Raw genomic sequence first — 53,301 nt, forward strand, 5'->3', positions numbered from 1 at the left:
AGGTGAGGGCCAGGGATGATTTCAGACGCACGTTTTGCGATCGAGGATTGCGGGCAGGCAGTTCGCCCTTATTCCCCGTCGCCCGCAGGCGGCGTCGCCTCGGCGCGGCGCGCACGGCGGTCGGCTTGGTACTGCTGGTTCCACAGGATGCTGCATCCGCTCTGGCCGCCCGTGCCCACCGGCGAGCAGGTGTCCGGGATACCGCCCGCGACGCGACCGACCTGATCCATGGTCGCGGCGCGGTTGACCCAGCTCTGGTTCTGCGCCGGGATCGGCTTGTCGTCACGCAGGGCCTTGGGAATCCGATAGGGTTCGTCGTCCCGGCCGCAGACCACGACCTCCTCCGCCGTGCTCTCGGGGCATTTCTGGTCGCCGGTCAGCGTGACGTTGCGCACCCGCTTGGGCGGCTGGCCGGTGCTGGCCTGCACCTGGTCCGAGATCGCCGCTTGCTGGGCAAAAGCCGTCGCCGGGGTCAGCAACAGGGCGGCAATCAGGGCGGCTCGAACCATGGTGACGAAAACTCCTTATCGCCTGACAACGTCGGACGCCCTTCATGGCTCCATGCTGAACGAAGCCCGGTAAAGGCCGATTTCCGGCGGAATTGCGGCGTTATGTCGCATGATCGGACATTGCGCCACTGTCGCGGCGATCGCACCGCCTGGCATGGGTGATGTGAACGGGGCGTTGCACCGCCCGCGCGATCGGCTATGGCGGTGCCATGATCCTGGTCGTCGACAATTACGACAGCTTCACCTGGAACCTCGTCCATTATCTTCAGGAATTGGGCAGCGAGGTAGAGGTGGTCCGCAACGACGCGATCTCGGCGGGCCAAGCGCTCTCGTCGGGGGCGCAAGCCTTTCTCATCTCCCCCGGCCCCTGCACGCCGACCGAGGCGGGCGTCAGCCTGGACCTGGTCGCCGCCGCCGCCGACGCGGGCCGCCCGTTGCTGGGCGTGTGCCTGGGCCATCAGGCGATCGGCCAGCATTTCGGCGGCCTGGTCGAGCGTGGCGGCCTGATGCACGGCAAGACCTCGCCGGTCTTGCATGACGGGACCGGGTTGTTCCGGGGCCTGCCCTCGCCGTTCACCGCGACGCGCTATCATTCGCTGATCGTCAACGATGTGCCCGACAGCCTGGTCGTCAATGCGCGCGCCGAGGACGGGACGGTGATGGGCTTCCGCCATGCGACGCTGCCCATCCACGGCGTCCAGTTCCACCCCGAGAGCATCGCCACCGAATATGGCCATGCCATGCTCGCCAACTTCCTGCGCGAAGCGGGCGTGGCGCATGAGCTGCCCGAGCGGCTGCGCCCGCCGGTCGAAAACGCCGCGTGACGACTGTCGCGCTTCTGCCAGACGCCGCCAGCCCGCTGTCGCGCGAGACGGCGGCCGCGGCCTTTGCCGACATATTGGACGGTCGCGCCGAGGATGCGGCGATCGCGGCCTTCCTGATCGGCCTGACCGAGCGCGGTGAAACCTCGATCGAAATCGCCGAGGCCGCCCGGGCGATGCGTCAGCGGTTGATCCCGATCGAAGCACCCAAGGGGACCGTCGATGTCTGCGGGACCGGGGGCGACGGCCATCATACCCTCAACGTCTCCACCGCCGTGTCGCTGGTCGTGGCGGCGCTGGGCGTGCCGGTCGCCAAGCATGGCAACCGCGCCGCTTCGTCCAAGGCGGGTGCGGCCGATACGCTGGAAGTGCTCGGCCTCGACATGGAACGCGCTGGGGCGGTGGCGCAGGCCAGTCTCAACGATATCGGCATCGCCTTCCTGTTCGCCGCCAACCACCATCCGGCCATGGCGCGGATCACCCCGATCCGGCGTGCGATCGGGCGGCGGACGATCTTCAACCTGATGGGTCCGCTCGCCAATCCGGCGCATGTCGGGCGGCAGCTGATCGGCATCGCGCGGCCCGACTATGCGACCGTCTATGCCGAGGCGCTGGAGCTGCTGGGGGCCGAGGCTGCGCTGGTCGTCTCGGGTGAGGAAGGGCTGGACGAGCTGTCCGGCGCAGGCCCCAGCATCGCGGTATCGGTCGGCGACATTGCCGCGCCCGCCACCATCACGCCGGAGGATGCGGGCCTGCCCCGCCATCCCATCACTGCCATTCGTGGCGGCGATGCGCGGCACAATGCCGAGGCGCTTCGCCGCCTTCTCGCCGGGGAGCCGGGCGCGTATCGCGACGCGGTTCTCCTCAACGCCGCCGCCGCGCTGCTGGTCGCCGGGCATAGCACCGACCTTCGCCAAGGCGCGGTCGCCGCCGCCCGCGCCATCGATACCGGCGAGGCCGCGGCGCTTCTCGATCGATGGATTGCTTACCGATGACGATGCTCGACCGCATCCTGGAAACCAAGCGCGCCGATGTTGCCGCGCGCAAGGCGACCATGTCCCATGCCGACCTCGACGCCAAGATCGCGACCGTCTCTGCGCCGCGCGGGTTCCGTGCCGCGCTGGACGCCAAGACCGGCCATGCGCTGATCGCCGAGGTGAAGAAGGCCAGCCCGTCCAAGGGCCTGATCCGCGCCGATTTCGATCCCCCCGCCCATGCCCGCGCCTATGAAGCGGGGGGCGCGACCTGCCTGTCGGTGCTGACCGACGAGCGATGGTTCCAGGGGGCCGATGTGTTCCTGGAACAGGCCCGCGCAGCCGTGTCGATCCCGGTTCTACGCAAGGATTTCATGGTCGATCCCTGGCAGGTACATGAATCGCGCGCGCTGGGAGCGGACGCCATCCTCATCATCGTGGCGGCCCTGGACGACACCCAGATGCAGGAGATCGAGGCAGCGGCGATCGAGTGCGGCATGGACGCGCTGGTCGAGGTCCACGACGCCGCCGAGATGGAGCGCGCGGGGCGGCTGAAATCCCGGCTGATCGGGGTGAACAACCGCGATCTCAGGGATTTCACCGTCGATTTTCAGCGCACCTATGAGTTGGTCGCCCATGCCCCCGCCGGCAGCACCTTCGTGGCCGAGAGCGGCCTGACCAGCCGTGAGGATCTGGACGCGATGGCCGCGCACGGCATCCGCTGCTTCCTCGTCGGCGAAGCGCTGATGCGCCAGCAGGATGTCGAGGCGGCGACCCGCGCGCTGATCGGATGAGCGGCCTCACCCATCTCGACGAAGAGGGTTCGGCCCGCATGGTCGATGTCGGGGCCAAGATGGTCACGGCGCGCCAGGCGGTGGCGCAAGGTCGCATCACCATGAGCCGCGACGCCGCCGCCGCGATCCGCGCGGGCAGTGTCCAGAAGGGCGATGTGCTGGCGGTCGCGCGGGTGGCGGGCATCATGGCCGCCAAGAAGACCAGCGACCTCATCCCGCTTTGCCACCCCCTGCCGCTGAGCAAGGTGGAGATCGACCTGGCGCTGGACGAAGCAGGCGTGACCGCCACCGCCACCGCCGCCACGGCGGGCCAGACCGGCGTCGAGATGGAGGCGCTGACCGCCGTATCGGCGACGCTGCTGACCGTCTATGACATGGCAAAGGCACTCGATAAGCGCATGGTGATCGGTGATATTCGCCTGATCGCCAAGACGGGCGGCAAGTCGGGCGACTGGCACGCCTGACGCTTCCGATACGCGGAACGGACGCTGCCCGAAAGCGTCCTAGGGCCAAAAGGAGCGACCGTCATTCTTCTCCCCGTCCTCGAAGCCCAGGCCCGACTGCTCGCCCTGGGCAGCACGCGCCCCGTCGTCGAACTGCCCTTGCGCGAAGCCGCCGGGCGCTGGGCCGCCCGAGACGTGACCGCGCGGCGGACCCAGCCAGCGCACGACCTGTCGGCGATGGACGGCTATGCGATCCGTTTCGAGGATATGCCGGGGCCGTGGACGGTCATCGGCGAAAGCGCGGCGGGGCGGCCCTATGCCGGTTCGGTAGACTGCGGACAGGCGACGCGCATCTTTACCGGGGCGGCCCTGCCGGACGGTGCCGACACCGTTCTCGTTCAGGAGGAAGCCGCACGTGACGGCGCAACCCTGACGCTGGCAGGTGAAGGCCCCGCCCATCAGGGTCGAAATGTCCGGCGGCGCGGATTGGACTTTTCCGAAGGCGCCACGCTGGTCGCCGCCGGGCAGCGATTGACCCCTGCGCGGATCGCGGTGGCGGCGACCGGTGGTCACGCCACCCTGCCAGTCCGACCGGCCGTCCGGGTCGCGATTGCCGCGACCGGCGACGAACTGGTCCCGCCCGGCAGCACCGATCCCACCGCCCTGCCCGAATCCAACGGTGTGATGCTGGCGGCGATGCTTGCCGACCTACCGGTCGAGATCATCGACCTGGGCATCCTGCCCGACAATCTGGAGGCGCTGCGCGAAGCCTTCGCCTCGGTCGAGGCCGATCTGCTGGTCACGACCGGCGGGGCCTCCGTCGGCGATCATGACCTGGTCCAGCCCGCACTGAAGGCGGCCGGGGGCAGCGTCGATTTCTGGCGCATCGCGCTTCGCCCCGGCAAGCCGATGATGGCCGGGCGACTGGGCGATACGGTGGCGCTCAGCCTGCCGGGCAATCCCGTCTCGGCCTTCGTCACCGCGACGCTGTTCGTCCGGCCGCTGATCGCGCATCTGGCGGGCGCCGCCGATCCCCTGCCCAAGCCCATTCCCGCCGTGCTGGGCGAGGATTTGCCCGCCAATGGTCCGCGCATCGACTATCTGCGCGCCGCGATGTTCGACGGGCGGGTCCATGCGGCGGCCATTCAGGACAGCTCGATGCTGCTGACCCTGGCGCGGTCGACCTGCCTGATCATCCGCCCGCCCCATGCCCCCGCCGCCGCGATGGGCGACTCGGCGGAAATCCTGATGCTCGCTTGACGCAAGCCAAAACGTTCCATATAAGTTCCACGTCTGTTCTGGACGGAGGATCGCGATGCTCACCGCAAAGCAGCATGAGCTTGTCTGCTTCATCAACGACCGTTTGAAGGAAACCGGCGTCTCGCCGTCCTTTGAGGAGATGAAGGAGGCGCTGGACCTCAAGTCCAAATCGGGTGTCCACCGCCTGATTTCCGCGCTGGAGGAACGCCACTTCATTCGCCGCCTGCCCAATCGCGCCCGTGCGCTGGAGGTGCTGCGGATGCCCGACCGGCCCGAGAAGCCTGCCGCGGCGGAACCCGCGTCCGGCAACATCCGTACGCCCGCCGCGCGTCCGGCGATCGAACCCGCCAATGACGTGGTCGAAATCCCGCTGCACGGCCGGATCGCCGCCGGTTTGCCGATCGAAGCGTTCGAAGACAGCGCGATGCTGGCCGTGCCCGCCGCGCTGCTGGGCTCGGGCGAGCATTATGCGCTGGAAGTATCCGGCGATTCGATGGTCGAGGCGGGTATCCTGGACGGCGACTATGCGCTGATCCGCCGCACCGACGTCGCGCGCGACGGACAGATCGTGGTCGCGCTGATCGATGATAGCGAAGCGACGCTGAAATATTTCCGGCGGGAGGGCTCGATGGTCCGCCTCGACCCCGCCAACCGGGCCTATGATCCGCAGCGTTACGCGCCCGCGCAGGTCCGGGTGCAAGGTAAGTTATCGGGCATCTTGCGCCGCTACGAATAAGGGCAGCGCAAAATCCCGCCGGACCGCTCGGCCATGGCAAATGGAGCCGGTCGGCGCCAGGCATTCTTATCCGGTTCTGGACAGCGTAACGCCTCCGCCTGCGAAGACGGTTTGAACGCTGTCCAGTACATCGCGCCTGGTTGACGAAGAGGCCTATAGCCCTGCGCCTTGTCCGGCGATCGACCATGGATGTCGATCGCCGGGTTGGCGCATCACCCCCACCATGGGGGGATCGAGCCGGATGGATATCCCGCCAGTCCGCTTCAAGACAGTGCTGTCCAGTTTCAACCAGCGCGGCCGGCACGCATCGGGCAGGCGACGGTCGGCGATGATGATGTCCATCTGGCCACAAAGCGCGACCAATTCTGTCCATGGCACCGGATAGCCACTGCGCGTCGCGGCGATCCGCCAGCGCCGTCCGCCCTGCTCCAGAACGGTCACGCACATATCCCGCCCGCAACGCGCCGCCGGTTGATCGGCCAGCGCCATCGGCTGGGCATCGGTGCCGCTCAGTTCGGACAGGGTGGTCCGCATATAATCCCCCGCCCGGTCACGCAGCAGCGCCATGCCCTGCCCCATCGCGATCCCGGCATGGCGCCCGTCACCGGTCACGATGAGGTCGGGCGCAGGGGCGGCGAGCATGACCGATAGCCCGGCCATCAATGCGGGCGTCCCGAGCCATCGCCACCGGGTCCGCCAAAGCGCGATCCATAGTCCCCCCACGACCGCCAGCCCGAACGCCCATCCCGACGCCACGGGCAAGGCGACCACCGATCCCGGGGTGGCGGACACGGCATGAGCCAGTTCCAGCAACAGGCCCAGGGCCTGACCCAGCAACCACCAGACAGGACCACCTAGCCCCATGGGCTCCAGCAACAAGGCGACCATCTCCAGCGGCATGGCGATGAAGGTCGTCCAGGGAATGGCCACGATATTGGCCAGCGCGCCGTAGAGCCCCGCCTTGTGGAAATGATGGATGGCGATCGGCATCAGCGCCGCCTCGACCACCAATCCGGTCAGCAGCAACGCGCCCAGATGCCGCAGGGCCGCCCAGCGCCAATCGGGATGCGGCCCCAGCCCGCGGCGGATCGCGGAATGCTCGTGCAGCGCGACAATGGCGGTGATCGCCGCGAAGGACAGTTGGAAACTGGCACCCACCAACGCCTCGGGCCGGAAGATCAGCACGATCAGCGCCCCCGCCGCAACGAGGCGCAACGTCATCGCCTCCCGCCCCATGGCCAGGGCGGCAAGGACCAGCATCGCTGCGACACAGGACCGTATCGTCGGAACCTCCGATCCGGTCAGCCACGTATATCCGACGGCGGCAACCGCCCCCGCTGCCGCGCCGATCAACGGGAGCCGAACCCGCAACGCCAGCCATGGCCAGAGCGCCAGCAGTCGGATCGTCAGCACCATGACGATCCCGACGACCGCCGTGATGTGGAGGCCGCTGACCGACAGCAGATGCGCCAGCCCCGCGCGCCGCATCGCCTCCGCATCGTCCTGCGCGATCGCGCCGACATCGCCCGTCGCCAGCGCCGCCGCGATCCCGCCCGCGCTGCCCGGAACCTGCGCCGTGATCCGCTGCGACAGGCGCTGGCGCAAACCGGGGCCTTGATCGGCCAAACGCAGCATCCGCACCGGCGCAAAACCGCGTCCCGTGGCGCCGATCCCCTGAAACCAGGCCGCGCGCGCGAAATCATAGCCTCCGGGCGCGACCGGCCCGGCGGGGGGCATCAGCCGCGCCCGCAACCGGACCTGTGCGCCCTGCCCCAATCCGGCCGGCGCGTCCTCCTGCGGCAACGATATTCGAAGCCGCGGCGGCAGCCTTAGACGCCGCCCGTGCCCATCCTGCGCCTGTACAGGCCGCAGCATCAGCCGGACGATCTGCCGCGCCGCCAAAGGTTCGGCCGCCTCCACCTCGGCGACCATATCCGCCATCACCGGCCGCGCGAGGACAGGCGCGCGAACGGACTCGGCGCGTGCCCAGGCCAGCAGCATTCCCGCCATGACCAGCATCGCCGCCACACCGATGGCGCGCATCACCCGCCCGCCATCGGACAGGGTCACCGCCGCCAGTCCGACGCCCCCGGCCGCCAGCACCACTGCCGCCCAGGCTCGCGGGTCGGGCAGCACGAACCACGCCGCAATCCCGGCCCCCAGCATCACCGGCGTCCATAACGGAATCTGGTTCCGCTCGGCCTCGGCCCATTGCTCCACCACGCGAAGGCGCGGCATTTGGCGGCGCGGACGCATGGTGCTAGGGGCTGCGGCGGCTGACTGGGCCATCGAATCTTATGCTGGGAGTATGCGCGGTTGAGCGCAACACATGATATCGCCACCGGATCGACCATAAGCGGAGTCGTGACCCGTTTCGCGCCCTCGCCGACCGGATTCCTTCACATCGGCGGCGCGCGCACCGCGCTGTTCAACTGGCTGTTCGCGCGGGCGAATGGCGGCAAGTTCCTGCTGCGGATCGAGGATACCGATCGCGCCCGCTCGACCCAGCCCGCGATCGACGCGATCCTGGACGGCATGCGCTGGCTGGGCCTGGACTGGGACGGCGACGCCGTGTTCCAGTTCGCCCGCGCCGACCGCCATGCCGAGGTCGCCCGCGAGATGATGGCCAAGGGCCATGCCTATCGCTGCTACATGACGCAGGAAGAGATTGCCGCCCAGCGCGAAGCGGCACAGGCCGCTAAGCAGCCGCTTCGCATCCGTTCGCCCTGGCGTGACGCCGATCCCGCCACCGCGCCGGAGGGCCAGCCCTTCGTCGTCCGCCTGCGCGCCCCGCGCGAGGGTTCGGTGACGATCGAGGATCGGGTCCAAGGTAGCGTCACCGTCCAGAATGCCGAGTTGGACGACCTGGTCCTGCTGCGTTCGGACGGCACGCCGACCTATATGCTGGCGGTCGTGGTCGACGACCATGACATGGGCGTGACCCATGTCATCCGCGGCGACGATCACCTGAACAACGCCTTTCGCCAGCTGCCCATCTACAAGGCGATGGGCTGGGCCGAGCCGATCTATGCGCATATCCCGCTGATCCATGGATCGGACGGCGCGAAGCTGTCGAAGCGGCACGGCGCGGTCGGGATCGAGGCGTATCGCGACGAGATGGGCATCCTGCCCGAAGCGCTCGACAATTACCTGCTCCGCCTGGGCTGGGGCCATGGCGATGCCGAGATCATCGCGCGGGACGAAGCGGTGAAGTGGTTCGACCTCGCCGCCGTGGGCAAGGCGCCGTCGCGGTTCGACCTGAAGAAGCTCGAAAATCTCAACGGCCATTATATTCGCGAGGCCGACGACGCACGTCTGGCCGAGCTGACCGCCAAGCGGATGGGTGTCGAGGACGTCGCGCTGCTGACCGCCGCCATGCCCGCGCTGAAGCCGCGCGCCGCCAATTTGAACGAATTGGCCGACGGCGCGCGCTTCCTTTTCGCGACCCGTCCGTTGAGCCTGGACGACGCCGCCACCGGCTTGCTCGATGAAAAGGCACGGGGCATTCTCTTTTCCGTTCACACCGCGCTTGACGCGGTGCACAACTGGGATACGGAGCTTTTGGAAGACGCGGTACGCAAAGTGGCCGAAGCCGAGGGCGTGAAGCTCGGTCAGGTCGCCCAGCCGCTCCGCGCTGCCTTGACCGGACGCAAGACGTCTCCGGGAATCTTCGACGTGCTCGTTTTGCTGGGCCGCGAGGAAAGCCTGGGGCGGATTGCGGACCAGATGACCGCAGATAGGAAGGATCACTGAGTATGAGCGACACCGCGAAATTCGAAATCGGCGGCAAGGGCTTTGACTATCCGGTCATGTCCGGCTCGATCGGCCCGGACGTGGTCGACATCCGCAAGCTCTATGCGCAGACGGGTGCCTTCACCTATGATCCCGGCTTCACCTCGACCGCGTCGTGCCGGTCGGAGCTGACCTATATCGACGGTGACGAAGGCGTCCTGCTGCACCGCGGCTATCCGATCGGCGAACTGGCCGAGAATAGCAGCTTCATGGAGGTCGCGTACCTCCTGCTGAACGGCGAGCTGCCCAACCAGGGCGAGCTGTCCGAGTTCACCACGACCATCACGCGCCACACCATGGTGCATGAGCAGCTGGCGGCATTCTTCCGTGGCTTCCGCCGCGATGCGCACCCGATGGCGATCATGTGCGGCGTCGTCGGCGCTCTGTCGGCCTTTTATCACGATTCGACCGACATCCATGACCCGGTGCAGCGCACCATCGCCTCGCACCGCCTGATCGCCAAGATCCCGACGATCGCGGCGATGGCGTATAAGTACAGCGTGGGCCAGCCCTTCCTGTACCCGGACAACTCGCTGTCCTACACCGGCAACTTCCTGCGCATGACCTTCGGCGTTCCGGCCGAGCCGTATGAGGTGAACCCGGCCGTCGAAAAGGCGATGGACCGCATCTTCATCCTGCACGCCGATCACGAGCAGAACGCCTCGACCTCGACCGTTCGTCTGGCTGGCTCATCGGGTGCCAACCCGTTCGCGTGCATCGCGGCGGGCATCGCCTGCCTCTGGGGTCCGGCGCATGGCGGCGCGAACGAAGCCGCGCTCAACATGCTGCGCGAGATCGGCACGCCCGAGCGTATCCCCGAGTTCATCGCCCGCGCCAAGGACAAGAACGACCCGTTCCGCCTGATGGGCTTCGGTCACCGCGTCTACAAGAACTACGACCCGCGCGCGACCGTGATGCAGAAGACCGTGCGCGAAGTGTTCGACGCACTGAAGGTCAATGATCCGCTGTTCGAGACGGCGCTGCGCCTCGAAGAGATCGCGCTGAACGACGAATATTTCGTCGAGAAGAAGCTGTTCCCGAACGTCGACTTCTATTCGGGCGTCATCCTGTCGGCGATCGGCTTCCCGACCGAGATGTTCACCGTGCTGTTCGCGCTCGCCCGCACCGTCGGCTGGGTCGCGCAGTGGAACGAGATGATCACCGATCCCGACCAGAAGATCGGCCGCCCGCGTCAGCTTTACACCGGCCCGACGCAGCGTTCGTATGTTCCGGTCGAGAAGCGCTAAGCCATGAACCGGGTCCGGCCGATCCTGATCGCCATCGGCGTCATGCTGGCGCTGACGGGGGGATTATGGATCGGTCAGGGCCTGGGCTATATCCATTGGCCCGAACAGAGCTTCATGCTCGGCCGGAGCGAATGGGCGGATCGCGGCGCCTTTGTCGCGGTTGCGGGACTGGCGCTGATCCTGGTCGCTCGGCGGATGCCCCGGCGGCGCTGAGCGGTCCACCAGGCCGGCAGTGGAAAGGGCTCCTTAGGGAGCCCTTTTTGCTGGTCGAACAGGATCTGTCGAAAACGACTTCAGCCCCGCCCCAAAGGGGGGGCCATCACCAATATTCAGCGCGCCCGAAGGCGAAGGTGGAAGGTCGCCCCCTCGCCCGGCACGCTTTCCACCGACAAATCCCCGCCCATCGCCCGTGCCAGACGGCGCGCGATATAGAGACCCAGGCCGTTGCCACCAGGCTCGCCGGGATCGACCCGCTCGAACTTTTCGAAAATGCGCGTCTGGTCCTCTGGCGCGATGCCCTTGCCATGATCGACGACGCTGACCACCGCCCAGTCCCCGTCGCGCTCGGCGGTGACGACCACCTCGCCGCCGCGCGGGGTGTAACGGATCGCATTGCCGATCAGGTTGAGCAGGATCTGGAGACACCGGCCGAAATCGCCAATGGCGGGCATCGCCTCATCCGCAGCAGGACGACCGATCGTCACGCTGGCGGCATCGGCGCGTACGCCCAGCAAGCCGGAAGCACGGCGGGCGACATCCGCCAGATCGATCGGCATGGCCGCCAGCCGGAAATCGGGCTGCTCGATCGCCTGCAATTCGACCAGATTGTCGACCAGCCCGATCAGATGCCGCCCGGCATGCGCGATGTCATTGGCATATTCGGCATATTCGGCGGCAATCGGCCCGTCGCTGCGCGCCGCGATGCTGTCCGCATTGGCGACGATCCGCGCCAGCGGCGTGCGCAGGGCGCGGTCGAGTCCGGCCGTAAAGGTCTCGGTCAGCGGCAACCCGCCGGGATGCAGCAAGGCGTCATCCGTGCCCTCCCCCGGCTCGTCGATCAGATAGGTCGCGCCGACCAGCCCGGCGATGCCCCCCATCGCATCATGACGGATCGCCGCCGACAACCGCACCGGCGCATCGGTCGGCCGCAACCGGGCGCCCCGCCCGTCGAGCGGCGCGCCTTCGTCCAGCAGCGCCGTGCCCGAGTCGAACGCGAAGAGCGCCGCCAAAGGCCGCCCCAGCATCGCCTGCGCATCGAAACCATGGCGCATCCCGGCACCCGGCGACACGAAGGTCAGACGAAGCGCCGCATCGGTTTCCCAGCGGAAATCCGCCCCCATCGCGGCATGATCGGGTGGCAGCGCGCCCGGCTTCCACGCGTCCCGATCACGCCAGCCGCTGACGCTCAGGCGGATCTGCCCGGTTTCGGGACGAGCCTGTACCCACAGATCGAGATCGCCCTCGTCATCGGCGACCATCACCTGCCGCGACACCGTGATGCCCAGCCGTCGCGCCAGCCGGGCGACCCGGGCGATGGGTGCCACTGCCAGGCAGTCGCTGACGCTGCCGCCCGCGCGCATATGGAGCAGCTCGATGGGCGGATCGGCCGACAGGATGTGATCGCTCGCATCCAGAATGGCACGCGCGACCATCGACTCGCCGGGGCTATCCATCGAGCTCATCGGCGATCGGAGCCTTCCAGCCGCTCGATGGCCTCTCGAAACGGCGCGGGCAGGCTTAGCGATGCGATGGCCCGGCGGGCCTCTTCGGCGGGAATGGCCATGATCGCGTCCAGCGCCTCGGCAAAGCCATCGACATCGCGCCGCGCGTCCGCCTCGCACAGCGACAGACCGATCCGCGCGATCACCGGCCGATCCTGGTCCAGCGACCGCAGCGCGAGCCAGAGCCGGTCGCCTTCGGGTTCCAGCACGATCTCGCGGACCATGTCATGCTCGATGCCCAGCGCATGGCTGAGGAGGGCGACGAACAAACCCAATTGCCGGTCGGACAGGCTTTCGAGCAGCAGGTCGGGCAATTCGCCCGGCCGCGCGTCGATCGCCCCCGCCAGCCGCATCGCGGGCAGGCCCGACCGTTCACCGTCATCGCGCGCCGCCAGGACACGCTCGACCGCCTGCGCCAGTGCCCGGTCCCAGGCGGGATCGTCGCCTTCGCGCAGGGCCGCCGCCACGGTCCAGACCAGTCGTTCGTGCAGTCGGGTCGGCAGGCCCGCCGCTTCATCGACCTCGCGCGCACGCCCCTCGGCCAGCAGCACCGCACGCGCGGCCGCGGCGACGATCCGGTCGGGGGCTTCGGTCAGGCGGACCAGCAAGCTTGGCGCATCACCGGCCATGTTCTCGATGGGCAGCGCACGGGCGATCAGGCCCTGCCGCACCTGCGCCACCAGTTTGTCGACCAGTGCCGGGTCGGTCAGCGCATCCGCACGATAAAGGCGCCGCAAGACCTCTTCCGGCTGGGGGTGTTGCGCGCCCTCCGGCATGAGCCGATCGGCCTGTTGCAGCAGATCGCGGGCGATCGCCTCGACCAAATGATGCAACCGCCCCGTCACCTCGAACCGGACCTGATCGCTCAGGCGCGATTCGGCATCCAGCCGCAGGTCGAGCACTGCGCCCCGTCGCCGTCCCGCCGCGCGCGCGCGCGCCGCCGCGACGCGGTCGGACAGTCGCGTGGCTTGCCATGGGGAGGCGTGATGTGGGTCCGGTTCGACCGCCATGGGGCACCGCTAACCCCTTTGATGTTAAAGCGACACTAAACTTGGGCGCGCAATGTCTCGATTGCGGACGTTAAAGTGACGATCGCATAGATACTCGCCAGCGCGAGGCCCCAGGGCGCGATGCCGACCAGCGCGGCGGGGAAAAGCACCAGCAGATAGGCGGGCGGGCTGGCCCACCAGCGGCGCCGAAAGCGATACAGCCCGGCCCGCTCCGCCAAGATACCGAGAATGATCAGCATCAAGGCCAGCACCGGCGCGATATCCTCGCCCGACAAACGGAAATCCTGCAACCCGAGCGCCGCCACGGCGAGCCCGGACAGCGCCGCGATCGCCGCCGACCCCGCGCGCGCCGCGCCCTGTTCGTCGCGCAATCCCGCCAGCGTCTCGCCAAGGCCCAGCCCCAGCGTTCCCGCAATGGCGATCAGCAGGCCAAAAGCCGGAAGACCGGACAGGATCAGGACCAGTCCGAGCAGCCCCAGCCCGGCCCCGACCCCGCCCGCGACATGCGCGGGGACCGAGCGCTCGACCAAGCGCGGCAGCGCGAGGCGTGCGATGGGTGCCAGGATATAACGATCGAACCAGCTCCGCCGCCCCGACACCAGCCGCGCGACGACCGCCCGCCCGCGCGCCTCCAGCGCCTCGGCGCGGTGAACGATGCCATGCCCGGCCTTTTCCGCATCGGCGGGCAGCAGGATATGCGTCGCCCGCGCCTGTGCCGCGAGGCGCAACAGCGTCGATTGCAGGTCATAATCGCGGGGCAGTGCCGCCACTTCGGCGACGCGGCGCGGATCGAGCCGCGCGACGCCCGCCCAAGCCATCTGGCCGCCGACCCGCTCCAGCCCGGCTTCGGCCCCCGCCTCGGGCAACACGATCAGCGCGTCATGCCCGGCATCGCGCAGGACCAGCGCGATCGTATCCTCGGTGGTGATCAGGCCATCGGCCAGCACGAGCAATCGCGACAGGGGGTGGAGTTTCTCCGACGCCTCGACCGCGCTGCGCACCGTGTCGACCACCACCCCGCGCTGGGCGATTCGGGCGATCGCGCCGAGCAGTTCCGGGGTCAGGCGCGCAACGACGATGATGATCTGCGCAGCCCCCGCGGCGATCAGCAGGCGCGCCTGATACTCGATCAGGGTGACACCCGCGAACGGCAGGGTGGCCGTCAGCCGACCGGGGCGGTCGTCGGCATCGTCAATCGCAAAGAGAAGACCGGAAAGCATCGCCTGCTGTTAGGCGCTAGAGGCGCGCCATGCCAGCCCCGACCCCGCGAAGTGTCAAAGGCGCGCGACCTGATCCCCGATCCGGTCGAGCAACTGCGCGTCCGGGCTTTCCAGTTCCGCGGCCTGGGCCGCCAGCGTCATCAATGGCAGGGCATTGACGCTGGCCGCCAGCCCCTTCAGCCGCAACGCCGCCTCGCGCCATTCGCCGGCTTCCTCGGCCATATGCATGGCTTCCATCGCACGGGTCACACCCTCGACAAAGGCGTGGCGCAACTCCTGGATCACGGCCGGTTCGTCACCCGCCACCGCCGCCAGGGTAGAATCGATCGTTCCGTGCTCATAGGTCATTGTCTTCGCTTAAACCCGAACCGGGGTTGCACGGAATAGCGCAATTCGCTTTCTGCCATCGGCAAACGTGATAAACCGGCCCATTGTGACACGGGGGCCAAGATGATCGTCGACATGCGCGCAGAGCGTCAGGACAGGTCGGACATGCCGAACGCAGAGGCGGATATGCCGGACTATGCCGCCCAGCCCCCGGCCGGAGAAGCACCTGCCGCCGATCCCCCGCCCTTCGGCGTCTGGCTGGACGAAGGCACCGCGCTGGCCGGAGATGAGGAACCTTCGCCTGCGCGCTGGCCGCTGATCGCCGCGATCCTGGTGTCGGTTCTGTGGGCAGCGGCCATTCTGTTCTGGGGCATCTCGGCCAGTCCGGTGCTTTCCCCCACGACGATGGCACCGCTGGGCACGCTCGCGATCGCCGGGCCGATGCTGATCGCGGTCCTGTGGCTGGTCGGCCAGCGGAACAGCCGCGCCGAGCAACGCCGCTTCGCCCTGACCGCGCGCGACATGCGCGAGGAAGCGGCGGCGCTGGAGCGCGCGGTCGGCGCGATCGGTCAGGCCCTGTCCGCCAACCGCTTCGAATTGTCGGCCCAGGCGATCGCGCTGTCCGAAATGGCGCAGGCCGCCGAGACGCGCTTCAGGACGATCGCCCGTGATCTGACCGACGATATCCAGATGGTCGAGGCGCATGGCCGCACGCTCGCCGATATCGCCATGACCAGCCAGTCGAGCATGACCCAGCTGCTCGACGCGCTGCCCCGCGCGGCGGAGGAGATCGGCGAGGCGTCCGACCGGATGGCGGAGGCGGCACGCTCGGCGCATACCCATGCGATGGAACTGGACGCCCAGTTCGTCGCGCTGGGTCGGCGCGGGCAGGATGCGGATACCATCGCCAGCGGCGCCGCACTCCGGCTGGCCACGCATATCGAGCAGATGGAGGAAACCAGTCGCGTCGCCGGCGCGCATCTGGAAACAGTCACGGGCACGCTGGCCACCACGATCGACGTGCTGCTCGACCGGACGGCCCAGGCCATGGACCAGTCGCGCCTGGGCATCGCCGCCCAGGGCGAGGAGATGCTGGCGATGGTCGCGGCGAACCAGGCCGCGCTCGATAGCGCCGCGCGTGACAGCGCCGACGCGCTCGCCGAGCGCCTGACCCATGTGGACGGCGCCGTCGCCCGCCTGACCGCCGAACTCGAGGCGCAGCGGATCGCCGGCGAGACGATGATCGACAGGCTCGACATCGAATTGGAGCGGGTCGAGACGCGCATCGCGGTGCTGCACAGCCAGGGCACCGAAAAGTCGCAGATGCTCGCCGCCTCGATCAGTGCCTTGGGCGGCTCAGCCGATGCGATGACCGGCGCGCTGGAGGCGGGCGAAACCATGGCCAACCGCGTCATCGGCACGACCGAGACACTGCTGATCGCACTCGATGCCGCCGCGCGCGAGATCGACGAGACGCTGCCCGAGGCGCTGGAACGGCTCGACCAGCGGATGCACGCCAGCCATCAGGTCGTCGTCGAGACGAAGCCCGAATTGCTGGCACTGGTTGCCGCAGCCGAAAGCACGCATGAGGCGATCGAAGCGATCGCCGACGTCATCGCCGAGCAGCGCCAGACGCTGGAGACGCTGTCGGGCTCGCTGCTCGAAACCCTGTCGACCGGCCGGGCCAAGGCCGATGCGCTGGGCATGATGGTCGAGGAGACGATCGAACGCTCGCACCAATTCGCCGATGAGGCGGCGCCGAAGCTGGTCGATGCCTTGCTGCGCGTCCGCGAAACCGCCGCCACGGCGGCCGAAAAGGCGCGCGAGACGCTGGCCGATGTCATTCCCCAGGCCGCCAGCGCGCTGGAAATCGCCAGTGCCGAGGCGATGCGACGCGCGACCGGCGACACCGTCGAGCGGCAGGTTCATGCCATCGTCGACGCCACCCAGAACGCGGTCGAAGCCGCCACGCGCGCGACCGAGCGGCTGGCGCGGCAGGCCGACTTGATCATCGAGAAGACGACCGTCGTCGAATCGCGGATCGAGGAAGCGCGGACCGAGCGCGAGGAAGCCGATCGCGACAATTTCGCGCGCCGCGCCTCGCTGCTGGTCGAATCGCTGAATTCGGCATCGATCGACATCACCAAAATCTATGCCCCCGAAGTCACCGACAGCGCCTGGGCCGCCTATCTGAAGGGGGATCGCGGCGTCTTTACCCGGCGTGCGGTGCGTATCCTCGACTCGCATCAGGCGCGCGGCATCGCCGATCTTTATGACGAGGACCCCAAGTTCCGCGATCATGTGAACCGCTATATCCATGACTTCGAGGCGATGCTGCGCGGCGTGTTGGCGCAGCGTGACGGGTCCCCGCTGGGCGTAACGCTGCTGTCGTCGGATATGGGCAAGCTCTATGTCGCACTGGCCCAGGCGATCGAGCGGTTGCGGTAACCTGGGGCCGCCCCTTGCACTTCGACTTCGCTCAGTGCGAACGGAGGGCGGAAAACTGGCGGTCGAACCTTGCCCCCTGCCGCCGTTCAGCCTGAGCGAAGTCGAAGGCCACGCCCCTTACCCGTTCAGCGCATAGACCCGCAACCGATGCCCATCGGGATCCAGCGCGACGAAGCTCCGCCCGAACGGGCGATCCGTGGGCGGCATCAGCATCGCCACGCCCTTGCCCAGCCAGTCCGCATGACACGCATCCACGCCGTCATGGTTCCGCCGGAATCCCAATTCGATGGCACCCGACTCCCCGTCGGCCACCGGCTCGATCACATCGCGCCGCCACAGACCCAGCGTCGTGCCTGAGTCGAGGGCGAACAGGGTAAAGGCATCGCCCGCGTCGACGGGATCGCGGCCCAATATCCCGCTATAAAAGTCGGTGCTGACGCCCATATCGGCGATGTGCAGCAGGATGGTGGTCGTCGGGCAGGTCATGGCAAAGCTCCTTCGTTCGAGAGGAGCACCGCCTATCCGACGCCTGCGTCAGTTTCCGTCAGCAGGAAACGCTCCTGCGGAATGCCCTCCGCCTCACGCCATTCGCGGAGCATGACCGCGCGACGACGCGGATAGCGCTCGGGCATGGTCCGGGCGGTGACGATCCGATCGATGCGGAACGTGCGATAGGCGCTGCGCAACTCGCACCAACCCAGCAGCACATCGGCGCGGTCGAACAGCGCGATCGCCATCGGCCAGATCATCCGCTCCGACGTCTCGCCCGTGGCATCGCGATACACCAGCAAAAGACGGCGCTCCGCGCGGATCGCGGCCCGCAGCGGTGCGGGGTCGACCTCCGCCTCATAAGTCTCGGAACATGAGCCGATGAATAGAGCGGTATCGCGCATCGCATCGGCTTGCTCCGCCGTCATCGCACGCATGATCCGCGCCGCGGCACTGCGCGCCGCCTGCCCCATCGCCGGGTCCGCCCGCTCCGCGACCCAGCGCGCGCCCAGGACCAACGCCTCGACCTCCTCGACGGGAAAGCTCATTGGCGGCAGCATGAAACCGGGCTTCAGGCGATAACCGACCCCCGCCCCGCCCTCGACATCCGCGCCCATCGCCTGGAGCGTGGCGATGTCGCGGTACAATGTACGAAGCGAAATGCCGAGTTCCCCGGCCAGATGCCGCCCGGACACGACGCCGCTCTGGCGGTGGAGCAGATGCAGCAGGTCGAACAGGCGGGACGCACGCGCCATGTCAGACGCCCCGGCTCACCCCGCTCCAGTCGAGCATGTCCGCGGTGATCCAGCCATAGACATAGTTGAGGTAGAACAGGACGAACATCACCGTCGCCACGATCGTCGTGCGCAGGAAAAAGCGCCCGATCAGGAAGACATGCGGCGCGCTCTCGGCGGTGCCGGGAATATGCTCGCCCCCCGCCTCATGCGTGGTCCTGACCCCGAAGGGCAGGACCAGGAACACGGCGAGGAACCAGAACAGGACGTAGATCGCGAGCGCCGACGTCCAGTGCATGGTCTTAGCCCTCGATCAACAGGACGTCGACGATCGGCTTCTTGCCGGTCCACCGCGTCGCGACCTTGCGCACCGACAGGCGAATGTCTTCGCGCAGCTTGTCGGTCGCACGGCGCGGGCCGTCCACCGCCTTGGCCGCAGCCGCCACCGCCTCGGCGATGAAGGCATCGCGTTCGTCCTCGACGGGCACACCCTGCACGCGAACCTGCGGGCTGCCGACCAGCCGCCCCTTGGCGACCGCGACGCCGACCGAAATCTGGCCGTTGATCGCCAGCTTGCGCCGCTCGTTCATCGTCGAGCCGTCCGACGGCAGGATGACGTCGCCGTCGAGCACCAGCCGTCCGACCGGCACATTGCCGATCTTGGTGGCATTGCCGGGCAGCAGGCGGACCATGTCGCCATCCGACTGGACGATGGTCTGCGGCACGCCCTGCGTCGTGGCGAAGCGGGCATGTTCCATCATGTGGCGCATCTCGCCATGCACCGGCATCAGCGTGCGGGGGCGCAGCCATTTGTACATCTGGGCCAGTTCGGGCTGGCCGGGATGGCCCGAGACATGGACATGCGCCTGCCGCTCGGTGACCATGCGGACGCCCTTGCCCGCCAGGATGTTCTGGATACGGCCGACCGCCGTCTCGTTGCCCGGAATCTGGCGCGCCGAGAAGATCACGGTATCGCCGGTGTCGAGCCGGATCGTATGGCTGCCCTCGGCGATGCGCGACAGCGCCGCACGCGGTTCGCCCTGTCCGCCGGTGGCGACGATCAGGACGCGGTCCTTGGGCAGGCGCATCGCGGTCTCGGGATCCACCGTCTCCGGGAAACCCTTGAAGTACCCACAGGCCTTGCCGACCTTCAGGATCCGGTCGAGCGAACGGCCGGTGACGCACAGCTTGCGCCCCGTCTCCTTGGCGACCTCGCCCAGCGTCACCAGACGCGCGGCGTTGGAGGCGAAGGTGGTGACGACGACGCGGCCCTTGGCCTTGGCGACCGTCTCGGCGATGCCGGGACGAACGCTCGCTTCCGAGCCCGAAGCTTCGGTGTTGAAGGCGTTGGTGGAGTCGCACACCAGCACGTCGACGCCCATGTCGCCGATCGACGCCAGCTGCGCCGGGGTAGCGGGCTTGCCGATGACCGGCGTCTGGTCGAGCTTCCAGTCGCCGGTGTGGAAGACACGGCCCACAGCCGTTTCGATCAGCAGCGCATTGGCCTCGGGGATCGAGTGCGACAGCGGCACGAAGGTGAAGTCGAACGGGCCGACCTCGAACGTCTTGCCCGTCTCCATCACGCGCAGCTTGACGCGGTTGGCGCTGCCCTCTTCCTCCAGCTTGCCGCGAACGAGGCCCGCAGTGAAGGCGGTGGCATAGATGGGCACGCCCAGGTCTTCGGCCAGATAGGGCAGCGCACCGATATGGTCTTCGTGACCATGGGTCAGCACGATGCCGACCAGATCGTCCAGCCGGTCCTCGATGAAGCTCAGGTCCGGCAGGATCACGTCGATGCCGGGATAGGCCGGATCGGCGAAGGTGATGCCGCAATCGACCATCACCCACTTACCTTCGGTGCCGTACAGGTTCACGTTCATGCCGATTTCGCCCGATCCACCGAGCGCGCAGAACAGCAATTCTTTCTTGGGAGTCATTCACTTCCTGACAATGGACGCCCACCCCGCTGAAAGCGGGTTCGGGGCGATAGGGATGCGCCGGTCAGGGCGCGGTCATTTCTTCGCGGACCTTCGCGCCCAGCGGTATCTCGCGGGCTGCATGGTCCGAAACTCGTCACCTGATATGGGCGCGTTCCCACAGGATCGCCAGCCCCTGAATGGTCAGATCGGGTTCGATATGATCGAAAACATCGGTATGGGGGGCCAAAAGCGCGGCCAGCCCGCCGGTCGCCAGCACCTTGACCGGCCGCCCGACCTCGGCCTTCAACCGCGCGACCAGCCCCTCGATCATCGCGACATAGCCCCAGAAGATGCCGATATGCATCTGGTCGACCGTGTTGCGGCCGATCACGCTGCGGCTCTCCGGCGCCTCGATGGCGATGCGCGGCAGCTTGGCGGCGGCAGTCACCAGCGCGTCGAGCGACAGGTTGATGCCCGGCGCAATGATCCCACCCTTATACGCGCCTTGATAGTCGCTGATGTCGAACGTCGTCGCAGTGCCGAAGTCGATGGTGATCAGGTCACCGGGATAGAGTTCATGCGCCGCGATCGTGTTGACCGCCCGGTCCGCGCCCAGCGAGGCGGGTTCGTCGACGTCGATCGCGATACCCCACTCGACCGGCGCGCGACCCGCAATCAAGGGATCGACCTTGAAATATTTCTGCGCCAGCACCTGAAGATTGTGCAGCGCACGCGGCACGACGGTGGCGATGATGACCCCGGTCACATCCTCACGCGCATAGCCCTCCAGCGCCAGCAGCTGGCTGAGCCATACCGCATATTCGTCACCGGTGCGGCGCGGATCGGTGGCGATCCGCCAGCGGCCCTTGATCGTCCGCCCTTCGAGCAGCGCAAAGACCACGTTCGTGTTCCCGGCATCGATCGCAAGCAGCATGGGCGTCCTTCAGATCAGGAAAATATCGCCGGCATGGATGACATGGCAAGAGCCGTCCGCCAAGCTGAGCCTGAGAGCGCCGTCGCTCGCCAAGCCGTCAAAGGCGCCGGTCAGCGCCTGCCCGTCCGGCAGTCTGGCGGTCAGCGCGGTGCCGCGCGGATGCGCCCGGGCCTCCCAGCGCGTGATGATCGCCGACAGCCCCTGCTCCCGCCAGATCGCGAGCCAACGGGTCATCGCATCGGCGAGCAGCGCCTGCATCGTCTGGGGCGAGACAGTGACGCCATGATCGCCAAGCGCGGTCGTGGCGCGGTCGGATAGGTCCGGGGCCGACGCCAGGTTGATCCCCATGCCGATGACGACCGCATCACCCGTACGCTCCAACAAGATGCCCGACAATTTGGCGCCGTCGATCAACAGATCGTTCGGCCATTTCAGCACAAGACGCGTGCCGATATCGGGAAGACAGGCCCGAACCGCGTCCTCGATCGCCACGGCGGCGACCAGCGCCAGCGTGGCCGCCATCGGATCACCGGGGCGCAGGCGGACCAGCGTCGATCCGTAATAATTTCCGGGGGGCGAGGACCATTCCCGCCCCTGGCGTCCGCGCCCCGCCCTCTGGCGGTCGGCGCGGAGCCAGAGGCCGTCCCAATGACCGTCTACGCCACCCGCCTCGGCAAGCTGGCGAAGATCGGCATTGGTCGATCCCGTTTCCGGGACGTGCAGCAATCGGCTCAGAACAGCGCCCGTGCGGCCGCCAGCGACCAGGCGCCCAGCAGCGGGATCGCCAGATAGCCGACCGGCGAGACGAACAGCGCGGACAGCGCGATCAGCCCGCTCTCCACCGGCTCCATCTCGGCATTGGCCCAGGCACCGGCGGGTTCATCGAAGAACATCGTCTTGATGATACGCAGGTAATAATAGGCACCAATCACCGAAGCGACGACACCGATCACCGCCAGCGGGAACAGCCCCGCCGCGACCGCCGCATTGAACACCGCGAACTTGGCGTAGAAGCCGAGCAGCGGCGGGATACCCGCGACCGAGAACATGAAGAAGGCCATCGCCCAGGCCAGCGCCGGACGCGTACGCGACAGGCCCGACAGGCTGGCGATCGACTCCAGCGGATTGCCGTTCTCGTCGCGCATGCGGATGACGATCAGGAACGCACCCAGCGTCATGATGACATAGATGGTCAGATAGGTCAGCACCGCCGCGACACCCTGCGCCGTCCCCGCCGCCAGACCGATCAGGGCAAAGCCCACATTGTTGATCGACGAGTAAGCGAGCAGCCGCTTGATGTTGGTCTGGCCGATGGCCGCGACCGCACCCAGGATGATCGACGCGAGGGCCGCGAAGGTCACGATCTGCTGCCACTGCTGCGCGGCCGAGCCCATCGCCTCGACCGCGACACGCACCGCCAGCGCCATCGCCGCGACCTTGGGGGCCGAGGCGAAGAAGGCCGTCACCGGGGTCGGCGCGCCTTCATAGACGTCCGGCGTCCACATGTGGAACGGCACCGCCGACATCTTGAACGCCAGGCCAGCGAAGACGAACACCAGGCCGAACATCAGGCCCAGCGAACGCGTGCCCGCGGCCGCATCGCGACCATAGGCCAAGGCGATCTGGGCAAAGTCGGTCGATCCCGAGAAGCCATAGACCAGCGAGATGCCGTAAAGCAGGATGCCCGAGGCGAGCGCGCCGAGGACGAAATACTTCAGGCCCGCTTCGGCCGAACGACCGTCGCGGCGCATGAAGCTCGCCAGCACATAGGCCGACAGGCTCTGCAGTTCGAGACCGACATAGAGGGTCAGCAGATCGCCCGCCGACACCATCATGCCCATGCCGACCGAGGAGAGCAGCATGAGGATCGGATATTCGGGCCGCAGATCCTCACCCGGCGAGCGGGCGAAGAAACGCGGCGCCATGATGATCGCCACCGCGGTCGCCAGATAGATCAGGACCTTGGCGAAACCGGCAAAGGCATCAGCGCGGTACAGGCCACCAAAGGCGAGCCCGCCGGTGGTCGACGGACCGGCGAGTGCGACCATCGCCCCCGCCAGCACGAACACCGCCGCGATCGAGATGCCACGCGTGGCGTTCGTCCCGCCCCAGGCGGCGACGAGCATCAGCGCGATCGCGCCGAGGGTCAGCACCAGCTCGGGCAGAACCATCAAAAGGTTGAACGAATAGCTCATCAGTGCGCCTCCCCGTGCGCAGCTTGGTGCTCAGGGGCATGGGTTGCGGCCAGCGCAGGGTTCCCGGCGGTGGGACGGCTGTCCGAACCCGGGTTCGCACGATCGATCCGCTGGAGCAGGATCGCCACGTCCTTGCGCATCGGTGCGAGGAAGCTTTCCGGGTACACGCCCATCCACAGCGTCACCGCCGCGATCGGCGCGAGCAGCCACAGCTCACGGCTCGACAGGTCGGGCATTGCCGCGACCTCGTCCGACTTGATCTCGCCATAGGCGACCCGCCGGTAGAGATAGAGCATATAGGCCGCGCCCAGGATGATGCCCGTGGTGCAGAGCAACGCCGTCCAGGTCGATACCTGATAGGTGCCCATCAGCGACAGGAACTCGGCGACAAAGCCGCTGGTGCCCGGCAGACCGATCGACGCCATGGTAAAGAACAGGAACAGCACCGCATATTTCGGCATGTTGATCGACAGCCCGCCGTAGCGCGCGATCTCGCGGGTGTGCAGCCGGTCATAGATGACGCCGACGCACAGGAAGAGGGCGCCCGACACCAGGCCGTGGCTGAGCATCATGATCATCGCGCCTTCGATGCCCTGCTGGTTGAAGGCATAGAGGCCGATGGTCACGATCGCCATGTGCGCGACAGACGAATAGGCGATCAGCTTCTTCATGTCGGACTGCGCCAGCGCTACCAGCGAGGCATAGATCACCGCCACCGCCGAGAGCGCGAAGATCAGCCAGGTCAGCTGTCCGCTCGCCTCCGGGAACATCGGCAGCAGGAAGCGCAGGAAGCCATAGCCACCGAGCTTCAGCAGCACGCCCGCCAGGATGACCGAACCCGCCGTCGGCGCCTGTACGTGCGCGTCGGGAAGCCAGGTGTGGACCGGCCACATCGGCATCTTCACCGCGAACGAGGCGAAGAAGGCGATCCACAGCCAGGTCTGCACCGAGGCCGGGAAGTCATACGCCAGCAGCACCGGGATCGAGGTCGTGCCCGCCGTGCGCGCCATATACAGCATCGCGACGAACATAAGCAGCGAGCCGAGCAGCGTGTACAGGAAGAACTTGTACGACGCGTAGATGCGGTTCGCCCCGCCCCAGATACCGATGATCAAATACATCGGGATCAGGCCGGCTTCGAAGAAGACGTAGAAGAGGAACAGGTCCTGCGCCGCGAAGGTGCCGATCATCAGCACCTCGGTGAACAGGAAAAGGCCCATATATTCGGGCACCCGCTTGTCGATCGCGCGCCAGCTGGCGCCGATGCAGATCGGCATCAGGAACACGCTGAGCATGATCAGCAGCAGCGCGAAGCCGTCGATGCCGAGCGACCAGCCGAACGGGCCGAAGATGCCCGGGGCATGTTCGACGAACTGCCACTGGGCACCACCCACGTCGAACTGCGTCCAGAGCAGGATGCCCAGGGCGAAGTCGATCAGCGTGGCGGCGAGCGCCAGCAGGCGTGCCCCCTGCGCGGTGAGGAAAAGGCAGGCGATCGCGGCAACAGCCGGGACCGCCAGCATGACGGAGAGGATCGGGAAGCCCTGCATCACGCGATCAACCCAAAATGGCCCAGGTGACGGCCGCGGTCAGGCCGATCAACATGACGAAGGCATAGCTGTAGAGGTATCCCGTCTGGAAGCGCGCCGCACCCTTGCTGCCGAGCTGGACGAGCCAGGCGACACCGTTGGGACCGAAGCGGTCGATCGTCTTCTCGTCGCCACGGTGCCACAGGAACCGGCCGATCGCGAAAGCGGGGCGCACGAAGAGGAAATGGTAGATCTCGTCGAAATACCATTTGTTGAGGAGGAAGCGGTACAGGATGCGGAACTGGTCCGCGAACTTGGCCGGGAACTCCGGGGCGCGGATATAGGTCAGATACGCGGTCAGCAGACCGAGCAGCATCACCACCGTCGCCGACAGCTTCACCCACACCGGCACACCGTGCATCGAGTGCATGAGGTGCTCGTTGAAGGCAATCGCGCCCTTCCAATAGCTCTCGCCCGACTCCGGCTCGATGAACCAGCCGTGGAAGACGAAGCCCGCCGCGATCGCGCCGATCGACAGGACGATCAGCGGGATCAGCATGACCAGCGGGCTTTCATGCGGATGATAGCCGCCGGTGCCTTCCGGCACATCGTCGTGACCTGCGCCATGGACGTGCGGCTCGTGACCGGCATCTTCCGAATGCGCGTCGTTGTGATGCGCATCATGAGCAGCCCCGTGCGCATGATCGTCATGGCCGTGGCCATGCTCGTCATGGATCGCGTGCTGGATATGCTCCGACCCGGTCCAGCGCGGCTTGCCCCAGAAGGTCAGGAACATCAGACGCCACGAATAGAAGCTGGTCAGCAGCGCGGCGATCACGCCCGCCCAGAAGGCAAAGCCCGAACCACCCGCATAGGCCACTTCGATGATCGCGTCCTTCGAGTGGAAGCCCGCGAAACCGAACGCCATCGGATTGCCGAACAGAGCCGGGATACCGACGCCGGTGATCGCCAGCGTACCCATCATCATTGCCCAGAAGGTGAGCGGGATGTGGCGCCGCAGGCCGCCATAATAACGCATGTCCTGCTCATGGTGCATCGCATGGATGACCGAACCGGCACCGAGGAACAGCAGCGCTTTGAAGAAGGCGTGGGTGAACAGGTGGAACATCGCCGCGCCATACGCGCCGACACCGGCCGCGAAGAACATATAGCCGAGCTGCGAACAGGTCGAATAGGCGATGACGCGCTTGATGTCGGTCTGCACCGTGCCGACGGTCGCCGCGAAGAAGCAGGTGCAGGCCCCGATCACGGTGATGACGCCCAGCGCCGTCGGCGAGGTTTCGAACATCGGCGACAGGCGGCACACCATGAACACGCCCGCGGTCACCATGGTCGCCGCGTGGATCAGCGCCGACACCGGGGTCGGGCCTTCCATCGCGTCCGGCAGCCAGGTGTGAAGACCCAGCTGCGCCGACTTGCCCATCGCACCGACGAACAGCAGCAGGCAGAGCACGGTCATCGTGTCGAAACGGTATCCGAGGAAGCCGATGGTCGACCCCGCCATGCCGGGGGCCGCCGCCAGGATCGCCGGGATCGAGACGGTGCCGAACACCAGATAGGTGCCGAAGATACCGAGCATGAAGCCGAGATCGCCGACGCGGTTGACCACGAACGCCTTGATCGCGGCCGCATTGGCCGAAGGCTTGCGGAACCAGAAGCCGATCAGCAGGTAGGACGCGAGACCCACGCCTTCCCAGCCGAAGAACATCTGGACCAGATTGTCCGCCGTCACGAGCATCAGCATCGCGAAGGTGAAGAGGCAGAGATAGGCGAAGAAGCGCGGCTGGTCCGGCTCCTCGCTCATATAGCCCCAGCTATACAGGTGAACGAGCGCCGAGACGCTGGTGATAACCACCAGCATGATCGCAGTCAGCGAGTCGACGCGCAGCGCCCAGTCGACCGACATGGTGCCGCTGGTGATCCAGTGGAGCACCGGCGTCACCGTCGCGACGTTATGCCCCGACAGATAGCCGATGAAGATCGGCCATGAGAGGGCACAGGAAATGAACAGCGCGCCGGTCGTGACGACCTTGGCGGGCACGTTCCCGATGGCCTTGTTGCCGAACCCCGCAATGGCGGCGGCCAGCAACGGCAGGAAGACGATAGCGAGGATCAACCCGATTACCCCTTCATCCGGTTGACGTCGTCGACCGCGATGGTGCCGCGGCCACGGAAATAGATGACCAGGATCGCCAGACCGATCGCCGATTCACCGGCGGCCACGGTCAGCACGAACATGGCGAAGACCTGACCCACCAGATCCTGAAGCGCGGCCGAGAAGGCGACGAGGTTCAGGTTCACGGCGAGCAGAATGAGTTCGATCGCCATGAGGATGACGATCAGGTTCTTCCGATTGAGGAAGATACCCAGCACCCCCATGGTGAACAGGATCGCCGCGACGACCAGATAATGGACGAGACCGATCGTCACAGTTCCACCCCCTGCCCGATGGGCTGATTGATGTTGCGGATCGCCTCATGCGGCTGTCGCGCATTCTGCTTGGCGATGTTCTGCGGACGGACGCCGCCGCGCTTGCGATGGGTGAGCACGATCGCGCCGATCATCGCGACGAGCAGGACCAGGCCCGCCCCCTCGAAGATGAACAGATAGCGCGTGTACAGCAGGTTGCCGATCGCCTGGATGTTCGACACCTCCGGCGCGATGGGGGCCGCGCGGGCCGCCAGTTGCACGCCGCCCACGCTCCACGCCTGGAACGCGATGATGACCTCGGCCAGCAGCGCCACCGCCAGGGCCAGGCCCAGCGGCAGGTAGCGCGCAAAGCCCGCCCGCATCGCCGCGACCTCGATATCGAGCATCATGACGACGAAGAGGAACAGCACCGCGACCGCGCCCACATACACGATGACGAGCAGCATCGCGATGAACTCGGCCCCGCACAGCACCATGAGGCCCGCAGCGTTGAAGAACGCCAGGATCAGCCACATGACCGAGTGCACCGGATTGCGCGACGCGATCGTGAGCCCTGCGGACACGATCACCACGGTCGCGAAAATATAGAAGGCGATAGCCTGTATCACTGCCTGTCAGGCCCCTTTTCTGTCCGCCCCGAACCGTTGGTCGCGGGCTTTAACGGTACGGCGCATCGGCGGCAAGGTTCGCCGCGATCGCGCTTTCCCAGCGGTCACCGTTATCGAGCAACTTCGACTTGTCGTAGATCAGCTCTTCGCGGGTCTCGGTCGAAAATTCGAAGTTCGGACCCTCGACGATCGCATCGACCGGGCACGCCTCCTGGCACAGCCCGCAATAGATGCACTTGGTCATGTCGATGTCATAGCGCGTCGTGCGGCGGCTGCCGTCGTCGCGGGGTTCCGCCTCGATCGTGATCGCCTGGGCGGGGCAGATCGCCTCGCACAGCTTGCACGCGATGCACCGCTCCTCGCCATTGGGATAGCGACGCAGCGCGTGCTCGCCCCGGAAGCGCGGAGAGATGGGGTTCTTCTCGAACGGATAGTTGATCGTCGCCTTCGGCTTGAAGAAGTAGCGAAGGGTCAGCGCATGGCCCTTCACGAACTCCCACAGCGTAAAAGCCTTGACGTACTGAGCGACGCTCATGCCGGAACTCCCACGCGCGCATACATCAGCACGCCAGACACCAAGAATACCCAGAACAGCGACACCGGCAGGAACACCTTCCAGCCCAGCCGCATCAGCTGGTCGTACCGATAGCGCGGTACGGTCGCCTTCACCCAGGAGAAGACGAAGAAGAAGAAGCACATCTTCAGCAGCAGCCAGACGATACCCGGCACGACATAAAGCGGCGCCCAGTCGAGCGGCGGCAGATAACCGCCCCAGAACAGGATCGCGTTCAGCGCGCACATCAGGATGACGTTGGCATACTCACCCAGCCAGAACAGCGCGAATGACATCGAGCTATATTCGGTCTGGTAACCCGCGACGAGTTCCGACTCCGCTTCGGTCAGGTCGAACGGCGCACGCTGCGTCTCGGCCAGTGCCGAGATGAAGAACATGATCGCCATCGGGAACAGCAGCGGGTTCAGGAAAAAGCCGTTGATCGGGGTGTTCAGCACACCCTTCTGCGCCTCGACGATGGCGGTCAGGTTGAAGCTGCCCGACCACATCACGACCGAGATCAGGATGAAACCGATCGCCACTTCATAGGACACCATCTGCGCGGCGGCACGAAGCGCCGAGTAGAAGGGATATTTCGAGTTCGACGCCCAGCCCGACAGGATCACGCCGTACACGCCCAGCGACGAGGCGGCGAGGACATAGAGCAGGCCGACATTGATGTTGGCGACGACCACGCCCGGCTGGAACGGCACCACCGCCCAGACGATCAGCGCGACCGTGAAGGTGATGATCGGCGCCAGCAGGAACAACCCGCGATTGGCGGCGGCCGGAACGATGGTTTCCTGCAGGAAGACCTTCAGACCGTCGGCAAAGGACTGGAGCAGGCCGAAGGGGCCGACCACGTTCGGCCCCCGGCGCAGCGCCATCGCCGCCCAGATCTTGCGGTCGACGTAAATGACCATAGCGACCGCCAGCATCAGCGGCAGCGCGATCGCCAGAATCCCGACCAGCGTCGCGATCGTCCAGGCCCAGCCATAAGGAAGGCCGAGCGTCGTGTTGAAAAACGCGGTCACTCCGCTGCCTCCGCATAGCTCTCACCATGGACCAGTTCGGCCGAGCAGCGCTGCATCGTCGGGCTGGCGCGGCAGATCGCGTTGGTGAGGTAGAAGTCCTTGATCGGATAGCCCTCCAGCGTGCCGGTCGCGGTCGCGTCGAGCGACGGCGCGGCCCAGTCGAAGGTCACCAGATCGAGCTTGCCCAGTGCCGGAACCTCGGCGGCCATCGCGGCGCGGAGCTGCTCCAGCGTATCGAACGGCAGCCTCTGCCCCAGCACTTCCGACAGAGCGCGGAAGATCGTCCAGTCGTCGCGCGCATCGCCCGGTGCGAACACCGCACGGTCGCCGCGCTGCACCCGGCCTTCCAGATTGACCCAGGTGCCCGACTTCTCGGCAAAGGTCGCGCCCGGCAGGATGACATCGGCGTGATGCGCACCCTTGTCGCCATGATGGCCGACGAACACCTTGAAACTGCTGCCGAACTTGGCGAAGTCCACCTCGTCCGCGCCCAGGAAGAAGGCCAGCTTCGGCGCGGCCGCAACCACGTCGGCGATGCCGCCCTTCTGCGCATAGCCGAGCATCAGCCCGCCCATGCGCGCCGCCGCCATGTGGACGACATTATAGCCGTTCCAGGCCGAACCATCCTCCAGCGTCCGCACCAGATTGAACTGGTCGACCAGCTTCAGGCTCGCGCCATGCGCACCCTTCAGCGCGCCGCCACCGACGATCACCATCGGACGCGCGGCCTTGCCGAACTGCTCGGTCACGCCCTCGGGCAGGTTGCCCAGCACCGACAAATCGGCACCCAGCCACTCGACCTTGTAGGTCAGGTCGGTCTCGGGGCCGATCGCAAAGACCTTCGCGCCCTTCTTGATCGCCTTGCGGATACGGGTGTTCACCAGCGGCGCTTCCCAGCGCAGGTTGGTGCCGATCAGCAGGATCGCATCGGCCTTCTCGACACCCGCAATGGTCGTGTTGAAGTTGACCGCGGCCAGGCTGGACACGTCATAATCCATGCCGGTCTGACGGCCTTCGAGCAGCGACGAGCCCATCTTGGCGAGCAGCGCCTTGGCGGCGAACATCGTCTCGCAATCGACCAGATCACCGGCGATGGCGGCGACGCTCGCATCGGCGTTCACGTCGCGGATCGCGGCGAAGGCCTCGTCCCAGGTGGCGGGCACCAGCTTGCCGTCGCGGCGGATGAACGGACGGTCGAGACGACGACGGACCAGGCCGTCGATCGCGTGACGCGTCTTGTCGCTCGCCCACTCCTCATTCACCTCGTCATTGATGCGCGGCACGCAGCGCAGCACCTGACGACCCCGGCTGTCGAGGCGGATGTTGGTGCCAACCGCGTCCATCACGTCGATGGCGAGCGTCTTCTTCAGTTCCCAGGGACGCGCCTCGAACGCATAGGGCTTGGACGTCAGCGCGCCCACCGGGCACAGGTCGACGACATTGCCCGACAGCTCGCTCGACACGGCCTGCTCGAGGTACGACGTGATCTGCATATTCTCGCCGCGATAGATCGCGCCGATCTCTTCCACGCCCGCGACCTCTTCGGCGAAGCGGACGCAGCGGGTGCACTGGATGCAGCGGGTCATGACCGTCTTGACGATCGGACCCATATATTTCTCGGTGACGGCCCGCTTGTTCTCGTCATAGCGGCTATGGCCCTTGCCATAGGCCATGGACTGGTCCTGCAGGTCGCACTCGCCGCCCTGATCGCAGATCGGGCAGTCCAGCGGGTGGTTGATGAGCAGGAATTCCATCACGCCTTCGCGCGCGGCCTTCACCATCGGGGTAGTGGTGAAGATTTCCTGATTGTCCGCCGCCGGAAGCGCGCACGACGCCTGCGGCTTGGGGGGGCCAGGCTTCACCTCGACCAGGCACATGCGGCAATTGCCCGCGATGGACAGCCGCTCATGATAGCAGAAGCGCGGGATTTCCTTGCCCGCCAGCTCACAGGCCTGGAGCACGGTGGCGCCCTGGGGCACCTCGATCTCGACGCCGTCGACTTTGACCTTAGGCATTATTCGGCAGCTTCCATCATCGGGGCGTTGCCGCCCGTCTCGCCTTTGCGTTCGCGAATGCGGCGTTCCATCTCCGGGCGGAAGTGACGGATCAGGCCCTGGATCGGCCAGGCCGCCGCGTCGCCGAGCGCGCAGATGGTGTGGCCTTCGACCTGCTTGGTCACCTGGAACAGCGTGTCGATCTCGGACACATCGGCATCGCCGGTGCGCATCCGCTCCATCACGCGCCACATCCAGCCGGTGCCTTCACGGCACGGGGTGCACTGGCCGCAGCTCTCATGCTTGTAGAAGTACGAAAGGCGGCTGATCGCGCGGACGATGTCGGTCGACTTGTCCATGACGATGACGGCCGCCGTGCCGAGGCCCGATCCGACCGCCTTCAGGCCGTCGAAATCCATCGGCGCGTCCATGATTTCAGCGGCGGGCACCAGCGGCACCGACGAACCGCCCGGGATCACCGCGAGCAGATTGTCCCAGCCGCCACGGATACCGCCGCAATGCTTCTCGATCAGCTCACGGAAGCTGATCGACATGCTTTCCTCGACCACGCAGGGGCGGTCGACATGGCCGGAAATCTGGAAGAGCTTGGTGCCCTTGTTGTTCTCACGCCCGAAGGAGGAGAACCACTCGGCGCCCCGACGCAGGATCGTCGGCGCAACCGCGATCGACTCGACATTGTTGACCGTCGTCGGGCAGCCATAAAGGCCCGCACCCGCCGGGAAAGGCGGCTTCAGGCGCGGCTGACCCTTCTTGCCCTCCAGGCTCTCGATCATCGCGGTCTCTTCGCCGCAGATATACGCGCCCGCGCCCCGGTGGACGAAGACGTCGAAGTCGTAACCCGAGCCACAGGCATTCTTGCCCAGGAAGCCCCGGTCATAGGCTTCGGCGACCGCCGCGAACAGCGTCTCGGCCTCGCGGATATATTCGCCGCGAATGTAGATGTACGCCGCCCGCGCGCGCATCGCGAAGCCCGCGACCAGCGCGCCCTCGATCAGCTTGTGCGGATCGTGACGGATGATCTCGCGGTCCTTGCACGAACCCGGCTCGGACTCGTCGGCGTTGATGACCAGGAAGCTCGGCCGGTCGGGACGCGGTTCCTTGGGCATGAAGCTCCACTTCATGCCGGTCGGGAAGCCCGCTCCGCCGCGCCCACGCAGACCCGACGCCTTGATGACGTCGATGATCTTGTCCTGGCCCAGCTCGAGCAGCGCCTTGGTGTTGTCCCAATCGCCGCGCTTCATCGCCGCGTCGACGTTCCACGGCTGATAGCCGTAGAGATTGGTGAAAATGCGGTCCTTGTCAGCGAGCATTATGCGCCCCACTCCCCGCGATAGTCGTGATTGTCGCCGACCATGGCGGTCAGCGTGGTCGGACCGCCGATCGGCTCGACCGTGTGGCGACCCGGTTCCTGCGTGCCGGTCTTGGGACTCTCGCCACGGGCCAGCGCCTCAAGAATGCCGACCGTGCGGTCGTAATCCAGATCTTCGTAATTGTCGTCGTTGATCTGGACCATCGGCGCAGAGGCGCAATTGCCCATGCACTCGACCTCGGTCAGCGTGAACATGCCGTCGGGCGTGGTCTTGCCCTTGATGAGGCCCTTGTTCTTGCAAGCCGCCAGAACATCGTCCGACCCACGCAGCATGCACGGCGTCGTGCCACACACCTGCACATGATAGCGGCCGACCGGCGCGAGGTTGAACATCGTATAGAAGGTCGCGACCTCGTAGATGCGCATGTACGCGACACCCAGCTGGCGCGCGACGAACTCGATGACCGGCACCGGCAGCCACCCTTGCGTCTGGGTCTCCGCCCCAACCTGACGCTGGGCCAGGTCGAGGAACGGGATCGAGCAGGACTGTTCGCGGCCCTTCGGATAGCGCGCGAGGATCTCGTTCGCCTTCTTCTGGTTCTCGTCGGTCCAGGCGAAATTGCCCCAGCGGGCGCGGACTTCCGCCTCGTCAGGGATGTTGGGAGCGTCAGCCATTAGCGGTCACATTCACCAAAAACGATGTCCATCGCACCGAGGATCGCGGTCGTATCCGCCAGCATGTGGCCCTTGGACATGAATTCCATGGCCTGGAGATGGCTGAACGCGGTCGGGCGGATCTTGCAGCGATAGGGCTTGTTCGTGCCGTCGGAGACGAGATACACGCCGAATTCGCCCTTGGGGCTTTCGGTCGCGACATACACTTCGCCGGCGGGGACGTGATACCCTTCGGTATAGAGCTTGAAGTGGTGGATCAGCGCTTCCATCGAGCGCTTCATCTCGGCGCGCTTGGGCGGCGCAACCTTACGGTCGGTGGCCATCACCGGACCTTCGGGCATCTGCGCCAGGCACTGCTTCATGATCCGGGCCGACTGGCGCACTTCCTCGACGCGGACCATGAACCGGTCATAGCAGTCGCCGCTGGTGCCCACCGGCACGTCGAAATCCACCTTGTCATAGGCGTCGTAAGGCTGCGACTTGCGCAAATCCCACGGAATGCCCGAGCCACGGATCATCGGGCCGGAGAAGCCCCACTTGATCGCGTCCTCGCGGTTCACCACCGCGATGTCGACGTTGCGCTGCTTGAAGATGCGATTGTTCGCCACCAGGCTGATCGCGTCCTCGAACAGGCGCGGCAGGCGGGTGTCGAGCCAGTCGGCGATATCGGTCAGCAGCTTGAGCGGCACGTCCTGATGGACGCCGCCGACGCGGAAATAATTCGCGTGCATGCGCGCGCCCGAGGCCCGCTCATAGAAGTTCATGCAGTCTTCGCGGATTTCGAACAGCCACAGGTTCGGCGTCATCGCGCCGACGTCCATGACGTGGCTGCCGATGTTGAGCATGTGGTTCGAAATGCGCGTCAGCTCGGCGAAGAACGTCCGCAGATATTGCGCGCGCAGCGGCACTTCCAGGTCGAGCAGCTTCTCGACCGCCAGCACATAGCTGTGCTCCATGCACATGGGCGAGCAATAGTCGAGGCGATCGAAATAGGGCAGCGCCTGCGCATAGGTCTTGTATTCGATCAGCTTCTCGGTGCCGCGATGCAGCAGGCCGACATGCGGATCGACCCGCTCGACGATCTCGCCGTCCAGCTCCATGACGAGGCGCAACACGCCGTGCGCCGCAGGATGCTGCGGGCCGAAGTTGATCGTATAGTTCTGGATCGACACGTCGCCCGTGGTCGGGTCGGCATCGTCCGTCTTGTGGAGCAGTTCGTCGACGTAGTCGCTCACTGATTCTGTCCTCCGCCCTTGCCCGGCACGACGTCCGGGTCCTTGGGCTTGTCCTCGGCCTTGTTGCCCGGATGCGGCTGGCCCGCGCCCGTTTGCTTCGGAGCCTCGGTGGTCTTGGCCTCTGCCGCCTTGGGCATCGTGCCCTTCTCGTCGCCCGGCAGCACGTAGTCTGCGCCTTCCCACGGGCTCTGGAAGTCGAAATTGCGGAAGTCCTGCGCCAGCTGAACCGGCTCATAGACGACGCGCTTTTCCTCTTCCGAGTAGCGCAGCTCGGTATAGCCGGTCAGCGGGAAGTCCTTGCGCAGCGGGTGGCCGCGGAAGCCGTAATCGGTCAGGATGCGACGCAGGTCGCTATTGCCCGAGAACAGCACGCCGTACAGGTCATAGACCTCACGCTCCAGCCAGCCCGCGACCGGCCACAGGCCCGTCACCGACGGCACCGGCTTGTCCTCGTCGGTCGAGACATGGACGTGCAGGCGGTGGTTGCGGGTCAGCGACAGCATGCAATAGACCACCTCGAAACGCTCGTCGCGCTCGGGGTAGTCGACGCCCGCAATCTCCATCAGCTGCTGATATTCCAGCCCCTTGGTATCGCGCAGCGCGATCATCGCCGGGACCAGGTTCGCACGGTCGACGACCAGCGCGACCTCGCCGACATGCTCGCGCGCGTCGAGCAGCCAGGGGCCGAGCGCGGCGCGGGCCGCATCGATCACGCCGTCATTGGCGGCATAACGGGGAGCAGGCGCCCTCACCGTTCGATGCTCCCGGCGCGGCGGATCTTCCGCTGAAGCTGCATCACGCCGTAGAGCAGCGCCTCGGCGGTCGGCGGGCAACCGGGGACATAGATGTCCACCGGCACGATCCGGTCACAGCCGCGCACCACCGAATAGCTGTAATGATAATAGCCGCCGCCATTGGCGCAGCTGCCCATCGAAATGACGTACTTCGGGTTCGACATCTGGTCGTACACACGACGCAGCGCCGGAGCCATCTTGTTGCACAGCGTGCCCGCGACGATCATGACGTCCGACTGGCGCGGCGACGCGCGCGGCGCAGCGCCGAAGCGTTCCAGATCGTAACGCGGCATGTTGACGTGGATCATCTCCACCGCACAGCACGCCAGGCCGAAGGTCATCCACCAGAGCGAGCCGGTGCGCGCCCACTGGAACAGTTCCTCGGTCGAGGTGACGAGGAAGCCCTTGTCGGTCAGCTCGCCGTTCAGCCCGTCGAAAAAGCCCTGATCGGGCTGGACGAGGGCCTGGCCGTCATGGACGGGTCCGCCATGGGCCTGCGGCTTGAACTCAACCGGACCGGAGTGAAGATTTACTCCCAATCCAACGCTCCCTTCTTCCACGCATAGACGAGACCCAGCGCGAGCTCGCCGATGAAGATCATCGTCGAAAACCAGGCGGTCCAGCCGAGGCTGAAGACACTGACCGCCCAGGGGTACAGAAACGCCGCTTCCAGATCGAAGATGATGAACAGGATGGCGACGAGGTAGAAACGCACGTCGAACTGGCTGCGCGGGTCTTCGAACGCGGGGAAGCCGCATTCATATTCGGACAGCTTCTGCTCGTTGGGCTTATGGGCGCCGGTCAGGCGCGCCACGAGCATCGGCAGAAACACGAAGGCCGTCGACAGAACCAGGGCAACGCCCAGGAACAGGAGGATCGGCAGATATTGCGACAGATCGACCAAGTTTTTCTCTCGCAGATGCGGAACTGGATGCGGATGGCTTTAGGCCGATGGGTCGGCCGGAGCAAGCCAGCGAAGGCATGAGAATGAATCGCAAGTGAACGCCGTCGCCCGCCGCCATCCTCGGATTTTTACATGGCAACCCAATGGGTTGGGCGCAAGAGGCGGAGCCCATTGCACCCAAATCCCACCAAAGTCTTAACGCAGCGCGTTGGCCAGCAGCTTGTGCAGCTTGGAATGCAGACCCTCGTTCGCCGCCAGATACTCGCCGCGATCGAGCGACTTGTCGCTGCCCCGGAAGTCGCTGACGAAACCACCCGCCTCGCGGACCAGCAACATGCCCGCCGCCGCGTCCCACGGCTTCAGGCCCGACTCCCAGAAACCGTCATAGCGACCCGCCGCGACCCAGGCGAGGTCAAGCGCGGCCGAGCCGAAACGGCGGATACCGGCGACCTGCGGCGCGATCGCACCGAAAATGCGGCTCCACTGGACGAAATCGCCATGACCCAGGAAGGGGATGCCGGTGGCGATCAGCGCCTCGGACAAGTCGCGGCGCGACGACACGCGCAGGCGGCCGTCCTGCAACCACGCGCCCCGGCCCTTTTCGGCCCAGAAGCTCTCGTCGGTCAGCGGTTGATAGATCAGGCCGGTCGTCACCTCGCGCTTGCCGTTCGCCAGCGGCTCCTCGACCGCGATCGAGATGGCGAAGTGCGGGATGCCGTGCAGGAAGTTCGAGGTGCCGTCGAGCGGATCGATGATGAAGCGCGGCTTGGACGGATCGCCCTTGATCTCGCCGCCCTCCTCCATGAGGAAGTTCCAGTCGGGACGCGCCTTCTTCAGTTCCTCGAAGACGGTTTCCTCGGCGCGCTTGTCGGCCATCGACACGAAGTCGGCAGGACCCTTGCGGCTGACCTGAAGGTGCTGGACCTCGTTGAAGTCGCGGCGCAGACGCGGGGCGGCCTTGCGCGCGGCGCGTTCCATGATGGTGAGAAGCCCGGAGTGCGAGGCCATGATCGTCCTTTCGATCGCGCCGCTGCAACTCAGGGCGCTCAGAATTGAAAAGGCCCGCCGCGAACGGCGGGCCGGGACGGCGGATGACGGGGTCGCGCTTAGATCGCGCCGGTCATCCGCCGATACCGATTAGTCCGCGCGGCGGACGTAGGTCTGTTCGTACACGTCGACGACGATGCGCACGCCGCTCGCGATATGCGGCGGCACCATCACACGGACGCCATTGTCGAGGATGGCGGGCTTGTACGACGACGAGGCAGTCTGCCCCTTCACCACCGCGTCGGCCTCGACGATGGTGGCTTCGATCGTGTCGGGAAGCTGGACCGAGATCGGACGCTCCTCGTGCAGTTCCATCACGACGTCCATGCCGTCCTGCAGGAAGGCCGCGGCGTCACCCAGCAGGTCGCGCGGCAGCGTGATCTGCTCATAGGTTTCCTTGTCCATGAAGGTCAGGTCGTCACCCTCGGCGAACAGGAACTGGAAGTCCTTGGTGTCCAGGCGGACGCGCTCGACCGTCTCGGCGGAGCGGAAGCGGACGTTCGTCTTGCGGCCGTCGATGAGGTTCTTCATCTCGACCTGCATATACGCACCGCCCTTGCCGGGCTGGGTGTGCTGAATCTTCACGGCGCGCCAGATGCCGCCTTCATACTCGATGATGTTGCCGGGACGAATGTCCACGCCGCTGATCTTCATGGGTCTTCAACCTGCTGGAAAGAGCGAAGGACACCGGCGCGAAAAACGCGGTCCGGCCTCCTGTGTCGGCCGCTTTAGCTCGAAGCGGTCTTTCCGGCAAGCAGCGGATAGGGGTCGACCGGCTCGCCCTGATACCAGCCATCCCCGGCGCGCATCCAGTTGACCGCGAAATGCAGATGCGTGTTGCCCGCCCCCGCATTGCCGCTGTCCCCGACATAGCCGACGACCTGCCCCTGGCGGACCCGCTGCCCCTCGGCCAGGCCCGGCGCATAGCCCTTGAGATGCGCGTAATAGAGCATCCAGCGACGGTCGGGTGAGCGGATGTAAAGGGTATGGCCGCCACGGTCGCTGTCGAACAGCTTTTCGACCGTGCCGGACAGGGCGGCGACCACCGGCGTTCCGGCGGGCGCCATCAGGTCCAGCCCCTGATGCTTGCGCTTGCCGCCCTCGCGCGGATCGCCCCAGTCATGGCGGAGCGAGGAAACCGGATAATGCACGATCGGCATGGCGAGCGAGGCCGAACTTCCCGCCGCCGCCTGCTTCACCGGGGCCGCGGCCTCGGGCACGACGACGTCACCCGGCCCGAAGGACAGCATCGATAAAAAGGCACCGACCGTCACGACGATCAGGCCGAGCATCACCCAGCCGAACCGCGACAATGGTCCCCTGCCCCCGCTGCGCTTCATGCCCCCATCCTTCCCGTCCGACCGCCCATCATGGATGAAACGCGACGGGTAACACTTGTTTCCAAAGCGCAACGGATGGGAAAGCCGACCGCGTACCGCCCCCGGAAAAAGGCCGGGGTCGAGGGCCGTTTGGGCGCCTTACGACTTCAGCACCTCGGCGAACGCCTTCACCGCCGCCGCTTCGTCGCCATTCCAGACCGCACCCGATACCGCCAGGAAATCCGCCCCCGCCTTGACCAGCGGCGCGGCATTGGCGGGCGTGATGCCGCCGATCGCGACGCAAGGCAGTTCGAACAGCGCGGACCACCAGGAAAGCACCACCGGCTCGGCCTGATGCTTGGTTTCCTTGGTCGTCGTCGGATAAAAGGCACCGAAGGCGACATAATCCGCGCCCGCCTCGCCCGCTTCCATCGCCAGGTGGCGGCTGTCGTGGCAGGTCACGCCGATCTGCACCGTCGGGCCGAGCACGTCGCGCGCCTCGCGGGCGTCGCCATCCTCCTGCCCCAGATGCACGCCGTCCGCGCCGAGCCGCTTGGCCAGGCTGATGCTGTCATTGACGATGAAGGCGACCTCGCGGTCGGCGCAGATGCGCTGGAGCGGCTCGGCCAGCTTGGCGGCGGCGTGCTGGTCCATGTCCTTGACGCGATACTGGAAGGCCGCGACCGGCCCGGCATCGAGCGCGCGCGCGAGACGGTCGCCGAAACCGCCGGTCACGTCGAGGGGCGAGATCAGATAGAGCTGGCAGGGCGGGCGCCGCACATCGCGGGTGAAGGCCGCGGCGAAATTGGGGTCGAGCGGGCCGAGGGGATCGTCATCAAGCGTCATGCCCCTCCCCTAGCGCCTGACGCGGCATCCGTCACCTGTGGCGAGCGGATAAGGAATGGGCGTCCCGGTTCCCCAACCGGAACGCCCAACCCTAGCAAGAACTTATTCTTCGTTCTTGTAGATCGCGATCAGCTTGTCGAGCATCGCCAGCGCCTCGTCGCGCGGACGCTGGAAGGTGTTGCGGCCGATGATCGAGCCGTTGCCGCCACCGTCGCGAATGTCGCGCGCGTCCTGATAGACGGCGTCCGCACCCTTGGCAGCGCCACCCGAGAAGACGACGATGCGACGGCCCGCAAAGCTCGACTGGACCACATGCCGCACGCGATCGGCCTGGTTGGACCAGTCGGTGCCCTCATAGACCTTCTTGGCCTCGGCCTGTTCGATATGGTCGCTGGGCAGCTTCACCTTGATGATATGCGCGCCGAGCAGCGCCGCCATGTGCGCGGCATAGGCGCCGACGTCGAGCGCCAGTTCGCCGTCCTTGGTCAGCTTGCCGCCGCGCGGATAGCTCCAGATGACGGTGGCGAGGCCCGCCTCGCGCGCTTCGGCCGACAGGATCGCGATCTGGTCCATCGCGTCGAAAATGCCGTCCGAGCCCGGATAGATGGTAAAACCGATCGCCGCGCAGCCCAGCCGCACCGCGTCCTGCACGCTGCCCGTCACCGCCTGGGTGATCGAGGTCGCCCAGCTGTTCGAGCTGTTGATCTTCAGGATGGTCGGGATCTGGCCCGCGAAGGTGTCCGCCCCCGCTTCCAGCATGCCCAGCGGCGCGGCATAGGCCGACAGCCCGGCGTCGATCGCCAGCTGGAAATGGTAATGCGGGTCATAGGCGGGCGGGTTGATCGCGAAGCTGCGCGCCGGGCCATGCTCGAAACCCTGGTCGACCGGCAGGATGATGACCTTGCCCGTGCCGCCCAGCTTGCCCTGCATCAGGATGCGGGCGAGGTTGGCCTTCACCGCGGCGGGCGTGCCTTCGTACTTGTCGAGAATGGCCTTCACGGTCGGGGTCATCATGTCTCTCCAGATTGGTATTGGGGCAGATAGGGCTCAGAGCATCAACCAGCGGCGCAGCGCCTGATCGACCTGCTCCATCCGGGTGGGCGAGGCATGGCCGATGACTTTGACGATATGATTGCGGGGGATGGACAGGATCTTGTCCACCTGCACTTCGCACTCGACGGTCAGGCCGGTATGCTCGCGCGGGGAAAAGGCGACGCGGAACAGCGCCTCGCCGCCGACGACCGAGGTCATCGGGCAGACGGTGATGGTGTTGTGGGTCTCGTTATAGAGGTCCGACTGGACGACCAGGAACGGGCGATGGTCGCCCCCCTCTCCCGTCGTCGCCAGCACGATCGCGGCATGAGCGATCTTCATGCGTCGCCCTCCTTGGCCAAGCTATTCCAGAAGGCGAAGTCTTCCGGCGTGTCGCGCTTCGACGCGCGGGTCGACTGGCGGCGCGCCTCGCGGCGATAGGCTTCGTCGTGCAGGTCGACATAGCGGCGCACGGCTTCACGGGCGATATCGCTCTTGCTGCGCCCCTGCGTGCGCGCGACGGCCGCCAGCCGCTCTTCCAATTCGGTATCGAGGCGGACGCCGAGCATTGCCACTTCCTTCGTTTAACGCGTTTAACCTAGCAAGTCCTGAGCGGCGGATCAAGCGGCTGTCTGACCAATTGCGATACCCAAGAAAAAACCCCGCCGCCCGGGAAGGCGACGGGGTGATTGTCACGCCGAACGGCTCGGTCGTCAGGCGGTCAGCGCGGCGACGCCGGGCAGGTCCTGCCCTTCCATCCATTCCAGGAACGCGCCGCCTGCGGTCGAGACGAAGGTGAACTGCGTACCCACGCCCGCCTGGTTCAGCGCGGCGACCGTGTCGCCACCCCCCGCCACCGAGACGAGGCTGCCGTCCTGGGTCAGCGCCGCCGCCGTCTTGGCGAGCGCGACGGTCGCCATGTCGAAGGGCGGCGTCTCGAACGCGCCGAGCGGGCCGTTCCACACCAGGGTGCGGCAGTTCTTGAGCACGTCGCCCAGCGCCTCGACGGCATTGGGGCCGAGGTCGAGGATCATCTCGTCGGCGGCGACTTCATGGACGTTGACGGTGCGGGTTTCGGGGTTCGGCTTGAACTCCTTGGCGACCACCACGTCATAGGGCAGGTGGACGGTGCAGCCCGCCTTGTCGGCGGCGTCGAGGATCTCCTCGGCGGTGCCGGTCAGGTCATGCTCGCACAGCGACTTGCCCACATCGACGCCGCGCGCGGCGAGGAAGGTGTTGGCCATGCCGCCGCCAATGATGAGGTGATCGACCTTGCCGACCAGATGCTTGAGCACGGCGAGCTTGGTCGAGACCTTGGCGCCGCCGACCACCGCCGCGACCGGATGCTGAGGATTGCCCAGCGCCTTTTCCAGCGCGTCGAGTTCGGCCTCCATCGCGCGGCCGGCAAAGGCCGGGAGCTGGCGCGCCAGCCCCTCGGTCGAGACGTGCGCCCGGTGCGCGGCGGAGAAGGCGTCGTTGACGTACAGGTCGCCGAGCTTGGCGATCTGCGCCGCGAGTTCGGCGTCGTTCTTTTCCTCACCGGCATGGAAGCGGGTATTTTCCAGGATCGCGATATCGCCGGGGTTCAGCGTCGCGACCGCCGCCTCCGCTGCCTCGCCCGCGACGTCGTTGATGAAACGAACCGGACGGCCCAGCACGTCGCTGTAGGGCTGGGTCAGCATCGCCAGCGAGAATTCGGGGTTACGCTGCCCCTTGGGGCGGCCGAAATGGGCGAGGATCAGGACGATCGCGCCCTTATCGGCCAGTTCGGTCACGGTCGCGATCGTCGCGCGCAGGCGGGTGTCGTCGGTCACGCGGCCATCGGCCATCGGCACGTTCAGATCCTCGCGGACCAGCACGCGCTTGCCCTGGACGTCGCCCATATCGTCGAGCGTCTTGAAAGCCTTGGTCATGATTCCTCGATCCTGATGTTATCGCCGATGTGGATCGTGCCGCCCTCGATCACGCGGGTGCATACGCCGCCGCGCCAGTCGGGGGTCAGGGCCGCACGCAATCCGTCGGCGATCGCGTCCATGCGGTGGCACGGATCGCATTCCATGGTGATTTGCAGAAGGACAGGCCCGATACGCAACCGGGTGCCCGGTATCTGGGGAAGGTCGAAATCCTCGACCAGCAGGTTCGCCCGGCGCTCCTGCCAGGGGATGTCACGGCCGATTTCGGCCAGTACGGCGTCCCAGTCGGCGCGCTCGATCAGCGTTACCTGACGCCGTCCGCGACCGCCAGGCTTTACGCGCCCGCGCACATCGCCTTCGATACCACCCTCCAGGGTCACGATGGCGGTGTCGATCACCTCCATCGGCCCCTTCGGCACGGCATGGCGGGCGATGCCGGCCAGACGCCCGGTCATCGCCCGCCCGTCGCTCATCAGAGGAACTTCGCCATCGCGGTCGCGGTGTCGACCATGCGGTTCGAGAAGCCCCACTCATTGTCGTACCAGGACACGACGCGCACCAGCTTGCCATCGATCACCGCCGTCTCCAGGCTGTCGACGGTCGAGGACTGCGGCGAGTGCATCAGGTCGATCGAGACCAGCGGCTCGTCGGTGTAGACGAGGACGCCCTTCAGCGCCTCGCTCTCCGACGCCGCCTTCAGGATCGCGTTGACCTCTTCTTTGGTCGTGTCGCGCGCAGGGGTGAAGGTCAGGTCGACCAGGCTGACGTCCGGCGTCGGCACGCGGATGGCCGAGCCGTCCAGCTTGCCCTTCAGCTCGGGCAGAACCTCGCCCACCGCACGGGCGGCGCCGGTGGTGGTCGGGATCATCGACATGGCGGCGGCGCGGGCACGGCGCAGGTCGGGGTGGATCTGGTCGAGGATCTTCTGGTCGTTGGTATAGGCGTGGACCGTGGTCATCAGGCCGCGCTCGATGCCGATGGCGTCGTTCAGCACCTTGGCGACCGGCGCCAGGCAGTTGGTGGTGCACGACGCGTTCGACACGATCGTGTGGTCGGCGGTCAGCTTGTCATGGTTGACGCCGTACACGACGGTCAGGTCGACATTCTTGCCCGGCGCCGAGATCAGCACCTTCTTCGCACCCGCCGCGATATGCTTTTCGCACGACGCCTTGTCGGTGAAGAAGCCGGTGCATTCCAGGACCAGGTCGACGCCCAGTTCCTTGTGCGGCAGGTTCGCCGGATCACGCTCGGCGGTGACGCGGATGCGCTTGCCGTCGATCACGATGTCATTGCCCTCGGCCGACACTTCGCCCGGATAGCGACCATGGATGCTGTCGCGGCTGAACAGCCAGGCGTTGGACTTGGCGTCGGCCAGGTCGTTGATCGCGACGAGTTCCAGCGCGCCCTCGCCGCGCTCGAGGATCGCGCGCGCCACCAGGCGACCGATGCGGCCGAAACCGTTGATTGCAACCTTGACCGTCATGCCAGCAAGCTCCTGTCTTTTTCGGGCCGTGCCATGGACGGCACCGCCCCCGGTTGGATGGAGATCGTTCCAACGATTCCACCGTTCGCGCCACGCCTTTCGGAGCCGCGCGAGTGTCTGTCAACCGCCCGAGCGCGCCCGATCGTCCAATTCCGGGTTGCCGCATGAAACCAGCCTGCTAAGCCCGTTTCATGCCCGAACCTATTGCCGACGACGTCCTTTCCTCCGTCGAACGGATCGACCGCGCCATCGCCCGCATCGAAGGGGCGATCCGAAACCGCGCCGCCAAGGAAGATGCGCTTGCCCGCCGTCACGCCGCGCTGAAGGCGCGCATGGCCGAGGCGGTGACCGCGCTCGACGATGTCATCAGCCGGGGGAGTGCCGCCTGATGGCCGAGGTGACGATCCAGGTCGGCGACCGCCCCCACACCGTCTATTGCCAGGAGGGCGGCGAAGCGCGCGTCCGCATGCTGGGCCAGATGCTCGACCAGCGCTGGTCGGCGGCGCTGCGGGCCTCGGGCGGACATAATGGCGAACGGGCGCTGCTGTTCGTCGCACTGATGCTGGCCGATGCGCTGGAAGAGGCCGAACGCCGTCCGCCCGCAGGGGCCGCGGTCAGCGAGGCGGCGCTGGCCCGCATCGCCGAGCGGCTGGAGGGGCTGGCCGATGCGCTGGATGAAGAAGGCTACCCTTGAGTAACGCGGAGTCCTCGCCTACATGGGTCGGCGGCGGGCTCTGCCCGGTACGAGCCACGATAATCCCTGAGGCTATTCTTCATCCAAGGGGGCTGTCCCTGCCCGGATCCTGGTCCGACGTACATGGTCCCCACCTGACGTATTGGGCGTCAGTGGATATTACGGCAAACGGCCATGGCGGTCCCGCCACCCGCCCCTCCCCCGATCATCATCGCGCGCCATGATCGACAAGCGTGCCCTGCGCGCCCGGATGCGGGCGGTTCGCGACGCGCATGGCCCCGGCCTGCTGCCGGTGGCGCGGCCCTTTCTGGACCGCCTGCTCCCCCAACAGGTGATCGCCGCCTATCGCCCGCTCGGCGCAGAGGCGGACCCGGCCTTGTGGATCGAGGCGGCGCTTCATGCCGGTGCGACGATCGCCCTGCCCCATGTCACCGACCGTGCCAGCCCGATCCGGTTCCTGACATGGGCGGATGGTGAGGATCTGAATGTCGGCGCCTTCGGACTGCATCAGCCTTCGCCGGACTCGCCCGAATGCCGCCCCGACATCATCCTGACGCCGCTAGTCGGCTTCGACCGGCGCGGAAATCGGCTGGGACAGGGCGCAGGCCATTATGACCGGGCCTTCGCGGCCAACCCCGATGCCTGGCGTGTCGGCATCGCCTGGAGCATGCAAGAGGCCGAGGAACTGGTGCCCGACAGCTGGGACGTGCCGCTTCACGCCATCGCTACCGAATCGGAATGGATCGTCCCATGACCCCTAGTTGGCGCAAACCCGCCGGAATGCTGCTGATCGTGGCGATCATCATCGTTTGGGCCATGCTGGTCACCAGCCTGTCCGGCGTGGTCGGGCAATGGCATTGGGTGTTGCAGCTGGGTTTCTATGTCGTGGCGGGGATCGCTTGGATCACGCCGATGAAGCCGCTTCTGCGCTGGATGGAGGGTGGGCGCTGAGGCAGATGGAGGGACGTGGCCTTCGACTTCGCTCAGGCTGAGTGGAGAGTGGGATACCTTGGCCCGTCTAGCCGCACCCCCAACCTCCGTTCGCACTGAGCGAAGTCGAAGTGCACGCCCCACGCTCGCCGAAAGTCAAAAGCCCTTGGCGCGCCTTTAAGCGTGGCCTTCGACTTCGCTCAGGCTGAACGGAGGGTGGGATTTGGGCGTGGGGTTTTTCGGGAAGCTATCGGCATCCGGGACAATGGCGGGCCGCACCCGGACCAAGACCAGCGATACCGAAAACAAAAGCGCCATCCCGAAGGATGGCGCGAGTGACGGGGCTCGAACCCGCGACCTCCGGCGTGACAGGCCGGCGCTCTAACCAACTGAGCTACACCCGCTTGAAAGCCATGTAATGCCAATCAGGATCGGCATTGGCCCCATGTGGGGATTTCGACATTTTCAGCCATTCTCGCAAGGAGAGTGGCGCGAGTGACGGGGCTCGAACCCGCGACCTCCGGCGTGACAGGCCGGCGCTCTAACCAACTGAGCTACACCCGCTGAAAGCGTCGAGGCGCGCCAACTAGGCGAGCGTTCCGGACCTGTCAACGCATCATTTCATTTTTCTTGCGGAACGTCCTCCGGGTCGGTTTCGCGGTCGAGATGCGTGAGGGTTCCGTGCTCGAACAGGAAGCCCGCGATGTCGGGCTTCCCGGCCGCCTTCAGGACGGTTTGCAGGATGATGAGCAGCGGCACGGCCAGCAGCGCGCCCACCGTGCCCCAGACCCATCCCCAGAAGCTCAGCGAGACCAGGATCAGCACCGGGCTGATGGTCAGGCGGTGCCCGACGATCAGCGGGGTGATCAGGTTCGCTTCGATCAGGTGCATCCCGTACATGATCGCGGGCGGTGCCAGCGCCACCCAGATGTCGCTGAACGTCATCAGCCCGCCGACGGCCAGCAGCATCGCGCCGATCACCGGCCCGAAATAGGGGATGTAGTTCAGCAGCGCGACGATACCGCCCCACATCAACGGATAGGGCATGCCGAATAGCGACAACGCCCCCGCCACCGCCCCGCCCAGCGCGAGGTTGATGATGGTGATGGTGCCCAGATAGGCCGAGACGTCGTCCACGACCTCCTGGATGACCCGAGCGGTCGCCATCGCGCCGTCGAAGCTGGTCCGCCCGCGAATCGTCTCGCGCCGCATCCGGGTCCAGCCCGACAGCACGAAGAACACGACGAGGACGCCGAACAGGAACTGGACGATCAGCCCCGGCGCCGAGGTCGCGGCCAGCTCCAGGATCGAGCTGGGGGGCGAGACGGCGGCGGTCTGCGGCTGGCGGATCGGAGTGGAGGCGACCTGCCGCAGCGCCTTGTTCACATAGCGATCGAGGCTGGAATACAGATCCAGCAACGGTGCCAGATTGGCCTGGATGCGCCCGATCCGGCTGGGCAACAGACGGAAGAAGTCGGTCGCGGGCACGATGATCGCGGCCAGCGCGATATTGGCGACGATCAGGAACAACAGGACGCACATCAGCGCCGCTAGTGCCGAGGGCACGCGTTGCCGCTCCAGCCATTCGAGGATCGGGACCAGCGCGATCGCAATGACCAGCGCCGTCGTCAGCGGCAGGAAGAATTCCGCCCCCTCCCGCAACGCGAAGGGCAAGGCGAGAATGAACCCCGCCCCCGCCGTCAGGGTCAGTCCGGCCAGCAGCCGGTCGCGGCGCATGGCGATCCGCACCGCATCGCGCGGCCTCATGCCCAATGGCGTTCCCAGGATCGAATCACCGGCGGGAAAGGCCTTGTCGACCAGTTCGTCTTGCGCGTCACTCATGACAGCCACGTTAGCGGCTTTCCGGACGCAGGAAAGCCGCTAACGCCGCGTTTGCATGACGTTTATGTCATGTCGGAGAAGACGCCGCCTTACCAGGCGCGGGGGATACCGCCGGTCCGCTCGGCCACCGCATTTTCGATCGACTGGAGCTGGGTGCGGCTGAGCACCCCGGCCTCCATCAGGTGACGCATCAGTTCCTCGGTCAGCGCCGCCAGGAAGTGCAGTTCGGCGCGCTCCGAGGTGCCATCTTCGTTCAAACCGTCCATCGCCTTCTCCCAGCCAGATCGTCAATATTCTGTGTAGCGGGCACCCCTATGGCGTAAAAGCCTTTTCCGGTGAGACTGCGGGACGGGCGGCTGTTGACGTTTACGTCAACGTGCAGCATCACTTCGGGCATGGATCGTACCCCCCGCCCCCGTTTCTCCCCCGAACAGCTGGCCCAGGGCCTGGTCGCACTGCTCGATGTCGAGGAGATCGACACCGACCTGTATCGCGGCGCCCGGCGCCCCGGCGGCGAGGGCCGCGTCTTCGGCGGGCAGGTGATCGCCCAGGCGCTCCAGGCGGCGCAGCGATCGACCGAGGCCCCCAAGGTGGCACACTCGCTCCACGCCTATTTCATGCGGCCGGGCGATGAGCGCTTCCCGATCACCTACCGGGTGGAACGCGATTTCGAGGGGCGCAGCTTCGCGACGCGCCGCGTGATCGCGATGCAGAAGGGCAAGCCGATCCTGAACCTCGCCTGCTCGTTCCAGACGCCAGAGGACGGGATGCACCACCAGGATGCGATGCCCGACGTTCCCGCGCCGGAGACCCTGCCCTCGGAACGGGAATTGCTGGACAGTCTGGGCGAACAGGTGCCCGCACCCATCCGCGCCTTTCTGGAACGGCCGCGCCCGATCGAGTTGCGCACGGTCGACCCCCGCCAGTTGCTCGCCCCCGAACCGCGCGATCCTGCCCAGGCGATCTGGTTCCGGCTGGTCGCGCCCATCGGCGACGATCCCGCGCTGCACCGGGCGATCCTGGCCTATGCCAGCGATTTCGCGCTGCTCGGCACCTCGACACTGCCGCACGGGATCAACTGGCTGATCCACGACATGCAGACCGCCAGCCTGGACCATGCGCTGTGGCTGCACGAGCCGTTCCGGGCCGACGAATGGCTGCTCTACACGACCGACAGCCCCTGGGCGGGCCATGCCCGCGGGTTCAACCGGGGTCGCATCTTCGCCGCCGATGGCCGCCTGGTCGCCAGCGTCGCGCAGGAGGGACTGATCCGGCTGCGCACCGCCGCGCGTCTTGGGACCTGATCGGACATACCTTTTTTTGGAGGACGCCGGCAATTTCGCCGACTTCCCCCGGGAAAGCGGCGAAATGACAGTGACGGCTAAGACTTTCCCTTCTAGACATGGCCGATCGCTCGCGCTTCGACCGAGCTGCACGGAGGGGATGGAAGGCATGGCGGCGACGTCCGTCGGTGAAGCGCGCAATACCGACCGCTATCTGCAAAAGCGGGACGCCATTCTGGCGGCAGCGGCGCAGGTCATCAACGAGCAATCGGCCAAGGGCATGACCTTTGCCGATGTCGCGCGGCGCGTCGGGCTGAACACCACCAGCGTCACCTATTATTTCCGTCGCAAGGAAGAGCTGGCTGCGGCGGCGTTCGAGCATACGCTGGAGCGGCTGCTCGAGATGCTGGCCGAAGCCGCCGAGGCGCCGACGCCGCAGGCTCGTGTCGCCCGCTATCTGTCGATCAACATGGCGCGGCTGGCGCGGATCGAACGCGGTGAGGAAACGCCCTTCGCCGTCCTGTCCGACCTGCGCGCCATGGAGGAGCCGCTGCGCGGCCAGCTGATGACCGGATGGCAAAAGGTCTTCCGGGCGACCCGCAGCCTGTGGGGTCCCGCGCCCAGTCGCGCGCATACCGACCTGCACGGCGCGCGCGCGCATGTGCTGCTGGAGAACACCTTCTGGTTGCCCATGTGGCTGATCCGCTACGAACCCGACCAATATGCGCGCGTCGAGGAACGGCTACTCGACGTGCTGAGCCATGGCATCGCCGCCCCCGGATCGACGTGGAAACCGACCATGCTCGATTTGGACACCCATGCGGTACGCAGCGGCGAGCCGGGACGCGAGGCGTTCCTGCTGGCGGCGACGCGGCTCATCAACCAGCTCGGCTATCGCGGTGCCAGCGTGCAGCGCATCGCCTCCGAACTGAACGTCACCAAGGGCAGTTTCTACCACCATCTCGACGCCAAGGACGATCTGGTCGCCGCCTGCTATCGGCGCAGCTTCGACACGATCACCGCCGCGCAGCAGCTGGCCGATGCGGCCGGGGGCAGCCACTGGCACCGGCTGTCGAGCGCGATCGCGACCCTGCTCGACATCCAGTTCGCCGAGCGCGGCCCCCTCTTGCGCACAACCGCGCTGGCCAGCCTGCCCGGCGATGTCCGCGCCGCCATGGTGGAACGGTCCAACCGGATCGCGCGGCGCTATGCGGGCACGATCATGGACGGCATCAGCGAAGGGTCGATGCGGCCGGTCGACAGCCTGATCGCCGCGCAGGCGCTGATGGCGATCCAGAACGCCGCCTTCGACATGCGCAAATGGGCCGGAACGATGGCGCGCCCGCATGCGATCGCGCTCTATGCCTCGACCATCCTCTACGGCATGTTCGACGACCGCTTCCTGGACTAAGGCGCACAATTTGCGACAAAAGCGCTGGGAACCCGACATGATCCGGGGACAGCCGGGTCGCAAAAGGGCCATCGTTCGGCAGGGACTTGCCCCTCGCCGCGAAGAGGATGCCCACCCCATGCGAAAGACCATATTCGGCCTTTCCCCCGCCCTGCTGCTGGGCGCGACGCTGCTGACCGCGACCGCCGTCCAGGCGCAGAGCGATGCCCCGCCCCCGCCCGGCGGAGGAATGCGCAGAGGCATGCAAGGCGGCATGCGGGGCGGCCTGATGGGTGTGCAGCCCGATGCCAGCGGCACCATCACCCGCACCGCCGCGCTTGCCGCCGCCGACCGGCGCTTTGCCGCGATGGACGCCAATCACGACGGCACCGTCACCCCCGACGAGATGCGCGCCTATCGCGACCAACGCCGCGCCGAACACGCCGCGCGCCGCCCCGGTGGCGACCGTCCGGGCCGCCCCGCGCCCCAGCCGATCACCGCCGAGGCCTTCCGCGCCCGTGCCGCCGCCATGTTCGACCGGCTCGACACCAATCATGACGGCAAGGTCGATGCGACCGAACGCGCCGCCGCACCGCGTTGGGGCGGTCGCCGTGGCGTCGCGCCGAACCCCTCCGGCCAGTCGCCGTCGCAATCCGACGCCGACTGAGCCGCCAAAGCGGGGGGGACGGGCCATTCTCCCCCCAAGTTTTCCTCATGGCCCGTCCCTTTTGCGGCCCGCGTCCACCATGCTAGACCCCGAAGCCATGTCCGAAACGCCGCATTTGCTGCTCGTCGATGACGAGCGTTCGATCCGCGAGCCGCTGGCCGTCTATCTGACCAAACAGGGTTTTCGCGTGACCCAGGCGGGCGATGCGGCCTCGGCGCGTACGCGGCTCGCCGCCTATGCGATCGACCTCGTCATCCTGGACATCATGATGCCCGGCGAGGACGGCCTGAGCCTGTGCCGTCATATCGCCGCGACCAGCGAGGTGCCGGTCATCCTGCTGACCGCGCGCGCGGAGGAAACCGACCGCATCGTCGGGCTGGAGATGGGCGCGGACGATTATGTCGTGAAGCCCTTTTCCCCGCGCGAGCTGGCGACCCGCGTCAAGGTGGTGCTGCGCCGGACCCAGGCGGGCGGCGCGCGCCATCACGCCCCCGATAGTGGTTCCTATGCCTTTGCTGGCTGGGTGCTGAAATCGGGCGAACGCTCGCTGGTCGACCGCGAGGGGGTTTCGGTGATGCTCTCGACCGGCGAATACAACCTGCTGCTCGCGCTGGTCAGCCGTCCGCGCCAGGTGCTGACCCGCGACCAGCTGCTCGACCTGACCCAGGGACGCGAGGCCGCCGCCTTCGACCGGGCGATCGACAATCAGGTCAGCCGCCTGCGCCGCAAGATCGAGGCGGACCCCAAATCGCCCGAGATCATCAAGACCGTCTGGGGCGGCGGCTATACGCTCGCCGCCGAAGTCACCCGCCTGTGAAGCCTGGAGCCGTGACGCTGCGTTTCTGGCCGCGTCGACTCGCGGCGCAGATGGCGCTGCTTCTCGCCATCGCACTGTTCGTGGCACAGGCGATCAGCTTCACCCTGTTGCTGGGCGAACGCCGCTCGCTGATTCTGGAGCAGGTCACGGGACCGGCCGTCGCCCGGCTGAACGACGCGATCGAGCGGAGCGCCATGGGCCGGGGTCCAGGCACCGATCGCGGCCGGGTGCGGCGGGTGCCGGGCAATCCGGTCAAGCCGGGGCTGCCCCGTGTCGCCGCCGTGGAAAACACGGTGCGCGAGGGGATGAAGGAGCTGGGTCACCCGGTCCTTCAGGTCGTGACCGGCGTCCGCCCATTCAACACCGCCGATTTCGATTGGCCGCGTCGCCGCTTCGACCGGAACCGCCATCCGGTCGACGAACTGCTGATCGCCGTCCAGACGCCCAAGATGGGGTGGTTCGTCACGCGCGCGGGCTGGCCGCATGACGGGCTGTTCCTGGTCTGGCGCCTGATCTTCCAGACGCTGATCCTGTACGGCGTCATCCTGTTGCCGGTGCTGTGGATCGGACGGCGGATTTCGCGCCCGTTGCGCGACCTGACCCGTGCGGCCGAGCGGTTCGATCCGCGTTCACCGGGGGAGACCATTCCCGAACAGGGGCCGCTCGACGTGTCCGGCCTGATCGCCGCGTTCAACGCGCTGCGGCTGCGGATCGGGGCGATGCTGGAGGAAAAGGATCGCATGCTCGGCGCGATCGGGCATGACCTGCGTACCCCGCTTGCCGCGCTGCGCGTGCGCATCGAGTCGGTCGAGGACGAGCAGGACCGGCTGCGCATGGCCGACACCATCGCCGAAATGAACAAGACGCTGGAGGACATTCTCTCGCTCGCCCGCATGGGGCGGCCGAGTGAAGCGGAAACCGATGTCGACCTGAACGCGCTGGTCGATGCGGTGGTCGCCGACTTCCATGATCTGGAGCAGGACGTCAGCTTCGAGGAGGGCGGGCGGCTGCGACTGAAGCTGCGCCCCTCGCTGATGCGACGCGCGGTGCGCAACCTGATCGAGAATGCGGTCAAATATGGCCACGCCGCCGATGTCCGCATCGACGCGAACGCCCAACATGTCGCGATCACCGTCGCCGACCAAGGCCCCGGAATCGCCGAGGATCAGCTGGAGACGGTGTTCGATCCCTTCACCCGGCTGGAAACCTCGCGCAATCGCGAGACCGGCGGGGTCGGCCTGGGCCTCGCACTCGCCCGCTCGATCGTGCGCGAGGCGGGGGGCGATATTCGTCTCGCCAACCGGCCCGAGGGGGGCTTGGCGGCGACGATCACATTGCCACGCTAATCCTCCCCGGTA

Annotated in this window: 57 protein-coding genes and 2 tRNA genes; 19 read left to right on the top strand and 40 right to left on the bottom strand. The window is 66.6% G+C overall.

Annotation, left to right across the window (positions count from 1 at the left end; all coding sequences use genetic code 11):
• Window positions 1-68: 68 nt before the first annotated feature.
• Entirely contained in the window at window positions 69-509 is a 441-nt protein-coding gene (locus SP5_RS01540) for a hypothetical protein (RefSeq protein WP_042483119.1), read from the bottom strand.
• A 209-nt stretch (window positions 510-718) separates the two neighbouring features.
• On the opposite strand from SP5_RS01540, the gene SP5_RS01545 reads away from it, so the two are divergent.
• From SP5_RS01545 to lexA, 6 genes are all read left to right on the top strand, one after another.
• Window positions 719-1,333 (top strand): anthranilate synthase component II, encoded by a 615-nt coding sequence (locus SP5_RS01545; RefSeq protein WP_042483123.1) that lies wholly within the window; start codon window positions 719-721, stop codon window positions 1,331-1,333.
• On the top strand, window positions 1,330-2,325 hold the full coding sequence (gene trpD / locus SP5_RS01550; protein WP_042483126.1) for an anthranilate phosphoribosyltransferase: 996 nt from the start codon (window positions 1,330-1,332) through the stop codon (window positions 2,323-2,325). The genes SP5_RS01545 and trpD overlap by 4 nt, the downstream gene beginning before the upstream one ends.
• Window positions 2,322-3,098 (top strand): indole-3-glycerol phosphate synthase TrpC, encoded by a 777-nt coding sequence (gene trpC, locus SP5_RS01555; protein ID WP_042483131.1) that lies wholly within the window; start codon window positions 2,322-2,324, stop codon window positions 3,096-3,098. Before trpD ends, trpC begins: the two co-directional genes overlap by 4 nt.
• Window positions 3,095-3,562: a cyclic pyranopterin monophosphate synthase MoaC gene (moaC, locus tag SP5_RS01560; protein ID WP_042483133.1), complete on the top strand. Its 468-nt coding sequence runs from the start codon at window positions 3,095-3,097 to the stop codon at window positions 3,560-3,562. Before trpC ends, moaC begins: the two co-directional genes overlap by 4 nt.
• Before the next feature lie 63 nt (window positions 3,563-3,625).
• The gene (locus SP5_RS01565) at window positions 3,626-4,801 is read left to right on the top strand and encodes a molybdopterin molybdotransferase MoeA (protein WP_439645592.1); all 1,176 of its coding nucleotides are present in this window, start codon (window positions 3,626-3,628) and stop codon (window positions 4,799-4,801) included.
• A gap of 55 nt (window positions 4,802-4,856) precedes the next feature.
• Window positions 4,857-5,537, top strand: coding sequence for a transcriptional repressor LexA (gene lexA, locus SP5_RS01570; protein WP_042483139.1), 681 nt, complete (start codon window positions 4,857-4,859; stop codon window positions 5,535-5,537).
• Window positions 5,538-5,690: 153 nt separating this feature from the next.
• Here the strand turns inward: lexA and SP5_RS01575 are convergent, their stop codons facing one another.
• A complete protein-coding gene (locus tag SP5_RS01575; protein WP_174435493.1) occupies window positions 5,691-7,775 on the bottom strand; it encodes a ComEC/Rec2 family competence protein in 2,085 nt (694 codons plus the stop codon).
• A gap of 78 nt (window positions 7,776-7,853) precedes the next feature.
• Between SP5_RS01575 and gltX the strand changes: the two genes are divergently transcribed.
• The 3 genes from gltX to SP5_RS01590 are packed head-to-tail and all read left to right on the top strand — an operon-like array spanning window position 7,854 to window position 10,789.
• Window positions 7,854-9,290, top strand: a complete 1,437-nt coding sequence (gltX, locus tag SP5_RS01580; protein WP_042483142.1) for a glutamate--tRNA ligase — start codon at window positions 7,854-7,856, stop codon at window positions 9,288-9,290.
• Between the two features lie 2 nt (window positions 9,291-9,292).
• Complete coding sequence (locus SP5_RS01585) at window positions 9,293-10,576, top strand: citrate synthase (protein WP_042483143.1); 1,284 nt, start codon at window positions 9,293-9,295, stop codon at window positions 10,574-10,576.
• A 3-nt stretch (window positions 10,577-10,579) separates the two neighbouring features.
• Window positions 10,580-10,789, top strand: coding sequence for a hypothetical protein (locus SP5_RS01590; RefSeq protein ID WP_042483146.1), 210 nt, complete (start codon window positions 10,580-10,582; stop codon window positions 10,787-10,789).
• 116 nt (window positions 10,790-10,905) lie between these two features.
• Here SP5_RS01590 and SP5_RS01595 read toward each other — a convergent pair whose 3' ends face one another.
• The 4 genes from SP5_RS01595 to SP5_RS01610 are packed head-to-tail and all read right to left on the bottom strand — an operon-like array spanning window position 10,906 to window position 14,875.
• Entirely contained in the window at window positions 10,906-12,258 is a 1,353-nt protein-coding gene (locus tag SP5_RS01595) for a sensor histidine kinase (RefSeq protein ID WP_369386063.1), read from the bottom strand.
• A complete protein-coding gene (locus tag SP5_RS01600; RefSeq protein ID WP_042483150.1) occupies window positions 12,255-13,307 on the bottom strand; it encodes a hypothetical protein in 1,053 nt (350 codons plus the stop codon). The genes SP5_RS01595 and SP5_RS01600 overlap by 4 nt, the downstream gene beginning before the upstream one ends.
• A gap of 35 nt (window positions 13,308-13,342) precedes the next feature.
• Window positions 13,343-14,527, bottom strand: coding sequence for a hypothetical protein (locus SP5_RS01605; RefSeq protein WP_042483152.1), 1,185 nt, complete (start codon window positions 14,525-14,527; stop codon window positions 13,343-13,345).
• Window positions 14,528-14,581: 54 nt separating this feature from the next.
• On the bottom strand, window positions 14,582-14,875 hold the full coding sequence (locus SP5_RS01610; RefSeq protein ID WP_042483156.1) for a hypothetical protein: 294 nt from the start codon (window positions 14,873-14,875) through the stop codon (window positions 14,582-14,584).
• A gap of 102 nt (window positions 14,876-14,977) precedes the next feature.
• Here SP5_RS01610 and SP5_RS01615 point away from each other — a divergent pair, with 102 nt between their 5' ends.
• Window positions 14,978-17,302: a coiled-coil domain-containing protein gene (locus SP5_RS01615; protein ID WP_245613365.1), complete on the top strand. Its 2,325-nt coding sequence runs from the start codon at window positions 14,978-14,980 to the stop codon at window positions 17,300-17,302.
• A 117-nt stretch (window positions 17,303-17,419) separates the two neighbouring features.
• On the opposite strand, the gene SP5_RS01620 is transcribed toward SP5_RS01615, so the two are convergent.
• From SP5_RS01620 to gap, 30 genes are all read right to left on the bottom strand, one after another.
• On the bottom strand, window positions 17,420-17,788 hold the full coding sequence (locus SP5_RS01620; protein WP_042483159.1) for a VOC family protein: 369 nt from the start codon (window positions 17,786-17,788) through the stop codon (window positions 17,420-17,422).
• A gap of 32 nt (window positions 17,789-17,820) precedes the next feature.
• Window positions 17,821-18,546, bottom strand: a complete 726-nt coding sequence (locus SP5_RS01625; protein ID WP_042483162.1) for a helix-turn-helix transcriptional regulator — start codon at window positions 18,544-18,546, stop codon at window positions 17,821-17,823.
• Between the two features lies 1 nt (window position 18,547).
• Window positions 18,548-18,823 carry a DUF1467 family protein gene (locus tag SP5_RS01630; RefSeq protein WP_042483165.1) on the bottom strand — a complete coding sequence of 92 codons (276 nt, stop codon included), beginning with the start codon at window positions 18,821-18,823 and terminating at the stop codon, window positions 18,548-18,550.
• Window positions 18,824-18,827: 4 nt separating this feature from the next.
• Window positions 18,828-20,462: a ribonuclease J gene (locus SP5_RS01635; protein WP_042483168.1), complete on the bottom strand. Its 1,635-nt coding sequence runs from the start codon at window positions 20,460-20,462 to the stop codon at window positions 18,828-18,830.
• 136 nt (window positions 20,463-20,598) lie between these two features.
• Window positions 20,599-21,378 (bottom strand): type III pantothenate kinase, encoded by a 780-nt coding sequence (locus tag SP5_RS01640; protein ID WP_042483169.1) that lies wholly within the window; start codon window positions 21,376-21,378, stop codon window positions 20,599-20,601.
• A 9-nt stretch (window positions 21,379-21,387) separates the two neighbouring features.
• On the bottom strand, window positions 21,388-22,104 hold the full coding sequence (locus tag SP5_RS01645) for a biotin--[acetyl-CoA-carboxylase] ligase (RefSeq protein ID WP_042483173.1): 717 nt from the start codon (window positions 22,102-22,104) through the stop codon (window positions 21,388-21,390).
• Between the two features lie 5 nt (window positions 22,105-22,109).
• The gene (nuoN, locus tag SP5_RS01650; RefSeq protein WP_042483176.1) at window positions 22,110-23,573 is read right to left on the bottom strand and encodes an NADH-quinone oxidoreductase subunit NuoN; all 1,464 of its coding nucleotides are present in this window, start codon (window positions 23,571-23,573) and stop codon (window positions 22,110-22,112) included.
• The gene (locus tag SP5_RS01655) at window positions 23,573-25,123 is read right to left on the bottom strand and encodes an NADH-quinone oxidoreductase subunit M (RefSeq protein ID WP_042483179.1); all 1,551 of its coding nucleotides are present in this window, start codon (window positions 25,121-25,123) and stop codon (window positions 23,573-23,575) included. Before SP5_RS01655 ends, nuoN begins: the two co-directional genes overlap by 1 nt.
• A gap of 7 nt (window positions 25,124-25,130) precedes the next feature.
• Entirely contained in the window at window positions 25,131-27,239 is a 2,109-nt protein-coding gene (nuoL, locus tag SP5_RS01660; protein ID WP_042483183.1) for an NADH-quinone oxidoreductase subunit L, read from the bottom strand.
• Window positions 27,240-27,244: 5 nt separating this feature from the next.
• Window positions 27,245-27,553: an NADH-quinone oxidoreductase subunit NuoK gene (nuoK, locus tag SP5_RS01665; RefSeq protein ID WP_007404079.1), complete on the bottom strand. Its 309-nt coding sequence runs from the start codon at window positions 27,551-27,553 to the stop codon at window positions 27,245-27,247.
• Window positions 27,550-28,161, bottom strand: a complete 612-nt coding sequence (locus SP5_RS01670; protein WP_007404217.1) for an NADH-quinone oxidoreductase subunit J — start codon at window positions 28,159-28,161, stop codon at window positions 27,550-27,552. The genes nuoK and SP5_RS01670 overlap by 4 nt, the downstream gene beginning before the upstream one ends.
• Before the next feature lie 49 nt (window positions 28,162-28,210).
• The gene (nuoI, locus tag SP5_RS01675) at window positions 28,211-28,696 is read right to left on the bottom strand and encodes an NADH-quinone oxidoreductase subunit NuoI (protein ID WP_042483186.1); all 486 of its coding nucleotides are present in this window, start codon (window positions 28,694-28,696) and stop codon (window positions 28,211-28,213) included.
• A complete protein-coding gene (gene nuoH, locus SP5_RS01680) occupies window positions 28,693-29,748 on the bottom strand; it encodes an NADH-quinone oxidoreductase subunit NuoH (RefSeq protein WP_042483189.1) in 1,056 nt (351 codons plus the stop codon). Before nuoH ends, nuoI begins: the two co-directional genes overlap by 4 nt.
• Window positions 29,745-31,763 (bottom strand): NADH-quinone oxidoreductase subunit NuoG, encoded by a 2,019-nt coding sequence (gene nuoG, locus SP5_RS01685; RefSeq protein WP_042483192.1) that lies wholly within the window; start codon window positions 31,761-31,763, stop codon window positions 29,745-29,747. The genes nuoH and nuoG overlap by 4 nt, the downstream gene beginning before the upstream one ends.
• A complete protein-coding gene (gene nuoF / locus SP5_RS01690; RefSeq protein WP_042483195.1) occupies window positions 31,763-33,073 on the bottom strand; it encodes an NADH-quinone oxidoreductase subunit NuoF in 1,311 nt (436 codons plus the stop codon). Before nuoF ends, nuoG begins: the two co-directional genes overlap by 1 nt.
• A complete protein-coding gene (locus SP5_RS01695) occupies window positions 33,073-33,747 on the bottom strand; it encodes a complex I 24 kDa subunit family protein (RefSeq protein WP_042483198.1) in 675 nt (224 codons plus the stop codon). Before SP5_RS01695 ends, nuoF begins: the two co-directional genes overlap by 1 nt.
• Window positions 33,747-34,982: an NADH-quinone oxidoreductase subunit D gene (locus SP5_RS01700; RefSeq protein ID WP_042483201.1), complete on the bottom strand. Its 1,236-nt coding sequence runs from the start codon at window positions 34,980-34,982 to the stop codon at window positions 33,747-33,749. The genes SP5_RS01695 and SP5_RS01700 overlap by 1 nt, the downstream gene beginning before the upstream one ends.
• Window positions 34,979-35,734 (bottom strand): NADH-quinone oxidoreductase subunit C, encoded by a 756-nt coding sequence (locus SP5_RS01705; protein ID WP_042483203.1) that lies wholly within the window; start codon window positions 35,732-35,734, stop codon window positions 34,979-34,981. Before SP5_RS01705 ends, SP5_RS01700 begins: the two co-directional genes overlap by 4 nt.
• Window positions 35,731-36,315, bottom strand: coding sequence for a NuoB/complex I 20 kDa subunit family protein (locus tag SP5_RS01710; protein ID WP_042483206.1), 585 nt, complete (start codon window positions 36,313-36,315; stop codon window positions 35,731-35,733). Before SP5_RS01710 ends, SP5_RS01705 begins: the two co-directional genes overlap by 4 nt.
• On the bottom strand, window positions 36,306-36,680 hold the full coding sequence (gene ndhC / locus SP5_RS01715; protein ID WP_042483209.1) for an NADH-quinone oxidoreductase subunit A: 375 nt from the start codon (window positions 36,678-36,680) through the stop codon (window positions 36,306-36,308). The genes SP5_RS01710 and ndhC overlap by 10 nt, the downstream gene beginning before the upstream one ends.
• Window positions 36,681-36,875: 195 nt before the next feature.
• Complete coding sequence (locus SP5_RS01720; RefSeq protein ID WP_007404243.1) at window positions 36,876-37,688, bottom strand: inositol monophosphatase family protein; 813 nt, start codon at window positions 37,686-37,688, stop codon at window positions 36,876-36,878.
• A gap of 129 nt (window positions 37,689-37,817) precedes the next feature.
• A complete protein-coding gene (gene efp, locus SP5_RS01725; RefSeq protein ID WP_042483212.1) occupies window positions 37,818-38,381 on the bottom strand; it encodes an elongation factor P in 564 nt (187 codons plus the stop codon).
• 74 nt (window positions 38,382-38,455) lie between these two features.
• Window positions 38,456-39,067 (bottom strand): M23 family metallopeptidase, encoded by a 612-nt coding sequence (locus SP5_RS01730; protein WP_084220519.1) that lies wholly within the window; start codon window positions 39,065-39,067, stop codon window positions 38,456-38,458.
• Between the two features lie 138 nt (window positions 39,068-39,205).
• Window positions 39,206-39,892, bottom strand: a complete 687-nt coding sequence (gene thiE, locus SP5_RS01735; RefSeq protein ID WP_042483217.1) for a thiamine phosphate synthase — start codon at window positions 39,890-39,892, stop codon at window positions 39,206-39,208.
• A gap of 102 nt (window positions 39,893-39,994) precedes the next feature.
• The gene (locus tag SP5_RS01740; RefSeq protein WP_042483258.1) at window positions 39,995-40,903 is read right to left on the bottom strand and encodes a class I fructose-bisphosphate aldolase; all 909 of its coding nucleotides are present in this window, start codon (window positions 40,901-40,903) and stop codon (window positions 39,995-39,997) included.
• A gap of 36 nt (window positions 40,904-40,939) precedes the next feature.
• Window positions 40,940-41,266: a type II toxin-antitoxin system PemK/MazF family toxin gene (locus SP5_RS01745; RefSeq protein ID WP_042483220.1), complete on the bottom strand. Its 327-nt coding sequence runs from the start codon at window positions 41,264-41,266 to the stop codon at window positions 40,940-40,942.
• Window positions 41,263-41,493, bottom strand: coding sequence for a type II toxin-antitoxin system RelB family antitoxin (relB, locus tag SP5_RS01750; RefSeq protein WP_042483222.1), 231 nt, complete (start codon window positions 41,491-41,493; stop codon window positions 41,263-41,265). The genes SP5_RS01745 and relB overlap by 4 nt, the downstream gene beginning before the upstream one ends.
• A gap of 144 nt (window positions 41,494-41,637) precedes the next feature.
• The gene (locus tag SP5_RS01755; protein WP_042483225.1) at window positions 41,638-42,837 is read right to left on the bottom strand and encodes a phosphoglycerate kinase; all 1,200 of its coding nucleotides are present in this window, start codon (window positions 42,835-42,837) and stop codon (window positions 41,638-41,640) included.
• Complete coding sequence (locus SP5_RS01760) at window positions 42,834-43,310, bottom strand: MOSC domain-containing protein (protein ID WP_174435494.1); 477 nt, start codon at window positions 43,308-43,310, stop codon at window positions 42,834-42,836. Before SP5_RS01760 ends, SP5_RS01755 begins: the two co-directional genes overlap by 4 nt.
• Entirely contained in the window at window positions 43,310-44,320 is a 1,011-nt protein-coding gene (gene gap, locus SP5_RS01765; RefSeq protein WP_042483227.1) for a type I glyceraldehyde-3-phosphate dehydrogenase, read from the bottom strand. Before gap ends, SP5_RS01760 begins: the two co-directional genes overlap by 1 nt.
• A 191-nt stretch (window positions 44,321-44,511) precedes the next feature.
• Here gap and SP5_RS01770 point away from each other — a divergent pair, with 191 nt between their 5' ends.
• The 4 genes from SP5_RS01770 to SP5_RS01785 all read left to right on the top strand — a co-directional run bounded on the left by SP5_RS01770 (window position 44,512) and on the right by SP5_RS01785 (window position 45,965).
• Entirely contained in the window at window positions 44,512-44,709 is a 198-nt protein-coding gene (locus SP5_RS01770; RefSeq protein WP_042483229.1) for a hypothetical protein, read from the top strand.
• Entirely contained in the window at window positions 44,709-45,014 is a 306-nt protein-coding gene (locus tag SP5_RS01775) for a cell division protein ZapA (protein ID WP_042483232.1), read from the top strand. The genes SP5_RS01770 and SP5_RS01775 overlap by 1 nt, the downstream gene beginning before the upstream one ends.
• A 220-nt stretch (window positions 45,015-45,234) precedes the next feature.
• Window positions 45,235-45,768, top strand: coding sequence for a 5-formyltetrahydrofolate cyclo-ligase (locus tag SP5_RS01780; RefSeq protein ID WP_042483234.1), 534 nt, complete (start codon window positions 45,235-45,237; stop codon window positions 45,766-45,768).
• Entirely contained in the window at window positions 45,765-45,965 is a 201-nt protein-coding gene (locus SP5_RS01785; RefSeq protein WP_042483237.1) for a DUF2842 domain-containing protein, read from the top strand. The genes SP5_RS01780 and SP5_RS01785 overlap by 4 nt, the downstream gene beginning before the upstream one ends.
• 306 nt (window positions 45,966-46,271) lie before the next feature.
• Here SP5_RS01785 and SP5_RS01790 read toward each other — a convergent pair.
• The 4 genes from SP5_RS01790 to SP5_RS19405 all read right to left on the bottom strand — a co-directional run bounded on the left by SP5_RS01790 (window position 46,272) and on the right by SP5_RS19405 (window position 48,052).
• Window positions 46,272-46,348: transfer RNA gene (locus SP5_RS01790), tRNA-Asp, on the bottom strand.
• Window positions 46,349-46,431: 83 nt separating this feature from the next.
• A tRNA-Asp gene (locus tag SP5_RS01795) sits at window positions 46,432-46,508 on the bottom strand.
• 57 nt (window positions 46,509-46,565) lie between these two features.
• On the bottom strand, window positions 46,566-47,786 hold the full coding sequence (locus tag SP5_RS01800; protein WP_042483240.1) for an AI-2E family transporter: 1,221 nt from the start codon (window positions 47,784-47,786) through the stop codon (window positions 46,566-46,568).
• An 89-nt stretch (window positions 47,787-47,875) separates the two neighbouring features.
• Window positions 47,876-48,052: a hypothetical protein gene (locus SP5_RS19405; protein WP_167334663.1), complete on the bottom strand. Its 177-nt coding sequence runs from the start codon at window positions 48,050-48,052 to the stop codon at window positions 47,876-47,878.
• 129 nt (window positions 48,053-48,181) lie between these two features.
• On the opposite strand from SP5_RS19405, the gene SP5_RS01805 reads away from it, so the two are divergent.
• The 5 genes from SP5_RS01805 (at window position 48,182) to SP5_RS01825 (ending at window position 53,289) form a co-directional block, all read left to right on the top strand.
• Window positions 48,182-49,090, top strand: a complete 909-nt coding sequence (locus tag SP5_RS01805; protein WP_042483244.1) for an acyl-CoA thioesterase — start codon at window positions 48,182-48,184, stop codon at window positions 49,088-49,090.
• Window positions 49,091-49,238: 148 nt separating this feature from the next.
• Complete coding sequence (locus SP5_RS01810; protein ID WP_042483265.1) at window positions 49,239-50,480, top strand: TetR/AcrR family transcriptional regulator; 1,242 nt, start codon at window positions 49,239-49,241, stop codon at window positions 50,478-50,480.
• Between the two features lie 118 nt (window positions 50,481-50,598).
• Complete coding sequence (locus SP5_RS01815; RefSeq protein ID WP_042483247.1) at window positions 50,599-51,126, top strand: EF-hand domain-containing protein; 528 nt, start codon at window positions 50,599-50,601, stop codon at window positions 51,124-51,126.
• 97 nt (window positions 51,127-51,223) lie between these two features.
• Window positions 51,224-51,943: a response regulator gene (locus SP5_RS01820; protein WP_042483248.1), complete on the top strand. Its 720-nt coding sequence runs from the start codon at window positions 51,224-51,226 to the stop codon at window positions 51,941-51,943.
• Between the two features lie 50 nt (window positions 51,944-51,993).
• The gene (locus tag SP5_RS01825; protein WP_084220520.1) at window positions 51,994-53,289 is read left to right on the top strand and encodes a sensor histidine kinase; all 1,296 of its coding nucleotides are present in this window, start codon (window positions 51,994-51,996) and stop codon (window positions 53,287-53,289) included.
• The last annotated feature ends 12 nt before the right edge of the window (window positions 53,290-53,301 follow it).

Source organism: Sphingomonas parapaucimobilis NBRC 15100, from assembly GCF_000787715.1.
Classification (GTDB): Bacteria; Pseudomonadota; Alphaproteobacteria; order Sphingomonadales; family Sphingomonadaceae; genus Sphingomonas; species Sphingomonas parapaucimobilis.

Coding starts and splice junctions, on each gene's coding strand:
- SP5_RS01540 (WP_042483119.1), bottom strand. CDS start 509: ATGGTTCGAGCCGCCCTGATTGCCGCCCTGTTGCTGACCCCGGCGACG.
- SP5_RS01545 (WP_042483123.1), top strand. CDS start 719: ATGATCCTGGTCGTCGACAATTACGACAGCTTCACCTGGAACCTCGTC.
- trpC (WP_042483131.1), top strand. CDS start 2,322: ATGACGATGCTCGACCGCATCCTGGAAACCAAGCGCGCCGATGTTGCC.
- moaC (WP_042483133.1), top strand. CDS start 3,095: ATGAGCGGCCTCACCCATCTCGACGAAGAGGGTTCGGCCCGCATGGTC.
- lexA (WP_042483139.1), top strand. CDS start 4,857: ATGCTCACCGCAAAGCAGCATGAGCTTGTCTGCTTCATCAACGACCGT.
- SP5_RS01575 (WP_174435493.1), bottom strand. CDS start 7,775: ATGCCGCGCCTTCGCGTGGTGGAGCAATGGGCCGAGGCCGAGCGGAAC.
- SP5_RS01585 (WP_042483143.1), top strand. CDS start 9,293: ATGAGCGACACCGCGAAATTCGAAATCGGCGGCAAGGGCTTTGACTAT.
- SP5_RS01590 (WP_042483146.1), top strand. CDS start 10,580: ATGAACCGGGTCCGGCCGATCCTGATCGCCATCGGCGTCATGCTGGCG.
- SP5_RS01595 (WP_369386063.1), bottom strand. CDS start 12,258: ATGAGCTCGATGGATAGCCCCGGCGAGTCGATGGTCGCGCGTGCCATT.
- SP5_RS01600 (WP_042483150.1), bottom strand. CDS start 13,307: ATGGCGGTCGAACCGGACCCACATCACGCCTCCCCATGGCAAGCCACG.
- SP5_RS01605 (WP_042483152.1), bottom strand. CDS start 14,527: ATGCTTTCCGGTCTTCTCTTTGCGATTGACGATGCCGACGACCGCCCC.
- SP5_RS01610 (WP_042483156.1), bottom strand. CDS start 14,875: ATGACCTATGAGCACGGAACGATCGATTCTACCCTGGCGGCGGTGGCG.
- SP5_RS01615 (WP_245613365.1), top strand. CDS start 14,978: ATGATCGTCGACATGCGCGCAGAGCGTCAGGACAGGTCGGACATGCCG.
- SP5_RS01620 (WP_042483159.1), bottom strand. CDS start 17,788: ATGACCTGCCCGACGACCACCATCCTGCTGCACATCGCCGATATGGGC.
- SP5_RS01625 (WP_042483162.1), bottom strand. CDS start 18,546: ATGGCGCGTGCGTCCCGCCTGTTCGACCTGCTGCATCTGCTCCACCGC.
- SP5_RS01630 (WP_042483165.1), bottom strand. CDS start 18,823: ATGCACTGGACGTCGGCGCTCGCGATCTACGTCCTGTTCTGGTTCCTC.
- SP5_RS01635 (WP_042483168.1), bottom strand. CDS start 20,462: ATGACTCCCAAGAAAGAATTGCTGTTCTGCGCGCTCGGTGGATCGGGC.
- SP5_RS01640 (WP_042483169.1), bottom strand. CDS start 21,378: ATGCTGCTTGCGATCGATGCCGGGAACACGAACGTGGTCTTTGCGCTG.
- nuoN (WP_042483176.1), bottom strand. CDS start 23,573: ATGAGCTATTCGTTCAACCTTTTGATGGTTCTGCCCGAGCTGGTGCTG.
- SP5_RS01655 (WP_042483179.1), bottom strand. CDS start 25,123: ATGCAGGGCTTCCCGATCCTCTCCGTCATGCTGGCGGTCCCGGCTGTT.
- nuoI (WP_042483186.1), bottom strand. CDS start 28,696: ATGAGCGTCGCTCAGTACGTCAAGGCTTTTACGCTGTGGGAGTTCGTG.
- nuoG (WP_042483192.1), bottom strand. CDS start 31,763: ATGCCTAAGGTCAAAGTCGACGGCGTCGAGATCGAGGTGCCCCAGGGC.
- nuoF (WP_042483195.1), bottom strand. CDS start 33,073: ATGCTCGCTGACAAGGACCGCATTTTCACCAATCTCTACGGCTATCAG.
- SP5_RS01695 (WP_042483198.1), bottom strand. CDS start 33,747: ATGGCTGACGCTCCCAACATCCCTGACGAGGCGGAAGTCCGCGCCCGC.
- SP5_RS01720 (WP_007404243.1), bottom strand. CDS start 37,688: ATGGCCTCGCACTCCGGGCTTCTCACCATCATGGAACGCGCCGCGCGC.
- efp (WP_042483212.1), bottom strand. CDS start 38,381: ATGAAGATCAGCGGCGTGGACATTCGTCCCGGCAACATCATCGAGTAT.
- SP5_RS01730 (WP_084220519.1), bottom strand. CDS start 39,067: ATGAAGCGCAGCGGGGGCAGGGGACCATTGTCGCGGTTCGGCTGGGTG.
- thiE (WP_042483217.1), bottom strand. CDS start 39,892: ATGACGCTTGATGACGATCCCCTCGGCCCGCTCGACCCCAATTTCGCC.
- SP5_RS01740 (WP_042483258.1), bottom strand. CDS start 40,903: ATGACCCCGACCGTGAAGGCCATTCTCGACAAGTACGAAGGCACGCCC.
- SP5_RS01745 (WP_042483220.1), bottom strand. CDS start 41,266: ATGAAGATCGCTCATGCCGCGATCGTGCTGGCGACGACGGGAGAGGGG.
- relB (WP_042483222.1), bottom strand. CDS start 41,493: ATGCTCGGCGTCCGCCTCGATACCGAATTGGAAGAGCGGCTGGCGGCC.
- SP5_RS01755 (WP_042483225.1), bottom strand. CDS start 42,837: ATGACCAAGGCTTTCAAGACGCTCGACGATATGGGCGACGTCCAGGGC.
- SP5_RS01760 (WP_174435494.1), bottom strand. CDS start 43,310: ATGAGCGACGGGCGGGCGATGACCGGGCGTCTGGCCGGCATCGCCCGC.
- gap (WP_042483227.1), bottom strand. CDS start 44,320: ATGACGGTCAAGGTTGCAATCAACGGTTTCGGCCGCATCGGTCGCCTG.
- SP5_RS01770 (WP_042483229.1), top strand. CDS start 44,512: ATGCCCGAACCTATTGCCGACGACGTCCTTTCCTCCGTCGAACGGATC.
- SP5_RS01775 (WP_042483232.1), top strand. CDS start 44,709: ATGGCCGAGGTGACGATCCAGGTCGGCGACCGCCCCCACACCGTCTAT.
- SP5_RS01780 (WP_042483234.1), top strand. CDS start 45,235: ATGATCGACAAGCGTGCCCTGCGCGCCCGGATGCGGGCGGTTCGCGAC.
- SP5_RS01785 (WP_042483237.1), top strand. CDS start 45,765: ATGACCCCTAGTTGGCGCAAACCCGCCGGAATGCTGCTGATCGTGGCG.
- SP5_RS01800 (WP_042483240.1), bottom strand. CDS start 47,786: ATGAGTGACGCGCAAGACGAACTGGTCGACAAGGCCTTTCCCGCCGGT.
- SP5_RS19405 (WP_167334663.1), bottom strand. CDS start 48,052: ATGGACGGTTTGAACGAAGATGGCACCTCGGAGCGCGCCGAACTGCAC.
- SP5_RS01805 (WP_042483244.1), top strand. CDS start 48,182: ATGGATCGTACCCCCCGCCCCCGTTTCTCCCCCGAACAGCTGGCCCAG.
- SP5_RS01810 (WP_042483265.1), top strand. CDS start 49,239: ATGGCGGCGACGTCCGTCGGTGAAGCGCGCAATACCGACCGCTATCTG.
- SP5_RS01815 (WP_042483247.1), top strand. CDS start 50,599: ATGCGAAAGACCATATTCGGCCTTTCCCCCGCCCTGCTGCTGGGCGCG.
- SP5_RS01820 (WP_042483248.1), top strand. CDS start 51,224: ATGTCCGAAACGCCGCATTTGCTGCTCGTCGATGACGAGCGTTCGATC.
- SP5_RS01825 (WP_084220520.1), top strand. CDS start 51,994: ATGGCGCTGCTTCTCGCCATCGCACTGTTCGTGGCACAGGCGATCAGC.